The sequence below is a fragment of the Belliella pelovolcani genome, from assembly GCF_900156785.1.
GTDB classification, from domain to species: Bacteria; Bacteroidota; Bacteroidia; order Cytophagales; family Cyclobacteriaceae; genus Belliella; species Belliella pelovolcani.
Map to the genome: position 1 here is coordinate 1 of NZ_FTOP01000003.1, position 57,671 is coordinate 57,671.

Annotated in this window: 50 protein-coding genes (1 of these 50 running past the window's edge); 19 read left to right on the forward strand and 31 right to left on the reverse strand. The window is 39.5% G+C overall.

Features of this window, described 5'->3' with window-relative positions; genetic code table 11:
• Window positions 1-19 precede the first annotated feature (19 nt).
• From BW935_RS04045 to BW935_RS04060, 4 genes are all read right to left on the reverse strand, one after another.
• Window positions 20-898, reverse strand: a complete 879-nt coding sequence (locus BW935_RS04045) for a pirin family protein (protein ID WP_076499427.1) — start codon at window positions 896-898, stop codon at window positions 20-22.
• Window positions 899-1,003: 105 nt separating this feature from the next.
• On the reverse strand, window positions 1,004-1,498 hold the full coding sequence (locus tag BW935_RS04050; RefSeq protein ID WP_076498839.1) for a hypothetical protein: 495 nt from the start codon (window positions 1,496-1,498) through the stop codon (window positions 1,004-1,006).
• A gap of 7 nt (window positions 1,499-1,505) precedes the next feature.
• Window positions 1,506-2,612 (reverse strand): ferredoxin--NADP reductase, encoded by a 1,107-nt coding sequence (locus BW935_RS04055; protein WP_076498841.1) that lies wholly within the window; start codon window positions 2,610-2,612, stop codon window positions 1,506-1,508.
• Between the two features lie 12 nt (window positions 2,613-2,624).
• On the reverse strand, window positions 2,625-4,820 hold the full coding sequence (locus BW935_RS04060; RefSeq protein WP_076498842.1) for a DUF5916 domain-containing protein: 2,196 nt from the start codon (window positions 4,818-4,820) through the stop codon (window positions 2,625-2,627).
• Window positions 4,821-4,997: 177 nt separating this feature from the next.
• On the opposite strand from BW935_RS04060, the gene purB reads away from it, so the two are divergent.
• Window positions 4,998-6,344: an adenylosuccinate lyase gene (gene purB, locus BW935_RS04065; RefSeq protein ID WP_076498844.1), complete on the forward strand. Its 1,347-nt coding sequence runs from the start codon at window positions 4,998-5,000 to the stop codon at window positions 6,342-6,344.
• Window positions 6,345-6,548: 204 nt separating this feature from the next.
• Window positions 6,549-8,111, forward strand: coding sequence for a SulP family inorganic anion transporter (locus BW935_RS04070; RefSeq protein WP_076498846.1), 1,563 nt, complete (start codon window positions 6,549-6,551; stop codon window positions 8,109-8,111).
• Here BW935_RS04070 and ctlX read toward each other — a convergent pair.
• Complete coding sequence (gene ctlX, locus BW935_RS04075; protein ID WP_076499429.1) at window positions 8,108-9,043, reverse strand: citrulline utilization hydrolase CtlX; 936 nt, start codon at window positions 9,041-9,043, stop codon at window positions 8,108-8,110. The two genes, BW935_RS04070 and ctlX, sit on opposite strands and share 4 nt — an antisense overlap.
• 218 nt (window positions 9,044-9,261) lie before the next feature.
• Between ctlX and katG the strand changes: the two genes are divergently transcribed.
• Window positions 9,262-11,520 (forward strand): catalase/peroxidase HPI, encoded by a 2,259-nt coding sequence (gene katG, locus BW935_RS04080; RefSeq protein WP_076498847.1) that lies wholly within the window; start codon window positions 9,262-9,264, stop codon window positions 11,518-11,520.
• A 413-nt stretch (window positions 11,521-11,933) separates the two neighbouring features.
• On the opposite strand, the gene BW935_RS04085 is transcribed toward katG, so the two are convergent.
• From BW935_RS04085 to BW935_RS04110, 6 genes are all read right to left on the reverse strand, one after another.
• Window positions 11,934-13,082, reverse strand: coding sequence for a hypothetical protein (locus tag BW935_RS04085; protein WP_076498849.1), 1,149 nt, complete (start codon window positions 13,080-13,082; stop codon window positions 11,934-11,936).
• Window positions 13,079-14,263: a hypothetical protein gene (locus BW935_RS04090; protein ID WP_076498850.1), complete on the reverse strand. Its 1,185-nt coding sequence runs from the start codon at window positions 14,261-14,263 to the stop codon at window positions 13,079-13,081. The genes BW935_RS04085 and BW935_RS04090 overlap by 4 nt, the downstream gene beginning before the upstream one ends.
• An 88-nt stretch (window positions 14,264-14,351) precedes the next feature.
• The gene (locus tag BW935_RS04095) at window positions 14,352-15,419 is read right to left on the reverse strand and encodes a DUF6340 family protein (protein ID WP_076498852.1); all 1,068 of its coding nucleotides are present in this window, start codon (window positions 15,417-15,419) and stop codon (window positions 14,352-14,354) included.
• 68 nt (window positions 15,420-15,487) lie between these two features.
• The gene (locus BW935_RS04100) at window positions 15,488-16,201 is read right to left on the reverse strand and encodes a gluconate 2-dehydrogenase subunit 3 family protein (protein WP_076498854.1); all 714 of its coding nucleotides are present in this window, start codon (window positions 16,199-16,201) and stop codon (window positions 15,488-15,490) included.
• Between the two features lie 10 nt (window positions 16,202-16,211).
• Window positions 16,212-17,954, reverse strand: coding sequence for a GMC family oxidoreductase (locus tag BW935_RS04105; RefSeq protein ID WP_076498855.1), 1,743 nt, complete (start codon window positions 17,952-17,954; stop codon window positions 16,212-16,214).
• Between the two features lie 312 nt (window positions 17,955-18,266).
• On the reverse strand, window positions 18,267-18,953 hold the full coding sequence (locus BW935_RS04110; protein WP_076498857.1) for an arylesterase: 687 nt from the start codon (window positions 18,951-18,953) through the stop codon (window positions 18,267-18,269).
• Window positions 18,954-19,264: 311 nt separating this feature from the next.
• On the opposite strand from BW935_RS04110, the gene BW935_RS04115 reads away from it, so the two are divergent.
• Together BW935_RS04115 and BW935_RS04120 are read left to right on the forward strand one after the other, a co-directional pair.
• Window positions 19,265-19,942 (forward strand): ABC transporter ATP-binding protein, encoded by a 678-nt coding sequence (locus tag BW935_RS04115; protein WP_076498858.1) that lies wholly within the window; start codon window positions 19,265-19,267, stop codon window positions 19,940-19,942.
• Entirely contained in the window at window positions 19,935-22,460 is a 2,526-nt protein-coding gene (locus BW935_RS04120) for an ABC transporter permease (RefSeq protein WP_076498860.1), read from the forward strand. The genes BW935_RS04115 and BW935_RS04120 overlap by 8 nt, the downstream gene beginning before the upstream one ends.
• A gap of 119 nt (window positions 22,461-22,579) precedes the next feature.
• Here BW935_RS04120 and BW935_RS04125 read toward each other — a convergent pair whose 3' ends face one another.
• The 5 genes from BW935_RS04125 to BW935_RS04145 form a co-directional block, all read right to left on the reverse strand.
• On the reverse strand, window positions 22,580-23,335 hold the full coding sequence (locus BW935_RS04125) for a DUF5995 family protein (protein ID WP_076498861.1): 756 nt from the start codon (window positions 23,333-23,335) through the stop codon (window positions 22,580-22,582).
• A gap of 1 nt (window position 23,336) precedes the next feature.
• Window positions 23,337-24,074 (reverse strand): VIT1/CCC1 transporter family protein, encoded by a 738-nt coding sequence (locus BW935_RS04130; protein WP_076498863.1) that lies wholly within the window; start codon window positions 24,072-24,074, stop codon window positions 23,337-23,339.
• A complete protein-coding gene (locus BW935_RS04135; RefSeq protein ID WP_076498864.1) occupies window positions 24,071-24,508 on the reverse strand; it encodes a nuclear transport factor 2 family protein in 438 nt (145 codons plus the stop codon). The genes BW935_RS04130 and BW935_RS04135 overlap by 4 nt, the downstream gene beginning before the upstream one ends.
• Before the next feature lie 98 nt (window positions 24,509-24,606).
• A complete protein-coding gene (locus BW935_RS04140; RefSeq protein WP_076498866.1) occupies window positions 24,607-25,020 on the reverse strand; it encodes a DUF779 domain-containing protein in 414 nt (137 codons plus the stop codon).
• Window positions 25,021-25,191: 171 nt separating this feature from the next.
• On the reverse strand, window positions 25,192-26,718 hold the full coding sequence (locus tag BW935_RS04145) for an aldehyde dehydrogenase family protein (RefSeq protein ID WP_076498867.1): 1,527 nt from the start codon (window positions 26,716-26,718) through the stop codon (window positions 25,192-25,194).
• Window positions 26,719-26,881: 163 nt separating this feature from the next.
• On the opposite strand from BW935_RS04145, the gene BW935_RS04150 reads away from it, so the two are divergent.
• On the forward strand, window positions 26,882-27,802 hold the full coding sequence (locus BW935_RS04150) for an AraC family transcriptional regulator (RefSeq protein WP_076498869.1): 921 nt from the start codon (window positions 26,882-26,884) through the stop codon (window positions 27,800-27,802).
• Between the two features lie 360 nt (window positions 27,803-28,162).
• Here the strand turns inward: BW935_RS04150 and BW935_RS04155 are convergent, their stop codons facing one another.
• The 8 genes from BW935_RS04155 to BW935_RS04190 form a co-directional block, all read right to left on the reverse strand.
• On the reverse strand, window positions 28,163-29,941 hold the full coding sequence (locus tag BW935_RS04155) for an SLC13 family permease (RefSeq protein ID WP_076498870.1): 1,779 nt from the start codon (window positions 29,939-29,941) through the stop codon (window positions 28,163-28,165).
• 61 nt (window positions 29,942-30,002) lie between these two features.
• Window positions 30,003-30,830 (reverse strand): ZIP family metal transporter, encoded by an 828-nt coding sequence (locus tag BW935_RS04160; RefSeq protein WP_076498872.1) that lies wholly within the window; start codon window positions 30,828-30,830, stop codon window positions 30,003-30,005.
• Window positions 30,831-30,885: 55 nt separating this feature from the next.
• Window positions 30,886-33,300: a TonB-dependent receptor plug domain-containing protein gene (locus BW935_RS04165; RefSeq protein WP_076498873.1), complete on the reverse strand. Its 2,415-nt coding sequence runs from the start codon at window positions 33,298-33,300 to the stop codon at window positions 30,886-30,888.
• 127 nt (window positions 33,301-33,427) lie between these two features.
• Window positions 33,428-34,690: an NAD(P)/FAD-dependent oxidoreductase gene (locus BW935_RS04170; protein ID WP_076498875.1), complete on the reverse strand. Its 1,263-nt coding sequence runs from the start codon at window positions 34,688-34,690 to the stop codon at window positions 33,428-33,430.
• Window positions 34,691-34,817: 127 nt separating this feature from the next.
• The gene (locus BW935_RS04175; RefSeq protein WP_076499431.1) at window positions 34,818-35,351 is read right to left on the reverse strand and encodes a hypothetical protein; all 534 of its coding nucleotides are present in this window, start codon (window positions 35,349-35,351) and stop codon (window positions 34,818-34,820) included.
• 19 nt (window positions 35,352-35,370) lie between these two features.
• Entirely contained in the window at window positions 35,371-35,847 is a 477-nt protein-coding gene (locus BW935_RS04180; RefSeq protein ID WP_076498876.1) for a nucleoside deaminase, read from the reverse strand.
• Between the two features lie 154 nt (window positions 35,848-36,001).
• On the reverse strand, window positions 36,002-36,739 hold the full coding sequence (locus tag BW935_RS04185) for a LytR/AlgR family response regulator transcription factor (protein ID WP_076498878.1): 738 nt from the start codon (window positions 36,737-36,739) through the stop codon (window positions 36,002-36,004).
• On the reverse strand, window positions 36,736-37,812 hold the full coding sequence (locus BW935_RS04190) for a sensor histidine kinase (RefSeq protein WP_076498879.1): 1,077 nt from the start codon (window positions 37,810-37,812) through the stop codon (window positions 36,736-36,738). The genes BW935_RS04185 and BW935_RS04190 overlap by 4 nt, the downstream gene beginning before the upstream one ends.
• Before the next feature lie 337 nt (window positions 37,813-38,149).
• Between BW935_RS04190 and BW935_RS04195 the strand changes: the two genes are divergently transcribed.
• Entirely contained in the window at window positions 38,150-40,660 is a 2,511-nt protein-coding gene (locus BW935_RS04195) for a TonB-dependent receptor (protein WP_076498881.1), read from the forward strand.
• Window positions 40,661-40,835: 175 nt separating this feature from the next.
• Here the strand turns inward: BW935_RS04195 and BW935_RS04200 are convergent, their stop codons facing one another.
• The gene (locus tag BW935_RS04200) at window positions 40,836-41,816 is read right to left on the reverse strand and encodes a pyruvate dehydrogenase complex E1 component subunit beta (RefSeq protein WP_076498882.1); all 981 of its coding nucleotides are present in this window, start codon (window positions 41,814-41,816) and stop codon (window positions 40,836-40,838) included.
• A gap of 119 nt (window positions 41,817-41,935) precedes the next feature.
• Window positions 41,936-42,355, reverse strand: coding sequence for a rhodanese-like domain-containing protein (locus tag BW935_RS04205; protein WP_076498884.1), 420 nt, complete (start codon window positions 42,353-42,355; stop codon window positions 41,936-41,938).
• A gap of 78 nt (window positions 42,356-42,433) precedes the next feature.
• On the opposite strand from BW935_RS04205, the gene BW935_RS04210 reads away from it, so the two are divergent.
• A complete protein-coding gene (locus BW935_RS04210; protein WP_076499433.1) occupies window positions 42,434-42,934 on the forward strand; it encodes a metallophosphoesterase family protein in 501 nt (166 codons plus the stop codon).
• A 62-nt stretch (window positions 42,935-42,996) separates the two neighbouring features.
• Here BW935_RS04210 and BW935_RS18305 read toward each other — a convergent pair whose 3' ends face one another.
• Complete coding sequence (locus tag BW935_RS18305; protein WP_170932408.1) at window positions 42,997-43,134, reverse strand: hypothetical protein; 138 nt, start codon at window positions 43,132-43,134, stop codon at window positions 42,997-42,999.
• Window positions 43,135-43,363: 229 nt separating this feature from the next.
• Between BW935_RS18305 and hisS the strand changes: the two genes are divergently transcribed.
• Window positions 43,364-44,737, forward strand: a complete 1,374-nt coding sequence (hisS, locus tag BW935_RS04215; protein ID WP_076498885.1) for a histidine--tRNA ligase — start codon at window positions 43,364-43,366, stop codon at window positions 44,735-44,737.
• A gap of 71 nt (window positions 44,738-44,808) precedes the next feature.
• Here hisS and BW935_RS04220 read toward each other — a convergent pair whose 3' ends face one another.
• Entirely contained in the window at window positions 44,809-45,090 is a 282-nt protein-coding gene (locus tag BW935_RS04220; RefSeq protein ID WP_076498887.1) for a hypothetical protein, read from the reverse strand.
• 221 nt (window positions 45,091-45,311) lie between these two features.
• Between BW935_RS04220 and BW935_RS04225 the strand changes: the two genes are divergently transcribed.
• Together BW935_RS04225 and BW935_RS04230 are read left to right on the forward strand one after the other, a co-directional pair.
• Window positions 45,312-45,644, forward strand: a complete 333-nt coding sequence (locus BW935_RS04225; RefSeq protein ID WP_076498888.1) for a YbaB/EbfC family nucleoid-associated protein — start codon at window positions 45,312-45,314, stop codon at window positions 45,642-45,644.
• On the forward strand, window positions 45,644-46,645 hold the full coding sequence (locus tag BW935_RS04230) for a glycosyltransferase family 2 protein (RefSeq protein ID WP_076498890.1): 1,002 nt from the start codon (window positions 45,644-45,646) through the stop codon (window positions 46,643-46,645). The genes BW935_RS04225 and BW935_RS04230 overlap by 1 nt, the downstream gene beginning before the upstream one ends.
• Here BW935_RS04230 and BW935_RS04235 read toward each other — a convergent pair.
• Complete coding sequence (locus BW935_RS04235) at window positions 46,642-46,860, reverse strand: PspC family transcriptional regulator (RefSeq protein ID WP_076498892.1); 219 nt, start codon at window positions 46,858-46,860, stop codon at window positions 46,642-46,644. The two genes, BW935_RS04230 and BW935_RS04235, sit on opposite strands and share 4 nt — an antisense overlap.
• Before the next feature lie 79 nt (window positions 46,861-46,939).
• Between BW935_RS04235 and BW935_RS04240 the strand changes: the two genes are divergently transcribed.
• The 4 genes from BW935_RS04240 to BW935_RS04255 all read left to right on the forward strand — a co-directional run bounded on the left by BW935_RS04240 (window position 46,940) and on the right by BW935_RS04255 (window position 51,156).
• Window positions 46,940-48,733 (forward strand): tetratricopeptide repeat protein, encoded by a 1,794-nt coding sequence (locus tag BW935_RS04240; protein ID WP_076498893.1) that lies wholly within the window; start codon window positions 46,940-46,942, stop codon window positions 48,731-48,733.
• A gap of 118 nt (window positions 48,734-48,851) precedes the next feature.
• Window positions 48,852-49,832, forward strand: coding sequence for an isoaspartyl peptidase/L-asparaginase family protein (locus BW935_RS04245; RefSeq protein ID WP_076498895.1), 981 nt, complete (start codon window positions 48,852-48,854; stop codon window positions 49,830-49,832).
• On the forward strand, window positions 49,832-50,572 hold the full coding sequence (locus BW935_RS04250; RefSeq protein WP_076498896.1) for a copper homeostasis protein CutC: 741 nt from the start codon (window positions 49,832-49,834) through the stop codon (window positions 50,570-50,572). Before BW935_RS04245 ends, BW935_RS04250 begins: the two co-directional genes overlap by 1 nt.
• Before the next feature lie 125 nt (window positions 50,573-50,697).
• Window positions 50,698-51,156 carry a CBS domain-containing protein gene (locus BW935_RS04255; RefSeq protein ID WP_076498898.1) on the forward strand — a complete coding sequence of 153 codons (459 nt, stop codon included), beginning with the start codon at window positions 50,698-50,700 and terminating at the stop codon, window positions 51,154-51,156.
• Window positions 51,157-51,219: 63 nt separating this feature from the next.
• On the opposite strand, the gene BW935_RS04260 is transcribed toward BW935_RS04255, so the two are convergent.
• Window positions 51,220-52,581 (reverse strand): NfeD family protein, encoded by a 1,362-nt coding sequence (locus tag BW935_RS04260; RefSeq protein WP_076498900.1) that lies wholly within the window; start codon window positions 52,579-52,581, stop codon window positions 51,220-51,222.
• Window positions 52,582-52,811: 230 nt separating this feature from the next.
• Between BW935_RS04260 and BW935_RS04265 the strand changes: the two genes are divergently transcribed.
• The 3 genes from BW935_RS04265 (at window position 52,812) to BW935_RS04275 (ending at window position 55,434) form a co-directional block, all read left to right on the forward strand.
• Window positions 52,812-53,999, forward strand: a complete 1,188-nt coding sequence (locus BW935_RS04265; protein WP_076498901.1) for a LysM peptidoglycan-binding domain-containing protein — start codon at window positions 52,812-52,814, stop codon at window positions 53,997-53,999.
• A gap of 114 nt (window positions 54,000-54,113) precedes the next feature.
• Window positions 54,114-54,668: a hypothetical protein gene (locus BW935_RS04270; RefSeq protein ID WP_076498903.1), complete on the forward strand. Its 555-nt coding sequence runs from the start codon at window positions 54,114-54,116 to the stop codon at window positions 54,666-54,668.
• 1 nt (window position 54,669) lies between these two features.
• Entirely contained in the window at window positions 54,670-55,434 is a 765-nt protein-coding gene (locus BW935_RS04275) for a TIGR02757 family protein (protein ID WP_076498905.1), read from the forward strand.
• Between the two features lies 1 nt (window position 55,435).
• Here BW935_RS04275 and BW935_RS04280 read toward each other — a convergent pair whose 3' ends face one another.
• Entirely contained in the window at window positions 55,436-56,779 is a 1,344-nt protein-coding gene (locus BW935_RS04280) for a M24 family metallopeptidase (RefSeq protein WP_076498906.1), read from the reverse strand.
• Between the two features lie 83 nt (window positions 56,780-56,862).
• Between BW935_RS04280 and BW935_RS04285 the strand changes: the two genes are divergently transcribed.
• Window positions 56,863-57,671, forward strand: the start of a protein-coding gene (locus tag BW935_RS04285) for an amidohydrolase (protein WP_076498908.1). Its footprint extends 835 nt past the window's final position; 809 of the gene's 1,644 nt are visible here — the first part of the coding sequence; it begins with the start codon at window positions 56,863-56,865; its stop codon lies beyond the right edge, outside the window.

Here is a 57,671-nt window from a genome sequence, read left to right on the forward strand (position 1 = left end):
GAATTTATTCGATGATTCATTACTTTTCTGTACCTGGATAAGGTACAAAATCTGATTCTCCAGGTATCTTAGGGAATTTCTGTGCTATCCAATCGGCTTTTGCTTGCTTCAATTTTTCCTTACTGGAAGAGACGAAGTTCCAGTCAATATAGCGCTCTTCGGGGAATACTTCTCCACCAAAAAGATAAACAGTGGCACCAGCTTGTATCTCAAACTCACAAAGTTTGCTATCATTTGCAATTAGGATTTGTCTAGGCTCGTAGGTGTTTCCTTCAGATTGGATAGCTCCATCAAGAATATATAGTCCGCTTTCCCCAAAGAGCTGATCACCAATGCTGACTTTTTGAGTTGAAGTACTCTTGATTTCTATAAAGTAGAGTTTACTATGTACTGGTACTGGTGATTTTCTGCCAAAAGCTTCGCCAGCTATCAATTTGAATGTCAGGTCTCCTTCAGTCCAGGTAGGGATCTCTTCGGCAGCAATATGGGTAAAAGAGGGCTCTGCATCTTCAAGTTCTAGTGGTAATGCGACCCAGATTTGTAGGCCATGCATTATCAAGGCACTATCTCTTAAGTATTCGGGAGTTCTTTCAGAATGTACCACACCTTTTCCAGCTGTCATCCAATTGACAGCACCAGGTTTGATCTCTACCTCGCTACCTATGGAATCTCGATGCATGATTGATCCTTCAAACAAAAATGTCAGTGTAGATAAACCAATATGTGGATGGGGTAAAACGTCAAAATTCTCCCTTTCGCTCATTTTCACAGGTCCCATGTGATCGATAAATACAAAGGGCCCCACAGATCTCTTTTGTCTAAATGGCAATAGCCTCCCCACCATGAAATTTCCAATACTTGCTGCCCGCTCTTCTATGATTAGTTTGATATTCGACATCTTTTTTTTAAGAAAGATACAAAATTTTGAAGCCATCTCTATCACAATAAAGATGGCTTCTGAATATTATCCGTAGACAAATAAATTTTATACTTCAAATGATGATCAACTTTCTCTTGTCTTGATTCGGATGACCCTTTCTTTTTCTTCTCCTTTGAGTCGCATCAGTCTGACCATACGATCTGGAGAAGGCTTGCCAAGAGAGATCAAGACCAAGGTCAGCGCATAAGCGATGATGTAGCCGTTATTCTCAAAGATCAATAGACCTGCTGGGCTAAGTATACTACTCAAGAGTAGGAGTTTTAGTCTATTTAGGGTAGCATCCTTGTAGATAGATACTTTGTCAAGTAAGTCCATCGAATTAGTCAATACCACTTTGATGGCCCTGTGGAAGTTCATGTAACCCACAGCTAATATGGCATAGATGAAACCAAGAAAGACAAAGTCTAACCAAGCTGGCAAATCAGGTCTGTCAAAATCTAAGGTGTTATTTTGACTATAAAGGTAGACAATGGCAAAGACCGGTATAGAACAAGCGATGATGATCAACGATGTTCTCTCTAGTCTATCATAAATGGGTCTGATGGGATCTTTTTCCAAAGGAATATTATTCTATGATGATTTTAACGTCACTACTTGCAGGCTTTGAAGAACAGCATAGAATGTATCCATCGGCGATTTCACCTTCGCTAAGGCCTGCATCTTCGATCATATCTACTTTACCAGCGATTAATCTTCCTCTACAAGCTGTACATAGGCCACTTTGACAGCTGTAGGGCATGTCTACTTGGTTGTCCAAACCTGCTTCTAGAATCGTTTTATCTGGTGCTACTTCAAAACTATATTCCTGACCTTCTACTTGTACAGTTACCTCGCGGGTAAGCGCAGGCGCCATTTCACCAGAAGCTTTTTTGGCTGCTTCTTTGGCGTCTAGGTCTGAATAGAAACTCTCTTCGTGGATCGAATCCTTTGCAATCCCTAGGCTTTCTAAGGTGTTCAAGGTGGTATCCATCAAGCCTTCAGGTCCGCAAATAAAATATTTCTTATCTGTCAATTCTTTGTCGTCGCTCCAACTCAATACTTCTTTCAGTTTACTGCTATCAAGTCTACCCGACATGCCTGACCAGCCTGCTTCAGGCTTACTGAGGTTATGAATGATCTCGAGTTGCTCACCGTATTTTTCTTTGAGTGTCTTGAGTTGCTCGTGGAAAATGATTTGATCCTCTGATCTGGAACAATATAATAGGGTTACTTTAGAATTAGGCTCGTTGACTAAGACAGACTTGGTAAGACCCATGATAGGGGTAATGCCACTTCCCCCCGCTACCATGTAGTATTGGATTTTGTTTTGGGAATGAAAAGAAGTGGTGAAGTTACCCATCGGCTTCATGATTTCGATCGTCTTTCCAGGTCGAAGTTGGTCATTGAGGTAGTTGGAAACCAGTCCTCCAGTCACTCTTTTGACAGAGATGCCTGGAAATGGATCTACAAAAGGGGAGGTGCAAAGACTGTAAGATCTACGCACTTCTTTGCCTTCAATTTCTAAAATTACGGTAAGGAATTGACCTGGCTTGTAGTCTAGATAAGGCTCAGGCTGCTCAAAGAAGATGCTAACTGTATCAGGAGTTTCTTTGACGATTTCTCTGATTTTGAGCGATAAGTATTGATCGCCCTTGTTGGGCTCGGATTTTTTCTTTTTGAATAAATTGAACATGCTTTGGATGCTTTACACGTTGATCCAGTAAGTGAGCTTCAAAATTAAGGCACGATTTTTAATTTGTAAGCTTTCTGGATGATAATTGTCTGTGTAAACAACAAAGAAGTCGGAAACAGGTTTGAATCTCCACTGAAAACGTGTATTGATGTTGATATTGTCAATCTGACTATTGTACTGCACAAAGGTACTCAAAAACAATTTGTCAGTGAAAGAAACTTCAGCTCTTGGTCCTACCAACCATAAATCTGCTGAGCTGTAAGGCTTAGGCATCTCGATTTTGTTATACTCCGCAAACATGGAGATATTTCCGTAGGGTTGAAATCGATAATTTACATTGGTATTGACGAAGGTCCTGGTGCCATTGAAAAAACCACCATAGTAAGTCGTAGCGCTGTAATTCAATAGCTTCCTCCTATCAGAAGTGTAGGTGATACCTGTTCTCAAATAAGAATAGTCAGTTCCCGCAGCCAATCTTTCCCCTCCTGATCTTGTCGGGTCAAAGGAATTGAATAAATATATGTATTCATTGAAAACCCTAGCCTGAATGGTAGAGGTGTTTTTGAAATAAAGTCTATAGATAAAGGAGATGGTCTCGTCAGTTTTTAAGCTGAAATCATCATTGGTGTACATATCGTACCTGACTTGAAATGTCTGTTGGAAGATCTTATCACTATCAATGACATGTCTGTAAAGTACATTTGGTTCTAATCTCCAGTAGGATCTTCTTGGAACAAAGCCCACTTCCGCATTGTAGGCATCTCCTACATATTCATGGTTCCATTGAAATTTCCATGTTTTGGTATTGTAGTCTAAATAACTCGCATGCGCTTTGGTGTCACCAGTCTGATTTGGGCTAAAGGATTGATGATAGAAAAACTTTCCAGTCCACTTGTTGTCAATAGAAGCCAAATTGTAATCAAGGCCAATTACCCTGTTATAATCAGGAATTCTATTTGACTCCCCCACATTTCCCGTAGTCTGCCGATTGACAAAAATAGCTGCGATATTAGACCTACTGAATACTTTTTGCTGCACCGTGGCCACAGTGTAATTTTGACCTGGATAGCCCACTTCATCTTCCGTAGCTGTCTGCATATTCAGTAAGCCAACCCTTAGATTATCATTGAGGTTTCCATTGAGTCTTGCGCCATAAAGGATGCGATTGTTTGAACTCCTTCCTAAACTATCTGTGGCAATACCAATTCTTCTGGAGAAAAATGGACGAATGCTTCTGAATCCATAATCAGCAAATAAATCAGCATTTTCTAAGAAAAACTGTCTTCTCTCAGGGAAAAAGAGTTCAAACCTATTAAGGTTTGTTTGCTGCTGATCTACCTCCACAGTAGAGAAGTCAGGGTTAAAAGTGAGATCCAGGTTCATAGAAGGAGTGATGGCTACTTTTGCATCTAGTCCAGCATCAAAACCTGTACTCGTAGGGTCGTTAGATCGGTAATCTTTAGCCGCATTTGTCGCTGCATAAGGGATTACTGCAATATTAGAGCCTGGTTTTTTGAGTGGCTTGTCCCAATTTAAATATCCTGTAAATGCCAAACTCCCGATTCTTTGGTTTAAAGGTACAGGTACCCAAGAAGATTGCTCAAAGTTTTTTCGATCGTTTCTTATAAAATTAACTCTCCAATATTCGGATCCTTCTGTATATCTCAGTGTTTTAAATGGAATAGCCATTTCTACTTCCCACCTGTCCTCGTACCTTTTTACTTCTGAAAACCACTTATTGTCCCATACATTAGAAACTCTGTCACCATTGTTTACCAGTCCTTCCATTTGAATATTGTATGGAGAGACAGCAAACATGAATCCATTATTCCCATCATCATAAGGACCAATGATTATTGCAAAAGCATCATTTTGATCAAAATTGAAATCTCTTTTTAAAGAAGATATGACATAATCTCCTGGAGTTTTGGTGTACAAAGTGGCAGCCACATAGAGGAAATCCTCATCATATTTGAGTCTTACTTCTGTGTTCTCAGTGGCAGGAAGACCTTCTTTTGGGATTTGCTGAATAAAATTGGAAATCAAAGCTGACTCTCCCCATTCCTCCATATTGATGACTCCATCTATGGTCATTGGAGAAGTAGTCAGGCCTACTTCTAGTCCAAATTCTTTATCTTTTTTATCGTTGGCAAACAAAAAAGAAAGTGATAAAAAGAATGTAATTATACTTGGGTAAATATACTTCATCAGTGCAAAGCTAGCCTATTAAATAGAAGAAGAAGCTGTATTTTCTTCATTCGGTCAGAACAGAAATCAAATTGGCAAAGATTTGTTTTGAGTGGGCAGGGATTTATATTTCAATAGAAGCCTGTTTTTTTCTTTTTGAAAGGCTAAATTTGCGCACTTCAAACAAAACTCAAAATCATGAATTTGACTCACCTGACAGCCGTCAGCTCCATAGACGGTAGGTATGGTAGCAAGACCGCTCCACTTAGACCTTATTTTTCTGAATTTGCCTTGATCAAATACAGGGTGCACGTGGAAGTAGAATATTTTATTGCACTCTGTGAACTTCCACTTCCACAATTGAAAAACTTCGATAAGCTGTTTTTTCCTAAGCTCAGAGATTTGGTGAAAAACTTCTCGATGGAAGATGCTGAGACAATCAAGGAGACTGAGAAGGTCACCAATCATGATGTAAAGGCCGTGGAATATTTTCTCAAAGAGAAGTTTGATATTTTGGGTTTAGATACATACAAAGAGTTTATACACTTTGGCCTGACTTCACAAGATATCAACAACACCGCGACTCCATTGATGCTCAAGCATGGATTGGAAGAAGTGATTTTACCCCACTTAGATGCTGTGCTTGAAAATCTAAAAAATAAAGTAGCTGCATGGAGGGCTATTCCAATGCTTGCTAAAACTCACGGCCAACCTGCTTCACCTACCAACCTTGGAAAAGAATTTCAAGTTTTTGTAACAAGAGTTGAAAAGCAGCTTCAATTACTTTCTCAAATACCATATGCTGCAAAGTTTGGTGGAGCTACAGGAAATATGAATGCCCATCATGTAGCCTATCCTGACATCGATTGGATGCTGTTTGCCAATGGATTTGTGGCTAATTATCTAGGACTAGAAAGAAGCTACCCGACCACACAGATCGAACATTATGATCACTTGGCAGCTCTTTTTGATGGTTTGAAGCGTATCAATACAGTATTGCTAGACCTTTCCAAAGATGTGTGGCAGTATGTAGCCATGAATTACTTCAAGCAAAAAATCAAAGTTGGTGAAATAGGTTCTTCGGCAATGCCTCATAAAGTAAATCCAATTGATTTTGAAAACGCAGAAGGAAATCTAGGTATTGCAAATGCTCTTTTGGAGCATTTGGCTGCTAAGCTGCCAATCAGCAGATTGCAGCGAGATTTGACAGACAGTACGGTCTTAAGAATTATTGGAGTACCGCTTGGTCACATGTTGATTGCTCTGGAATCATTATCCAAAGGACTCAATAAACTAGAACTCAATCAAGCTGCTATAGATGCCGACTTAGAAGAAAACTGGGCAGTGGTGGCAGAGGCGATTCAGACAGTGTTGAGAAGGGAAGGTTATCCTAAGCCGTATGAAGCACTCAAGGATCTGACTAGGACTAATACAAAAATCACAAAAGAGTCAATATCTGAGTTTATTGATCAACTCCAAGTCAATGATGCGATCAAAGCAGAATTAAAAAAGATCAGTCCATTTAATTTTACAGGAATTTTTTAAACATTTTAAAAATATCAAGCATTGTTAAAATGCATAGAATTTTTTTTGTTCTTGATAAATTTCTCTGAAATATCACCATAAGTCCCCAAGTTAATTCAATTTGACTTGGGGATTTTTAATCTATTTCTATAAACTTGATCCCAATTATTCTATTTTTACCAAAGAAGTTTATCAGACAAATTACGCATCCAGCATATTTCCCTTATGAATAAAAAAAACCATCTTTTTTCTCATTTACAGTCTGATTTGCCAGCTGGTCTTGTCGTTTTTTTAGTTGCACTACCATTATGTTTAGGAATTGCATTGGCCTCCGGAGCTCCTTTATTTTCTGGAATTATAGCGGGTGTGATAGGGGGGGTACTTGTTGGGTTGATGTCTGGATCTAGCAGCTCTGTATCAGGGCCTGCTGCTGGACTTGCAGTGATTGTATTTACAGCCATTGAAGACTTGGGCAGCTACGAGGTTTTTTTATTAGCTGTTATAATAGCGGGCTTATTTCAGGTCTTGTTGGGCTTCGCAAAGGCAGGTGTCATTGGTTATTATTTCCCTACATCGGTCATCAAAGGGATGTTGGCAGGGATTGGGTTGATTCTGATCATTAAGCAAATTCCATTGATATTGGGTATCAATAATTCACAAAATTTAGCGAAATATATTCCTTCCAATTATGATTTCGAATCTCTAAGTGTATTCGGTGAGGTTATTGAAGCATTTCATTATGGTGCTGTGATCATTTCTTCAATTTCTATTCTTATTTTGATTTTATGGGAAAAGCTGATCATTAAAAAGTATAGCATCACAAGAGTAATACCTGGGGCATTGGTGGTAGTGATTGTAAGTGTTATTGTCAATGAAATTTTTAAATTATACCACCCTTCTCTTTTTCTAGGACAAGCAGACAAAGTAGAGCTTCCTGTAGTATCATCAACTGAGGAATTCAAATTTTTATTTTTACTGCCAGACTTCAATGGTGTGTTGAATCCCAAAGTATGGATAGTTGCCGTTACCATAGCAGTTATAGCCAGTTTAGAGACGCTTTTGAGCTTGGAAGCTGCGGATAAAATAGATCCTCACAAGAGAGTTTCTCCACCAAATAGGGAGTTATTTGCTCAGGGAGTAGGTAATATGATTAGTGGATTTATAGGAGGCTTGCCAATCACCGCCGTAATCGTAAGAAGTTCAGCAAATATTACTGCGGGAGGAAGAACCAAGTTGTCCACAGTTTTTCACGGGGTATTGCTGGTAATTAGTGTATTGTTATTCCCAAACTTACTCAACAAAATCCCCTTGGCTGCACTTGCTGCGATTTTACTTTTGATCGGGTATAAGCTTGCTAGATTTTCTTTATTTAAAAATCAACTAAGATTAGGTTGGGATCAGTTTTTACCCTTTTTGGTAACTGTAGTCAGTATCTTGATCTTTGATTTGTTGATAGGAATTAGCCTAGGAGTCATGATTGCTATATTTTTCATTTTATTAAGAAATTTTCAAAATTCCCATTTGCTAGTCAAAGAAAGCATTGATCAGAAAGATGTAATTAAAGTCAAATTATCCGAGGAAATGAGTTTTCTAAATAAAGGTGCACTGATCAAGACACTTGAAAATATTCCAGAAAATGGACATGTTATCATCGATGGGAGCAAGTCCAAAATTATTGATTACGATGTACTGGAGGCTATTGAAAATTTTAAAATCTCAGCTATTGACAAAGGGATTAAGGTCGAAACCATCAAAATCAAATCAGTGAATTCAGGAGCAGTTCATTAGTTTTTAGGGAGAAATATCTCAGCCATCATACATCTGGCACTTCCACCTCCTAGTTTTTCTATTATCGGAATTTCAGGGGTAATGATCTTAGTGTATTTTTCAATGGTTTTGATTTGGGCTTTGCTCAACGCATCATAAGCAGTTTTGGACATTACTGTAAACTTTTCCCCTTGCTGATTCTTTACCTCCAACATATTTCCTGCAAAATGAAACTTTTGTTTTGGGGTAATAGGAATAATTTTTTTTCCAGTGCTTTCTAATGCTTGTTGTAAGGCTAGCTTTTCAGAGAAATTGGGCAAGCTATCAAGACATACTACAGCAATATCACTGCCTACATGCATCATTACATTGGTATGATAAATAGGAGAGTGAACATCTTCAATCAATTGTGTCGCATCAAAATCTACTACTTTATAGTCTAAAAGTCTTCCTAAGTATTTCAAAGGGACATCATGTGTTCTCAAAGACCTACAGGCATATGCAATGGCATTTACTCGATCTAGTATCAAGCTGCCAGTTCCCTCCAGGAATTGCTCATCCTGCTCAAAGAAGCTCAGATCAATGACCTCATTGATAACAAAATCCGCTTGCATCAAACGCTCAAGAATATCCTTTCTTCTTTCTAATCTCCTATTTGGAGAAAACATAGGATACAAAATGACCTTTCCATCTTCATGTGTGCTAAACCAATTATTAGGGAATATAGCATCAGTTTTTCTAGGGGCTTCGCTGTCTTCTATCACGATGACTTCTACACCTGCTTTGCGAAGCAATGCCACAAAGCCATCAAATTCCTTTTGCGCTAAATGATTGATTTCTATGGCATCCCTTTCGTCCTGCTTTTGATAAAAGTTATTGCTGGCAGTTTCTGGATTAAAACCAAAATTTGCTGGTCTTACCATCAGGATAGTGGAGGTAGTTGGAGTAGTCATTATAGATAAAGAATAGTCAGCTTGAAAATAATTCATGCGAATTTATCTAAAATGTAAGCATCATATCCCCTTGGCAGCTAAAACTTTTACGATTTTTTACACGGAGTTATTTACCGATTCGATTGCTTATAGATTTTTTCAATTTCTTTATAAAAGCAATAGAGGGTATTTTTGTGTTCTTATTTAATCATACCTAAAAATAAATCAAGCATATTCTTATGAAAAAATTTTTGCTAGCGATTGCTCTTTTAGCCAGTTCAGTGATGACGGCAGGAGCACAGGAAAAAGCAGGAGTAGACGGTTGGTCAGGTGCTACGAAAAAAAGCCCGAGCAATGCTATGGCTACTCAAAATGCAGAATGGTGGCCTAATCAGCTGAATCTAAATATTCTTCGCCAAAATTCATCTCTTTCCAACCCAATGGGAGAGAACTTTAACTATGCGGATGCATTCAACAGCCTTGATTATGAAGCATTGAAGCAGGATTTGAGAGATTTGATGACTGATTCTCAAGACTGGTGGCCTGCAGATTTTGGTCACTATGGTGGATTATTTATCAGAATGGCCTGGCATAGTGCTGGAACTTACAGAACTGGCGATGGTCGTGGAGGCTCTAGATCAGGACAACAACGATTCGCTCCATTGAATAGCTGGCCTGACAATGGTAACTTAGATAAGGCTAGAAGATTACTTTGGCCAATCAAGCAGAAATATGGAAATAAAATCTCTTGGGCAGACTTGATGGTGCTTACTGGAAACGTAGCATTAGAGTCTATGGGATTTGAGACGTTTGGTTTTGCAGGTGGTAGAGAAGATGTGTACGAACCTGAACTGGATGTGTACTGGGGTAAAGAAAGAGAGTGGTTGGCTGATGAGCGCTACAGTGAAGGGCGTAAGTTGGAGAACCCACTTGCGGCAGTACAAATGGGATTGATCTATGTAAATCCAGAAGGTCCGAACGGAAACCCTGATCCAGTACTGGCAGCCCATGATATCAGAGAGACCTTTGGTAGAATGGGAATGAATGATGAGGAGACGGTAGCTTTGATCGCTGGTGGACATACCTTGGGTAAAACTCACGGTGCAGGACCTGCGGATCATGTAGGTGCTGAACCAGAAGCCGCTCCAATTGAAGAGCAAGGATTTGGCTGGAAGAGTTCTTACAAGTCTGGAAAAGGTGCAGATGCCATCACTTCAGGTCTAGAAGTGACTTGGACTTCTACACCAGCGCAGTGGAGCCACGATTATTTGACTTTCTTGTTCAAATATGATTGGGAATTGACAAAGAGTCCAGCTGGTGCACATCAGTGGGTTGCAAAGGATGCGGGAAATATTATCCCAGATCCTTTTGATGCCGAGAAAAAACAGCCACCTTACATGTTGACGACAGATTTATCTTTGAGATTTGATCCAGAGTACGAGAAAATCTCAAGAAAATTCCTAGAAGATCAAGATGCCTTTAACGAAGCTTTTGCAAGAGCTTGGTTCAAACTAACTCACAGAGATATGGGGCCAAATACGACTTACCTGGGTCCAGAAGCTCCTAAAGAAGATCTGATTTGGCAAGACCCTATTCCTGCGGTAAATCATCCATTGGTGAATGCCAATGATATTGCAGGTTTGAAAACTCAAATTTTGAATTCTGGTCTGTCGATTTCTGAGTTGGTAAACACGGCTTGGGCTTCAGCCTCTACTTACAGAGGTTCTGATAGGAGAGGTGGTGCCAATGGCGCAAGAATCAGACTAGAGCCAATGAGAAATTGGGAAGTGAATAATCCAGCGCAATTGAATAAGGTATTGGGTACATTAGAAAAGATCCAAGCAGATTTCAATGCTAAGTCTGGTTCGAAAAAAGTTTCTCTCGCTGATTTGATTGTGTTAGCTGGTACGGCTGCTATAGAGAAAGCTGCATCAAATGCTGGATATCAGATTGAAGTGCCTTTTTCACCAGGAAGAATGGATGCTTCTGCTGAGATGACAGATGTAGAATCCTTCGCCTTGCTAGAGCCGATGGCTGATGGATTTAGAAACTATTTAAAGACAAAATATACAGTTTCTACGGAGGAATTATTGGTAGATAAAGCACAGCTTCTGACATTAACTGCGCCTGAGATGACTGTATTAGTGGGTGGTATGAGAGCTTTGCATACTAACTTCGACGGTTCCAAGCATGGTGTGTTTACAGACAAAAAAGACATGCTAACCAATGATTTCTTTGTCAACCTTCTAGATATGAGTACAGAATGGAAAGCTTTAGATGATTCTAAAGAGACATTCGAAGGAAGAGATAGAAAGTCAGGTGAAGTGAAGTACACTGCCACAAGGGCTGATTTGATTTTCGGATCTCACTCTGAATTGAGAGCCTTAGCGGAAGTTTATGCGCAAGCCGATAACAATGAGAAGTTTGTAAAAGACTTCGTAGCGGCTTGGACCAAAGTTATGAATCTAGATAGGTTCGATTTGGTATACAAAAGATAATTTTGATTGAGGATTAAATTGATAGATCAAACCAGCCTTCTATTGGAGGCTGGTTTTTTTATAGCTTCGCAAAGCCTACAGCTTTGGCATACTGAAATATAAGTTACACCAGTAGTCTTATACCAATCAAAAGTCATTATCTATATTTCATTTTGTGGTAGGTGAGTCTACTTGAAAATTAAATAGAAATGGTAACCTTTGAATCATTATTCCTTTTCCTTTTTGATCAATCTTGTCTCGTAAAAAGTGACCATATCAGGTTCATAGTCTAAGAAATACAAGTTAGGCTTTACCCATAACCTACCTTTTTTATCAAATGATTGTAAGGTGAGCTTTGGCGAAATGGTAGACGGAGCACTATAAGATCCATCACTTTCTCTTACAATAAGTTTGAGTTTGTCTTTTTCATAGTATTATTTACTTGATTTCCTGACTAGTTTTAATTCATAAACCGTAATCTGGTCAGGTTCGAATTCCATTTCATGAACATTCTGGTGTGCCCAAATCCTACCTTTTGAATCAACCCTAGAAATTCTATATCTCTTTGTTATAATACTTGGCTGGCTATAACTGCCGTCACCTTCTCTTACAATCAGTTTTTCAGGGTCAAGTTTAGAGATCATTTCCCTTCTTTCTTCACTGGAGACTTCATTGCCCGGTAATTCACTTAATTTCAATCCAGATCTATAGGTTAAAACATGCCTGTCTTCTACCTGAAATAAGTGAGTGATTTCTCCAGATCTGTCAACTGGTGTTTCATAATCTTGCTGCCCGCCAATTTCATATCCACGGTTCAAAATAAACTTATCAAAGGGTATTTTTTCAGACTTGAATTCAGCATGATTATCCAAGTCAAATTGATAAAATAAAGAATCGTTTTGGTGTGTGAAATACACGATGTGATCTTGCACTTGAAAATGTGGTTTGATAAAATCAAAAGCCTCTGTGCCCTTTGCGTACCTACTGTTTGGGTGAAAAGGAATGATTGGAGAAAATGATTCTTGTTCTGAATCAATCAGATCAAGGGTATTGTATTCTTGATAATATTGGAGCATATTGGATCGAGCATCGACCTGCGGGCCTCCTGTGAAGGCTACAAAGGTTGGCTTACCTGCTTTTTTGCCCGCATGTAAATGATCAAAACCTGAATAGATCATTCCCTTATGCGGATAAGGCTTTTTGAAGCTTTTCTCCAGATTAAAGTCCATATCATAAATATTGAATTTTGATATTCCCAATACTCCGATCTTATCGTTAGAGAATGTCGCTCCCAATACAAATTGACCAAATGCATCTGGTGCATCTTGAGGTTTATCAAATACTGAAACTTTCTCTCCAGCTTTATTGAATATCATAAGTTGATTCTCTTCAGAGAAAAGGAAAAGATCTTTTTCTGCATGTATAGCTAGCAACTCTAAATTCCCCAAATAATCAATGGTTAGTGAATCTATGATTTCCAATTCATAGGTGAAATTTCCATTCTTTTCATTAGACTTGTTACTTTCACAAGCGCAATTAAAAATGGCTAAACTTATTAAAATGAATAAATATTTCTTGCTCATTCTACAGCTTTTAATTTTGCCTTGAAAATCAATTCATAATCCAATTCCTCCTCTCTGTTGTAACTCAGCCAATAAATTCCATCTTTATCAACAAATTCTATATTCCCTACATTCTCAGGGAGATTGATTGGCTTAATTGTTCCATCATCTCCAAGAAAAGCATATTTCCTCTTATTCATTTTGAAGATTGCAGAGAAAGCGTCCATAGGGTTTTCTAGCCCTTCATTGACTTCATTATATTCAGTTTCTGTCAACCCATTAGTATAGTGAATCAAGACCATTTCATTGTGGGTAATAATTTTATCTATACTTCCATATGTGAAATCTTTGATGTTGATTCCAACATTGTCATCTTCAGCTTTGTCAGGTGAAATTCCATCCTTTTGAATAAACTTATCAAAGAGCATATTTATTTCCTTAATTGGCTTTTCAAGATCATTTAAGCTATAAACCCAAAGCTTAGGCTCGTTTTTAAAAGCAATATATAAATTGCCATTTTGAATATCCATGGCAGGTGAAGCCGTAAGTAGATTGTGGATTTTTTCTGGATTCTTAAATTTTGATCCTTCCGGAAGTGGTAAAGATGCTGTGAAATCCCCACTCTTGAAATCACTTATCTCTAATTGAGTTGACTTGGGATTAATATAAAAGGTACTACTTTCATCTCTACCCATAAAGTGGGTTAAAGCCCTATCTTCATCTAGAAAATGTAGTATGTTTGCATTCGAAATTGTCAATGAAAGACTAACTGAGAAACCAGGTTTGGCAGTTCTTGTTAACTCTCCCTGAAAATTATAAGCATATACTCCCTTAGAACCTAAAATCGCCCATTCATTTTCTTTTACAAACTGGGGCCTGGAAAGTGCACTTCCTCCAATGCCATCAGGTTGATCACCTGATTTATTGAAAGTTCCGAGAACCTCTCCCATTGTAGAAAATAAGAGGACATCCGAATTCTGATAGTTGTAGCCCAAAATATATTTTCCATCAATACTAATATCAGACCAGCTGAGTGCACCCAAATAGTCTATCATTACCGAATCAATGATTTCTAATTCATAGGATTCTGCTGCTAATAGCACATCGTTACGCGAGTCCTTATTCCCGCAACTGATTTGAAATAAAATAGACCCAAGTATAATTGCGCCTGCGTAAATTCTGGTAAAGTAGAGCTTGCTCATTATTTAATTCTAAAAGATATGAGGTAAATGAATTTTAAACTGAAAAATAAAATTAGTTAAAAAAGTAAACTAAGCAAGTCTTGCCTGCTTAGTTTTCTCTAGAAAGTTGTTGACGAAGTCTTTCCTCTTGACTCATCCTGACATTGAGTTGATTGGAGTATGTACGACCTTGTTTGAACCCGTAATCTGTGTAGGCTTTTCCAGCCCAGTATTTTGCGGACTCCAGATCTCCTAGCACTTCGAAACCTACGGCTATATTGTAGCAAATTCTACCACCTGATTTGTCTCTATTTGGGAAATTCAAGCCATTTTCCCATACATCTATGGCTTCTTCCCAGCGATTGACTTCTGCTAATCTAGCTCCTCTAGCCAATGCAGGATTTTCTTTAGGCTTTTGGTAAAGAGTTCTGTTGATACTAAGGTACATGGGGGCAATTCTTCTGGCATAACTTGCTCCAGCGACTTGTCCTACATATTGGGTAGCTTTGACTTTATCTATCAATAGTGCCAAAGCCTGCGTTCTGGTTTCAGCCTCTGCTGACCACAGGTTGGTTTTTTCAAAATCTCTTTGATCAGCGATATTTTTGGTCAAAGGATCATAGAACCTAAACCCAACTTGAACAGAGGCTATACCTTCGGCGTAGATGCCTTGAACTTCGACTGTCCTAGCATTTCTTCCTTCACCCTCTTTCTTTTTGATTAGCTGTCTTTTATCAGTGACGATGAAGTCGGAGCTGAATTTTTCCAAGGCAAGAACCGCATCCGCATTGTATTCTCTACATAATGCTTCTATTTGAGGCCATGTCAAGGGGTTTGGGAAAGTCTGTGCAAATAATCCTCCTCTTAGACGTTCTCTTGCTCTGATCACTTCGAATCTTGGTGAGGTGTTTAGCTCTTGCTGAATTGTGGCAATAGTAGCCTCCACCGCATTGCGGACTTCAAATGGAGCTTCTCCAGATATTAAGCCTTCCAAAACAGCTAAATTTTCGTTTTGAGGGGCGGTTCTATCCACAATCAGAAGTCTCTGCACATGGTTGGGAACATCGATTTCGGCTGGCATGAGTCTAGACATGCTGATGTTTTTGGTACATGCACCAAGCCATAGCAATAATACCAGCAGGGAAAGTGAAAGAAAGAAGGGTTTGAGTTTTGTCATATCAATTTTGAAAATCCCTCAAAAATAGAAAAGCCACTGACAAGCAATGGCTTTTTTTTCGATTATTTTTATCCCTTCCTTATAATATTTCCTTCATCATCCCATTGGGCCAGTTCTCCTCGTTCTTCTGGTTTGAGATACACGTCTTTGTATACTTCGGGGAGCTCAAATCCATGTGCTTTCATGATATGGTCAGGTACGCCATTCCAAACATTCGGTGTATTACCTACATAGCCTAAGTATTTGAAACCTGGTTCTGTAGTGAAGTAGCCTGTGGCAGTGAGGTTTCTAAGCATATTGAAGAACTTGACACCACCTTCATTTTCAGTGCTTGCTTTGTCAGGCCAAGCGATGGCTTCGATGATTTCTAACTTTTGGGAATCATCCAATTCAAGAAATACTTTCCCAAAATGATCTTCCCCATAATGATCCAGCCACATCAGTCCACCCCGCATGGGAGTTTGATATCCAGGGTAGTCTTTCATCATGAATTCAATAAAATCTACCACGCCCACTTCTGTAGCAGCGGGAGATTCTTCATCCGCTGGTATAATGATATCTACCAATACTTCTAGTTTCTTCTTCTCTTCTTCAGTCAAAAAGGTCTCAGAAAGCAATTTTTGATCGATTATTTTTTCCTCCTCAGTTCTGCCTCCCTTAGTTCCTCCAGAGATTTGAGGGGAGTAGGTGAGTTGCTTTTCTTCAGGGCTGCAATTGGTCAACAAGAAGCCTGATGCCAAGGCTCCAGTGAATAGTAGTTTGAGGTTTTCTCTTCTGTTCATGGTCTTGGATTTAGATGTTTTTCTTTTTCAATTCTGATACGATATAATCTGAAGTTCTCCAGCTTAATGCTAGAATTGTCCATGTAGGGTTTTTATCTGCTTGAGACACAAAAGGTCCAGCATCCACCACGAACAAATTATCGCAATCATGTGCTTGGCAATTGCTATTCAAAACAGAAGTCGCTGGATCGTTACCCATTCTTGTAGTGCCTACTTCATGGATTATTCGACCAGGTGTAGCTAAGCCATATTTAGACTCTGGTCCAGGTTTGTTTCCTAGTAAAATAGCACCTGCGTTGGTTAGGATCTCTTCAAAGGTGTCGTGCATGTGTTTGGCTTGCTTGATTTCATGTTCAGTCCACTGATAATGAAACCTCAAGACAGGAATACCATATTTATCCACCACATTAGGGTCAATCTCACAGTAGTTGCTGTATTGAGGAATACTCTCACCTCGTCCTGACATACCTAGGGTAGAGCCTTGAATCCTTCTTATATCTTTTTTTAGACCTTCTCCATAGCCTCCATTTGGGCTTGGATTCCCAAATTCATCCTTGAGGTATTTGCGCATGGTGTCCATAGAGAAGCCTACACCATAAGATGGCATGCCCATTCCTCCCCAGTATTCGATATGATAGCCGCGGGCAAAATCCAATTTCTTATTGTCCAACCACCAAGGGGTATACACGTGCATACCGCCTACACCATCTTCATTGTAACGCTCTCTTTCCATCAGTTCGGGGAGTATGCCCATTCTGTCGGCGCCAGTGGAATCATGCAGGTATCTGCCTACCATGCCACTGCTGTTTCCGATTCCGTCTGGGTGGGATTTGGATTTGGAGTTGAGCATGATACGAGCAGACTCACATGCAGAAGCACCTAGTACGACCACTCTTGATCTCAGCTTGTATTCTTTCATGTCCACTTTGCTGATGAAGGATACTCCTGTGGCTTTGCCGCTATCATCTGTGGTGACTTTTCTAACCATACTGTTGGTGAAAAGATCGACTTTCCCTTTTTTCATAGCGGGATGGAGCAAGCAAGTACCTGAAGAAAAATCCGCATAAGCTTGACAGGCCCTGTTGCACTGCGCACAGAAAAAACAAACACCACGGTCATTGTTGATTGGTTTGGTCAAAACAGAAAGCCTTGAAGGGATCACAGGGATATTTACCTTCTTAGCACCTTTCATCATATAAAGTTCATGTAGCCTAGGCTTAGGTGGAGGAAGAAAAAATCCATCAGGCTCATTGTGCCAGCCTTCCTTGGAACCAAATACACCAATCAATTTATCTACTTTATCATAATATGGCTTGAGCTCATCATAACCTATTGGCCAATCATGTCCAAGTCCATCAATACTGGCTCTTTTGAAATCATCTGGACCAAAGCGTAGCGAAATTCTTCCCCAGTGATTGGTGCGACCACCGACCATTCTAGACCTAAACCAATCAAAGCTGGTTCCTCTAGCGCGGGTGTAAGGCTCACCTTCAATGTCCCAGCCGCCTATCGCCGCGTCAAAGTCACCAAATGGTCTGATTCGTGTACCACTTCCTCTCCGAGGGGACTCCCATGGGAAGCGCATCTGGGTGCGATCCTCGTCTTTGGCAGGGTCAAAATCTCCTCCTGCCTCTATGACTGCTACAGATAGTCCTGCTTCAGATAAAACTTTGGAGGCCATACCACCTCCAGCTCCAGAACCCACTATGATGACATCATAGGATTCCGCCGTTGATTTGATTTCAAAACTCATGAAATAGATTTATTTTGGGTTGGAAGAGTAAGATTGTTAAAAAAAATGGAAATCAGAAATTATTGAGGATAGAACGCTGAACTTGTCCCGATAGAATGCGGATGACGCCGATTGTGCGGATATACGCAGATGCAATTTGGGTCTCATGGAATACGTGGATTTCTCAGATTTTTATCAGTGACTATCTGCTAGATCAGCGTAATCAGTGTTCTATGGACCGCGGAACCTGTCCAGAATATCGGGATGACGCTATTATATTTAATTCTATGGAGGGGCTTGGTACATCGTACTTTGTACTTTGTTCAAAAATACTCACCCTTCAAGCATCGCCTCTATAAACGGCCAAATGGTTTCAAATACGATTTGATGACCTTCTGCTGTAGGATGGATACCATCGGGAAGGTTTAGGTCAGGATCTCCAGCTACACCTTCCAGAAGAAAAGGAATTAATTTCACATTTTCTTCTTCTGCTATTGTAGGGTACATGTTTTGAAACTCCCGTGTATATTCTTGTCCCATGTTAGGTGGGATTTGCATGCCTGCCAATAAGATTTTGGTATCAGGATAGCGCGTCTTGACTAGGTTGATGATGCTTTTGAGATTTTTCTTAGTTTCGGTTAGGCTGATGCCTCTGAGTCCATCATTGCCGCCAAGTTCTAAGACGAATATGGCTGGTTTTTCTTCCAGGAACCAATCCAATCTACTCAAACCGCTTGCGGTGGTCTCTCCAGAAAGCCCTCCATTGATCACTCGGTAAGCTAGTTCTAAGCTATCTATTCTGGCGGCAACCAAGCCAGGAAAAGATTCTTCTTCATCCAGACCATAACCAGCTGTAAGGCTATTGCCAAAAAATAGAATCAGGTCTTTACTGACTGTTTCCTCAGGTGTATTTTCTTCAATTTTTGCATTTTCTACCTCCTGATTGGAAGGAGTAGAGCAAGCAGAGAATATGAGAAAGCTTAAGCTGAGGTAAAGTGACAGGTTAAATATGTATTTCATGATCAGATTTTTTGAAAGCTTTGTTAGGGTATGTTTTCAAAAGATAAAGCTTGATTGACAAACAGGTATATCGAACTACAAGTTTTCAAATTTATAATTTTTACGTCAAAAGAAGGCTGATTATGAATTTGCAGTATATTTAAAATTGATGTGTTCGGTATGATACACTTTGGTCTTCATGATGCTTTAGGCTGTTGATGAATTGGTAATTGTGTATTCGTATTTTCAAAATCATCTAATTTCTATTGTTTTGATCTTTTTTCAAGGCAATTCAGTTTAACTCACTAGGTATCTCTTATCAAATAAAATCTATGGGAATATTAACCGTCAAAGACGTCTCCAAAACTTATCAGAGTGGGAGTAGAAAGCTTACAGTGTTGGATCAGGTCAATTTTGAAATTCTTGAAGGTGAGAGTATTGCTATCGTTGGGCCTTCTGGCTCTGGCAAGACCACACTTTTGGGACTTTGTGCTGGCTTGGACGCTGCGTCGACAGGTTCGGTGATATTGAATGGAGAAGCATTCGAAAAGCTCAATGAAGACCAGCGAGCCGCAGTGCGTAGCAGAGATGTTGGTTTTATTTTTCAAAACTTTCAATTGCTACCAACTCTTACCGCTTTGGAAAATGTGATGGTGCCGCTAGAGCTAAAAAAGAGGAAAGATGCCCGCTCAAAAGCCATGGAATTATTGGAAAAAGTAGGTCTCAAAGATCGGATGACGCACTATCCCACACAGTTGTCAGGAGGGGAGCAGCAGCGAGTTTCCATCGCACGTGCTTTTGCCAATGAACCTAAGATTCTTTTTGCTGATGAGCCGACTGGTAATCTGGATACAGAGACAGGAGAGATGATAGAAGCGCTTATTTTTGATTTGAATAAAGCGCAAGGGACTACCTTAATTCTAGTGACGCACGATACGGAATTAGCGAAGCGTACGGATAGGATTATTCAGATCAAAGGTGGAAAAATACAGGAGGAATCAAATGGGTAATTTTGCTTGGGTCTGGAAGATGGCCTTGAGGGATTTCCGAAAGAATTTCTCACGTTTACTGCTTTTTGTTTCATCTATGGTCGTGGGGATTGCTGCATTGGTGGCCATCAGCTCTTTTGGTGATAATCTCAAGTCAGACATTGAAAAACAATCCAAGGAGCTAGTAGGGGCTGATTTGGTATTGGAAAACAGTAAACCATTAGGGGGTCAGCCTACGGATTCGGTGGCAATTGCGCAGGCAGATGAGATCAATTTTGCCAGTATGGTCGCTTTCCCAGAGTCAGGAGAGAGTAGGCTCACTCAAGTGAGAGTGCTGGAGGGGGATTATCCTTTTTATGGCACCTTGGAAACTATTCCTCTGAATGCATCAGAGGAGTTTAGAGCTGGAGGAAGAAAGGCATTGGTAGAAAAAATCCTCATGGCGCAGTTTAATGCCCAAGTAGGTGATAGCATCAAGGTAGGAGAGGTGACTTTCGAAATTGTAGGCGAATTGCAGAAGGTGCCAGGTCAGACGGGTATTACCGCCACTGTAGCACCAGCGGTATATATTCCCATGGAATACGCAGAAGCCACAGGTCTGATTCAATACGGAAGTAGGCTTCGCTATGTGCGCTATTATCAATTAGCAGATGAGATCGATCCTGATGAACTGATCAAAAAGTATGAAGCACAATGGGAGGAAGATAAAGTTAGTGCAGATTCAGTGGAGGAAAGAAGAAGGAGAACAGGTCGCTCTTTTGATAACCTTGCCAATTTTCTGAGCTTAGTAGCTTTCATAGCCTTGTTACTAGGTTGTGTTGGTGTGGCGAGTGCTGTGAATGTATTTGTCAAAGAAAAACTCCCCTCTGTGGCTGTTCTCAGATGTTTGGGTGTATCAGCCTGGCAGGCCATGCAGATTTACCTTTTTCAGATCTTGATGATGGGCTTCTTTGGCTCGATCGTTGGAGCGGCTTTGGGTTCTCTGTTACAGTTTGTGCTCCCTGTGGTATTTGAGGATTTTCTTCCTGTGGATGTGACGGTATCTCTTTCTTGGTCTAGTATTGGATTTGGGATTGTCACAGGGATATTGGTGGCATTACTGTTTGCACTTTTGCCATTGCTCAAGATGCGCAAGGTATCGCCTATGGCGACATTGCGTCCTGATGAGGAGGAGACCAAATTGAACAAAGATCCATTAAGGTGGCTAGTGATTTTTGGGATTTTACTATTTGTTTTTGGTTTTAGCTACACCCTATTACCAGGTTGGAAATCAGCCTTGGGCTTTACAGGATTTGTGATTTTTGCCTTTGGTGCTTTGTGGTCGGTAGCTTTGGCTGTGATGTGGTTGATCAAAAGGTTTTTGCCAATAAGCTTGTCTTATCCAATCAGACAATCGCTTGCAAATCTATACAGACCAAATAATCAAACCACTTCGCTGATCGCTACCATTGGTCTAGGTACTGCAATGATCAGTACACTGTTTTTTGTGCAGGGACAATTATTGGATGAGGCAAAGTTTGCAGACAAGGAAGATCAGCCTAATATGCTGCTTTTTGATATCCAAGATCACCAAGTGGAGGCGGTAGTCCAGCAGGTCAAAAGCGAGGGAATTCCCGTTTTGCAACAAGTTCCTATCGTCACGATGGCGCTGGAATCTATCAATGGACTGACCAAAAAAGGCAATGATACCCTTCCCGAAGAAACTCGAAGATCAAGAGGGCTTTACAATAGGGAGTTTAGGGTTACCTATCGTGATACTTTGATTTCTTCTGAAAGATTAGTAAAAGGTGAATTGAGAAATGTATCTAGTCCAAGTGATAGCATCTTTGTGTCTTTTGACCAGAGCTATGCGCTGAGAACAGGACTGAAGCTCGGGGACGAAATTATTTTCAATGTACAAGGCAGGCCGATCAAAACCTATATTGGGAGCTTTAGGGATGTCAAGTTCAATCAGGTTTCTACCAATTTTTTGGTGCTTTTTCCAGCAGGTGTCTTGGAGCGAGCTCCAAAATTTCATGTGGTAATCACCAAAACCAAGAATGATCGTCAAGCAGCACAAATTCAGTCTGATATTGTCAGGGCTTTCCCTAATATTTCTGTAGTGAATCTAGGAGCTATCGTGGAGACTTTAGAAGAGATATTGGGCAAAATAAGCTTTGTGATTCAATTTATGGCATTCTTCAGTATAGCAACGGGGATTTTGGTGTTGATCAGCTCTTTGATCATTAGCAAATATCAGCGGATGCGAGAGAGTATCTTGCTCAAGACGCTAGGTGCTGACAGTGCCACAGTGAGAAAAATCAATACCTTGGAGTATTTCTTTTTGGGGTCATTGGCATCTCTGAGCGGGATTCTCTTATCTTTTGTTGCGACATTTCTGTTGAGCAAGTTTGTCTTTGAGTTGCCTTATCGAGGGGCTTATGAAGAGGCGCTCTTGGTTTATGTTTCATTGACCTTATTGACGATTGTACTCGGCTGGCTCAATGGTAGAAAGATCATCAATAAACCTCCGATGGAGATATTGAGAGAGGGAGGATAAAATTTAATGTAGAATGTATTTACTTTTGATTCTTATGTGAATCTTAGAGCTAGTCTGGGGATCAGATATACGTTTAGATAATTAGTTTAGAGGAAAGAAATGATTCTCTTTGGTAAATCTTAATTGATTTTTTTGATTACCGCATCCAATTGATTCATATTGCTTGCAACTGAGCGCCACTCTGTGAGGCTGATCAAACTGATGATGCGGCTTAATCTTTTGCCAGGGTTGATCAGTCCTTCTGCTAAGCCAGCAATGATTTGATCTCTCAATTTGATACTCTTGATTTTATCATCAGCGATTTCGTATGATTGGGCAAATTTCCACGCTCCATCACGGGCCAATTGAATGCTGAAATTGACTAAGATTTCATCTCTACCTTTAGCAAATCGAATCAAGAAATTAAAAACTGGAGAGAGCTTCCCGATGTTGGTTTTGACGCCATCTACTAACTCAGAGAGCACAGCATTGATTTTATCGAAATCATTTTTGATGGATGTCAATGGCTGGTCACCTACCGTCTCCACGGCAGCTATTCCTAGGTCTAAGTTGATATGGGCGTTGATGCCCAATAATAAATGTTGCAAAATAATATGTTTGCCATTCCTTGCAGCTTCAAAAGCTCTTTCCCAGCTTAAGGTAGTTGACTTCCCTTTCTTGTATGCTTCGTAAGCATCAATAAAACGCTTAGCAAATATCACATCCAGTACTTCCATTCTAGGGTTGTCCTCAAACTCTCCCTGCGAGATGCCTTCTGCTACTCTTACGGTAACTTGACGATAAAGAATAGCAAAATATCCCAATCTAGATTGTTTCTGATGGCACTCTGCTACGATTTGATCCATTCTTAGGATGACAGCTGCGATAGTTTTCATCCTAGCTAAAATTTATCAAACCTTCTAAAAAATCTCCTACATAATAGGCAACTAAGGCTGCCAAGAAACCCAAACCCAATGTTTCACCCACGCTTTTGAAAACATTGGTTTGATTGACATAACTTTTCATCCAACCTACCACAGCGAATGCTAATCCAGTGAACACACTAGTCCAAAGGAAAACATCAAAATTGGTGTCCCTGAAGTAATCATAAACATAGATCATCAACGGGATAAAGCCCACTACGATGAAAGAAATCAAAGTGGCTAGTCCGATTTTAAAAGGGCTTTTGGTTTCCTCCATCATATTCAATTCATCCTTCATCATTTCGTCTACCCACCTATCTTTATCAGCAGTGATGACATCTACTACCTGCTGTAGCAATTCCCCTTCAAATCCCTTGTCTTTATAAATATCTTCAATTTCTTGTCGTTCTTTTTGAGGGAGGTTATCGACTTCCCAATATTCTACTGCTTTATGCTTGTTGTAGTTTTCCTGGTCAGACTTGGATGAGAGATAGGCTCCTACAGACATAGAGAAGCCATCTGCCAGGAGATTGGCAAAGCCAAGTATGATGATGATCGCAGGGTCTAAGTTAGCGCCCACAGCACCTGCTACCACGGCAAATGTAGTGACTGCACCATCTATACCACCATACACAAATTCCCTTAGATACTCTTGGATATTGCCTGCAAAAGTGATCTCTTGATGTAGTTTTTGCTCTTTTTTTGAATTCATAGGTTTGAGTTTGTTTTTTCTTCATACCAAGTCTTGTGGACAATTTTCCATTGACCTTCTATTTTGATCAAAGTCAGGTAATCGAAATAGTAAATGCCTGGCCAGAATAATTCTGTTTTGGCTAAGGCTGTATATCCTTTGATCTCAATACTCATGATATGATTGTCATATTCTGCGGGGTTGCGGGGAGAACCCTTAGCAGTTCCACTTGCCCATTCTTCATAAGGTGTGATGGTGAATTGCTCTCCTCTATATCCGATTAGTCTTGCCGCGGGGTCAAATGCCCTATCTAATTTGGACCTGTCTCGTTCTATCATTCCCTCAAAATAAAGCTTGATAGTTTGCTCAATGGCATGGATTTCACTTGTTTGACAGTTAGCCTCCTTGATAAAAAACAAGGAGCAAAAAAACACGAATAACATCAATTTCTTCATGCATTGAAGTTAATGAAAAAAGTGACTTGCCACTATTTTAAAAGGGCGGATTTGGCAATTTGGAATTTATCTTAGTCTAATCAATCTTTCAAAAAGCTTTAAAGTAAATTATTTTCCATCATTTCTTCGCCAGTCATGGTAGGTTCAAGATTTTCCAATTCTTCCATGGTAAATACTCTTGATCGGATGATAAATCGGATCCCCATGGGGATTTCAATAGAAAAACTACTTCCTCTTCCTTGGGTGATGTCCAAGGTCAATTGAGTATGTTTCCAATATTCGAATTGATCCTTATTCATGAAAAAATCACAGCCGTACACCTTACCTATCCAAATGTCACTTCCACCTACTTTGAAATCACCTTTTTCGAAACACATAGGAGAAGAGCCATCACAGCATCCTCCACTCTGATGAAACATCAAGTCTGTACCAAATCGCTTTCTCAATGTGTCAATCGTATCAATTGCAGCCTCAGAGAGAATGACTCTAGGAATGTATTTTTTATCACTCATGGTTATTGTTTACAAGTTTTAGAAATAGAGAATTGTAAAACTACTTTATTCAGAAGATAATTGATTTATGCCGATTGGCTTTATAATTTTCTTTTAAAAGGATTATAAAAGCAAAAAACAAGAAGCAGGATATTGCTATCATGCTTCTTGTAAGTTGTTAATTAGGATTTTCTAAAAGAATCCTAATTTGTTTTTGCTGTAAGAAATCAGCATATTTTTGGTTTGACGGTAATGATTGAGCATCATTAGATGGTTTTCACGACCAAATCCAGATTTTTTGTATCCTCCAAAAGGCGCATGCGCAGGATAAGCATGGTAGCAATTGACCCAAACTCGTCCAGCCTGAATGGCTCTTGGTACTTGATACAACTCGTGAGCATCTCTGGACCAAAGTCCTGCACCTAGTCCGTACATGGTGTCATTGGCGATAGCGATGGCTTCCTCTGTGGTTTTGAAAGTAGTCACGGAAGTTACAGGGCCAAAGATTTCTTCTTGGAAAATCCTCATTTTGTTATGGCCTTTGAATATGGTAGGCTGTATGTAGTAGCCTGTTTCTAAACCTGAGTTGAGGCTGGCTTTGTCACCACCGCAGAGTACTTGTGCACCTTCTTGCTTACCAATATCAAGGTAAGAGAGGATTTTTTCGAACTGATCATTGGAAGCTTGGGCACCCATCATGGTATCTTCGGCGAGCGGATGACCCATTTTGATGGCTTTGGTACGAGCAACTACTCTTTCCATGAATTTGTCATAGATGTCCTCGTGCACCAAGATTCTAGATGGGCATGTACATACTTCTCCTTGATTCAAAGCGAACATTACTGCTCCTTCTACGGCTTTGTCGAAGAATTCATCATCCGCATCTCCTACTGATTTCATGAAAATATTAGGAGATTTCCCTCCAAGTTCCATGGTCACTGGGATCAAATTTTCAGAAGCATATTGCATGATCAATCGACCAGTTGTTGTTTCACCTGTGAATGCTACTTTGGCCACTCTGTCGGATGTAGCCAAAGGTTTGCCAGCTTCAGGTCCAAATCCAGTTACTACATTCAATACACCTGGAGGCAATACATCTGCGATCAATTCCATCAAGACCATGATGCTAGTAGGGGTCTGCTCAGCTGGCTTGACTACAGTACAGCAGCCTGCGGCAAGTGCAGGTGCTATTTTCCAAGTGGCCATCAAAAGTGGAAAGTTCCAAGGAATAATTTGACCCACTACGCCGAGCGGTTCGTGAAGTGCAATGCTAACAGTGGTCTCGTCATGTTCTGAGATAGAGGATTCATCTGCTCTGATGACACCTGCAAAATATCTGAAGTGATCTATACAAAGTGGTAGATCTGCGGCTCTAGTTTCTCTCAATGCTTTCCCATTATCAATGGTTTCTACTCGGGCGAGCATTTCGAGATTTTCTTCAATGATATCAGCGATTTTGTTAAGTACACGACTACGCTCTGCTGCTGATGTTTTAGACCAGGTGGCAAATGCTTTATGTGCTGCATCAAGCGCTTTTTCAATATCTGCTTTGTTACCTCTTGCGGCCTTAGAAAAAGCTTTGCCGTCGATTGGAGAGATGTTGTCAAAATACTCACCTGAGCTAGGAGCTACCCATTTACCTCCGATAAAATGGTCGTACTTTTCTTTGATCTGTGGTCTATCCACAGGCTTTGATTGGGATAATGTTAATGTTGACATATTTTTTTATTTTGGGTTTTTGTCAAATCTCTTTATTATATTTTGAAAAAAATCCACTTATCCAATCAAGTAATCCACTTGGCGTAACATCCACGATTAGATCTCGTTGTTTTTAAAAGTGAAGCTTTATTAATAACTTTAAGAAAAACCCAAAATTAAACCCATGAGTCAAAATTTCATTGCAGGCGTGCCTTGGAGAAATGAGAAGGATTTGAAGACCTTAGTGGAGAATAGGACGACCTATACTTTGAATAATTGCGAGCTCAATATTTTTGAAACTCATCAACAGGCAGCTGATGTCAATTTGGTTTTTGGGGACTTGGTGCTGACTACTATGCTCAAAGGGAAAAAAGTCATGCACCTCTTTGATAAGCCTGGTTTTGATTATCTGCCAGGTGAGTCAGTCATTGTTCCACCCAACGAATTGATGAAGATCGACTTTCCTGAAGCGCAAATCGATAATCCTACTCAATGCATTGCGTTGTCCATCTCTAAAGAAATGATTGAAAATACGTTCAATCTTCTTAATGAACGTTTTCCTGATAAAATGCTGACAGATGAGTGGGGTTTGGATCTGTCCAATTTTCATTTGATCAATACCCAAGACCTCTCCGAAATTATCAATCGATTTATCAGAATAGGGGTAAAGGAAAGGTCCAAAGAAAAAGATGTCATTGCATCTCTGGCCTTGAAGGAGCTTTTGATTAGATTGACACAAACACAGGCCAGAGATATGCTACAAAAGACTTATAAGCTTATCGCTTCTAATAATCGACTGGCTCATGTAGTAGAATATATCAAGAATAACATCAGAGAAGAGTTAAACTTAGATGTCCTAAGTCAGAAGGCTTGCATGAGTAAGCCGCACTTTTCAAGGAGTTTTAAACAAGAGCTAGGGCTCAGTCCGATGGAGTTTGTGCTCAAGGAGAGATTAAGTCTTGCTAAAAACTACCTTAGGATGGCAAATTACCAAATTCAAGAAGTCTGCTATATGGCTGGTTTCAATAATATAACCTACTTTATTCGAGCTTTTAAGTCAGAGTTTGGAATGACTCCAAAGGTTTACCAATCTAATCTACATTGACCAAATAATATCAGGGAAGGAATTACCGCTTGAAAAATTTATTTAAAGATTTATTGCCATTTATTATGTTTTTGTTATGTTTAGGAAATTTTGGTAGCGAAAAAACAACAAAAGTTTAAAAATTACCAAAGTAAATATGGCTGAGGTCAGTAACAAATAAACCCATCAAAGGAATCTTTTACAAAGATTCCTTTTTTTATGGTTCAATTTTAAACCGCTTTATCTAAATTTTTTGCTTTTTTTGATAAAACTAGTTTAAAATAAACCTATTGATTGCAAAAGACACAATTTCCATATGGTTTAGCATCAAAAGTGACCGTAATTGGTTAGATATAGCTTTTCTCTTTCTAAAGTACGTCCTCAAAGTGGCCAGAAGAACAAAATTAATGGAATGCTTGCGATTGTGATTAGAATAGAAATCGGTAAGCCCATTCTAAGATAGTCTTTGAAGGCATACCCTCCAGGGCCCATAACCAATGTGTTGGATTGATGCCCGATAGGAGTGAGGAAAGCTGCTGATGCAGCCACAGCGATAGCCATCAGAAATGGATCCGTAGATACGTTTAGACCATTTGCAATATTGACTGCAATTGGAGCCATCAATACAGCTGTTGCAGCATTGTTGATGACATTGGAAAGTAGCATGGTAGTGACAAAGAATAAAAATAGACTACCTTCAGCAGGTAGACTAGATCCAACTTCAAGCAGGAAGTTTGCAATCGTATTGGCACCTCCTGTTTCCTCTAGTGCGATTCCTAATGGGAGCATGGCTCCTAAAAGAACGATGACTGGCCAATCTACCTTTTGGTATAGTTCTTTGAGATCAAGGGTCTTGGTGAGTACCATCGCTAGAGCTGCTATGGTGAAGCTAATTTGAACTGGAAGTACATCTGAGATGATCAATCCAATCGATGATAAGAAAATAGCTAAGGCTACAATTATTCGCTTTGGTTTGCCAATTGAAAAGCCTCTGTCTGCTAATGGAAGGCAACCCATTGATTGGAGACTTTCATTTATTTTCTCAGCATTACCTTGTAGTAAGAGTACATCACCAACTTTGAACTTCACGTGGTCTAGCCTTTTTCTGATTTTCTTTTCCTGACGAGACACGGCCAAGAGATTTACCCCAAACCTATTTCGCATACTTAGACTTGCTGCAGTTTGATTAGAAATCGGAGCGTCAGCCATTACTACAGCTTCTACGATGGATATTTCTTCACTTCCTATTGCTTTATCTTCAACATCCCCTTTTTTACTCCCCAAGAGTCTGCATTGGCTTTTCTCTAGCAAGTCTTTCAAGTCATCTCCATCGCTTTCTAAAGAAATGATATCTCCCGATCTCAATACCATATTCATATCGGGCGCATGCATTAGGTATCCACTTCGCACTACATTGAGTACTTGGATATCTCCTTCGCTCATCTCGTGAATTTTAAGCAAAGATTCTCCAGCAAGTTTACTGTCCTCTTCAATGATGATCTCGGTGATATAGTCTTCGATATCGAAGTAATTGTCTTCCTTTTTGTCTCCACTGATTCTCTTAGGGATCCATCTCCAGCCGATAGCAATAATAAATAATAGACCAATTAATGTAACTCCAATACCCACTGGAGCAAATTCGAACATGGAAAAGGCTTCTCCTATTTCTTTTTTTCTAAAACTAGCGATAATGATATTAGGAGGTGTACCAATCAATGTAATCATTCCGCCTAAAAGAGAGGCAAATGCAATAGGCATCAATAAAGAAGAAGGAGAATTCCCATTTTTCTTAGCAAGATGAAGGGCGACCGGCATCATGACGGCCAAGGCGCCTACATTGTTCATAAAAGCAGAGGCTATGCTAACGATCAGGCAAAGGACGGCGATTTGTAAAGTGAGGTTATTGCCTAATTTCATTACCCACTTCCCAATTAAGTCAATTAACCCAGAGTTTTGAAGGCCTGCACTGACGATTAGGATCACAGCTACAGTAATCACCGCAGGATGAGCAAAACCATAAAAAGCTTCTTCTACAGGTGTAATTCCTGCGAGCACCAATGCCAAGAGACAGGTCATTGCCACAAGGTCATACCTGAATTTACCCCAGATAAAAAATCCCAAAGCAAATATCAAAACACCAAAAACAATGTATTCTTGCATATGTGAGTTTAGTTTAAGAACTATTTAAAAATAATTCTGCTGATTCCCAAAGTATATCCTTTTAACCTAAGGCAACATCTAGGATCATCATCAGTGTAAATCCAGCCATAAAGCCCAAAACTGCCAAATCGGTGTATTTGTCTCGTTGAGTTTCGGGTATCACTTCTTCTACTACCACAAATATCATTGCACCTGCGGCAAAGGATAGCGCATATGGTAAAATATTTTGCATATAGATGACCGAAAAAGCTCCAATGACACCTGCCACAGGCTCAACTGCCGCAGAAAGCTGTCCATACCAGAAGCTCTTTCTTCTGCTAGCGCCATTTCTTCTCAATGGCATCGCTACAGCCATACCTTCGGGGAAATTTTGAATACCAATTCCGATAGCTAATGCAATTGCAGCGGTAATGCTGGCACCTTCCATGCCCATGGAAGCAGCTCCAAAGAGTATGCCTATAGCTAGCCCTTCGGGGATGTTATGTAAAGTAATGGCTAATAGAAGTAAGGTTGATTTATGCCATTTGGTGGCAACTCCTTCTGATTCCTCTTTATTAAAATTAATATGGAGGTGTGGCATGAATTTATCTAAAGCAAAAATAAATAACCCTCCAGCTAAAAAGCCAACAGCTGCGGGAATCCAAGATGCAGTAGGGAATTGTGATTCAGCATGTTTAATGCTAGGAGCCAATAGCGACCAAAAGCTAGCAGCGATCATGACCCCACCAGTGAAGCCGAGGAGTGTGTCAAACACCGACCTTTTGATCTCTTTGAAAAAAAAGACCAACGATGCGCCTAGTGCAGTGACCATCCAAGTAAAACTGGTAGCGATAAAAGCTGACCAAACTGGTCCAAGTTCTATTGCGTATGCTTCCAGTGTTTCTATCATAGGTTGAGATTTATACAAAAGTATTCATCTTTTGCTATTTACTTTGTTTGTGAGTTTAAAATCTTCCAGTGATGGAAAAGACAAAATTCCTACCTGGAGCTACGATTCCTGAACTGTAGGTCCTATACCTGATATCAGCAATGTTTTCGATGCCTACATTAGCAAAAAAAGAATCTGAGATTTTGTACATCCCTTTGAGATTTACCGTCAGCCATCTTGGTGAAAAAGGATTGCCATCAGTATCTATGGCATAAAGTTCTGGTTTTCCTCTTTCCTCAAGTGGGAGTTGTTGAAAGGTCATTTGACCTGCATATTCCGAATAGAGTTGAGCATTCCATTTATTTTTCTTAAATGTCAATCTTGTCACGCCAAATGCAGGAGGGGCATGTCTAGTAGGATTGACTATTCCATCGTCTGTTTCTTCTTCACCACGCTGAATATTGTAGCGAGAAGACAAAGAGAAGTTGTAAGGAAGCTTGATTTCTATGGCAGCTTGGATGCCCATGACAGTAGCTTGGGCAGCATTTTGAAGTGCTAGGACTCTACTCAATTCCCCATCGTAAATAATACTATCCTGGCCATTGAGCATGAAGTCCCTCCTGACGATAGCATTGTCCAGCAGGGTGTAATATGCAGAAAAATCCATCAGGACATTTTCTCCAAAAACTTTACTGATCCCGACCTCTGCATTATATGCATATTCTGCATCCAAATTAGGATTGGGGATCAGCACTGTACCTGGTTCAGAATCGAAAATTTTCCCAATATCATCTACATTCGGTGATCTAAATCCACTAGAAGCATTGACATGGATGGTGTAACTATCTTGTGGTGTGTACACTAATCCAATATTCCCTGTTAAAGCAGAATTTCGAAGTTCGGCTTTTTCGAAAGGTAGTGGATAGAAGTCTAGATTATTTGAAAAATCAGCATCTATGGCAAAGCTATTCAATCTAACTCCAGTCTGAAAGAGTAGATTTTTCCCCAACTTATTCTGATAGCTGATGTATGCAGCAGCTGAGGTCCAAGAAGCTTGAGGGTATCTTGCAGGACCTGCCAAGATTTGATTTTCTATGATGTTTTCATTGATTCCTTGGGAGTTGACCTCATTTAGGATCCATTCAAGACCATAAAAAAACTTAGATGAACCATTCAAGTTTTTCATTAGGTCTATGTTAGCCGAATAGGCATCGACCTTTTCTATTCGAGTCCTTCGGATTGGATCGTTGAAATTTCTATCAATTCTGCTTTCTTCAAAGTTTTGAACTGCAAGCCGCAGGGAAGCTTCATCAAACAGTTTGTTCGTAGCTTGGTGTGTTACTTGCAGATTGTTCATCATCCATATCTGCGGGCCATAATCCCACTCACCACTTCTTGGAGTGCCATCAGGACTAAGCCTGATATGTCTGTCATAGCGGGAATAGGAAGATGTCTCCGAATAGTGAAAACCATACTGAAAATCCCAATTTTCTTTTGGCTGATATCTGATTTTTTGCATCAGATTGGTTTGAGAAAATCCACTTGGTTTTTGAATCCTTGGATCAGGATTAGTGATGATTTGATCTAGGTCATCTATTCTGTCTACATAGGTTCTTTTGAGGTACTCGTCTGGCCCATGTTTGCCCATCCTTAGGTCACCATAATCGCTCCTAGTAAAGCTAGTGACAGATGCCCATTTTTCTCCACCAATACCGACATGAATATGTCCTGTCTGCTCTCCGTTTGCTGTGGAAGTTCTCAAAGTGGTACTCCCTGAAATTTCGGGCTTTGCTGAGCTTGAGAATTTAGGAGTGAGGGTTTGGAAACTCATCACAGCTCCTATGGCATCACTACCATAGATGATTGATCCAGGACCAAAAAGCACTTCTGTACTTTCAGTTGCAAAAGCATCCAAGGAGATGACATTTTGTAAATTACCACCTCTGAAAATTGCAGTATTCATCCTTACCCCGTCGACAGTATAAAGTAGTCTATTAGCCGAAAAGCCTCTGATCATTGGGCTGCCTCCTCCTTGTTGACTTTTCTGCACGAAAACTTCTCCAGAAATTCCGAGTAGGTCTGCTGCTGTCTGCGGGTTGAGTAATTCTCTTTCTTCTCTACTGATACTTGAGATTTTAGCTGGTATTTCTTGTCTAGATTGAGACCAACGCGTGGCAGATACTACCGCTTGCTGAAGTGAAATGGCAGTTGGCTGTAGGAGTACCTCAAAATTCAAAGCTTCTAAAGCATCAAAGGAAAAAGTCTGAGATTTATAACCAAAAAGCCTGATTTGAATGTTTTCCTGCCCCTTCATTTTACTGATATCTGCTTTGCCACTAGCGTTGGTATTGACTAATAACTTTTGTGATTGGCTATAAATAGACACAAAGTCCAAGGGAGCTCCAGACTCCTTATCTTTGATAGAGATGGTCTGTGCAAGACTTTGGAAACATGCAAAAATCAAAAAAAGAGATAGACTAACTAGTTTCATATTTCTTGTGTTCAAAGTCTAATTTACTGGAAAGAAACAGAATTAATGCATGCTTTCATATAAGCGGATGATATGCCCTTTAGAATGAAAAATTAAAGCCCAGCATTGCTGGGCTTTTGAAATATTCTTAGGCTCTTCCTTTGAGCATCATGTCCCAATACATGATTGGAAGACCATATTTCTTGAGAAGCCACATGGAGTATTGCTCCTTGGAAGTATCTACAAGTTTACTGATCAGTGGATCGCTATCTCTGACATTATTGTATTTGAATTCTGCAAGAACCATTTTTCCATAGCCAGTGACCAATGGACATGAAGAATAACCTTCATAAATGTTCTTGTCTAAATCGCCATTTTTGATCAGATGTAAAATGTTCCCACTGACTACAGGCGCTTGTTTTCTTATCGCTGCTCCAGTTTTGGCTGTTGGAAGAGCGGCCACATCTCCAAGAGCGAAGATATTTGGGAACCTGAGGTGTCTTAAGGTATTGACATCTACATCAACCCAACCTTTGTTTGGCCCTTCTTTCAGAGATACTTCAGAGTTTCTGATGAAAGCAGGAGCCTGCTGTGGAGGGGCTATATGAAGCATATCATATTTGATTTTGATTTCAGTATCCCCAAATAGTTCTTCTCCGATACTTGGTCGAAGATTTTTTGCACATTCTTGGATATCACTATTGATATATCTGAAAGTGATTTCCTGCTTCTCTCCATCTATTTTGATGGGTGCATAGTAGGTCTTGAGAATAATATCTCTATCAATGATGATTTTATTTAGTGTTTTAGCAAAATCAGGTACACCAAAAATCACGGTACCAGGAGTTGCGAAAATCACATTGGTTTTTTCTCTAATATCAGATTTTCTAAAGTAATCCTCAGCTAGGTACATGATTTTCTGAGGTGCTCCACCACACTTGATTGGTGTAGTAGGTTGTGTGAATACCGCATTGCCTCCTTTGAAGTTTTGAAGGACTTTCCAAGTCTTTTCTGGATCAGTATAATTGGAGCAGACATTGTCTTTTTCCATGGCCTCGGTAAGTCCCGGTAGTAATTCTGGTGCCATGACCAAGCCTGGTGCGATGACTAAGTAGTCAAATATAATATCTCCATTTTCGGCTGTTTTCACCGTGTTTTTCTCTGGGATGATATCTGTAGCGCTATCCTTGATCCAAGTCACATTTTTGGGAATGTAATTTTTCTCTTCTCTTTCTGTGTCTTTGAAATCGAATGTTCCTGCACCTACCAATGTCCAAGCAGGCTGGTAATAATGTTTTTCTGATGGTTCAATGATGGCGATTTGGAGGTTTTTATCCTTCTTACGAAGCTGTGCGGCTACGGTGATTCCTGCAGTTCCTCCTCCGATGATCAATACTTGATAGTGGTTCATGGCGTATGTTTATTGTTTGTATTCTAAAAATAACCATAGAACTTCCTTCAAAAAGGTGATGTAAGTCACATAAAAAAACCTAGCCTCTTTTGGCTAGGTTTTTCGTGAGAATTGAAAGAAGATAATCTTATCTACTTTCAGGCATTTCTATTTCTATATCGAAGTTGATAAACTCAGGTTCTACTTCTAGCAGATCTGGCGCATCTTCGTCTGAAATAGCACCTCTATCAACCAACTCAGCGATCAAATCCATCTGAAGTGTCATGTCAGCATTGTCTTTATGCATTTTCTGGAATTTCTCCATCAATTCTTCATCTGAATATTCAGCATATCTTGCCTTTCTAGCTTCTTTAAGGCTGTTTTTTTTATCTTCCAAAAGCTGTGCTTTTCTTTCTTCAAGGCTTTTCTTCCAATCATTGACATAATCATCGGAAAGTGTGGTACCGAAAAAAGGCGTCTCTTCCATAGGAATCACTTCTTTTGTGCCATCTTTGTGAACTACCACAAATTCTTCTTCACTTTCTTCGAGTAAGTATTCATCGCCTGTTTCTACATCTACAATCTTATCGCCTTCGTAGAGATATCTTTCCTCTACAGATTTTTCTTGACCACATGCAAATAATAGCGATGCACTCACTGCGGCAATCATTAACTTTTTCATAATAGGTTCTTTTTTCGTTTTAATATAAAGTTTTATTTTCCTTTTTGATCCAATTGTCAAACACCACTTTCGCTTCATTATTCAAAAGCTGATTGAAAGGAATTTTCCTTTTATCTAAAGGTAAATCTAATTCCTCGTATATAAATTGATCATCGAATCCAGCATTTGCTGCATCCTTTTTGGTGTTTGCATAAAATACCCTAGCCGGTCGTGCCCAGTAGATGGCGCCTAGACACATTGGGCATGGTTCGCATGAAGTGTAAATTTCGCAACCGTCAAGTTGAAAATGGTTGAGGTTACGGCAAGCATCTCTGATGGCTACAACTTCTGCATGGGCTGTGGGGTCATTTGTAGAGCTGACAGTGTTGGATCCCATGCCAATAACTTTGTCTTCTTTTACAACTATGCAGCCAAATGGGCCTCCTTTACCTGAATCCATCCCGCTTTGAGATAACTCAATGGCCATCTTCATAAAAGATTTTTGTCTTTCTGTCATTTAAATTTTCATTATTGATATAGTATCGATCAAAAATCGAACCACGGTATTATCAACGGTTTTTTTTATCCAAAGTTTAAGATAATAAAAGAAATCAGGATAGTGAAATCTAGAAACAATAAGATTATTCTGTTTTGCTGAATTAGCTCATGGATTAAGCTATCCATTTATTTAAAAAATCTAAGAAACCATCCTTGTAGTTTTCACTCACAGTGATCACAGTATTGCCAATATGCACTGTATTTCTAACAACTGAGTCAATATGATCTAATCCGATGATAAATGAACGGTGTACGCGCATGAATCTATCCGAAGGGAGCATTTCTTCCATGTTTTTCAAACTCGTAAGTGAAAGCAATGGACTAGTGCGGTCTACCAAATGAACTTTGATATAATCCTTATAAGCTTCTACAAATTTGATGTCTTTCAACATGATTTTCACCAACTGATACTCGACTTTCAAAAAAATATATTCTGAGAATTGTTGTCCTTGATTGTTACTAGTCTCTTTAGATTTTGCTTCGTAAAATTGATATGCCTTTGTGGCAGATTTCAGAAATTCTTCATAACTAAACGGCTTGAGTAGGTAATCAAGTGCATCTACTTTATAACCTTCAATAGCGAATTGATTGTAGGCAGTGGTAAAAATGATTTTCGGCTTGTTATCACCTTGTTTCCCATCTAGAATTCTCGCGAGCTCCATCCCTGATAGATCAGGCATCTGAATGTCTAAGAAAATCAACTGAATTTCATTTTGATTGAGATAGCCTAATGCTTCTATACCATTATCAAATGTGGCAGAGAGCTCCAAAAAAGAAGTTTGCCTGATGAATTTGCTAACCAATTCAAGAGCAAGGGGTTCATCATCTACTGCAATGCATTTGATTTTCATTTCAAGTCGATTTTGAGTAAGACTTTGAATTCATTTTCTGGGTTTTGGTCATCGATAAACAAATTGTATCGGTGATCATAGAGTAAAGCTAATCTTCTTTTTGTGTTTTGTAAACCTATCCCACTGGCATTGCCTTCGGGTGTGTTTTCACTGGATTTGAATATGCCATTACTCGTCTCTAAGGTCAATTGATGATCAGAAATATCAATTTGTATGGTGATCATACTCTCCTTTTGAGAACTGACCCCATGTTTGAAGCAGTTTTCTATAAATGGCAAAAGTAACATGGGGGCAATTGCTGCGTCTTGAAATTTTTCTGGTATAGTTATCTCCAATTTCACCTTTGAAGAAAGTCTCATTTTCATCAACTCTATGAAATCATTGATGAAGTCTATCTCCTTTGAAAGTAGGGTGTGAGTTTTCTCTGTCTCATAAAGTACATACCGCATCATTCTACTCAGTTTGAGTAAGGCAGTCTTGGCTTTTTCCACATCGATGTTAGTGAGAGAATAAATGTTGTTGAGCGTGTTAAAGAAAAAGTGGGGATTGATCTGAGCCTTGAGATAGGTGAGTTCAGAATTGATTTGTTGTCTTTTTTGCTCGAGTTTTTCAGCTTCATCAGCTTGCCACTTTTGGACAGAAGCTATACTGGTGCTAATTCCGATTACCATAAAGAATATTAGCAGCTGAGAAATATCCCAGTAATAATTTCTAGGTCTTGGAGTATAAGGTACATCTGGGCGGTAGGCCTTATGCATCAACTCTTGCATATTGACCCAATCGTCAAATAATATCAGAAAAAGAATACACGCAATACCAGTAAGTAAGTTGATGCTCAGGAATAAGGGTATTCTATTTTTGAAAAGGACTCTAGGGATAAAGTAAAAGTAATTGATATAAAAAACTGCAATCAATAATGACAAGTTGATGCCCTGCTTCAGCCAAAATTCAAAAGGCCGCTCCACTCCAGATGATAGAGGAGATAAAATGAATATCACCAACCCAAATAAAGCCCAACCTAGAAGGTGAATTAGGATAGAAAGGTTTTGCTTATAATTTGATTGAATCTCCATATGTGGGTGTTTTTGCCATGTAAACAAAAATAAAATTTTGAAATCTACCTAATTTGATCTACCAACAAGTGGATTTTGACGATAGAATGGGTGAAACAGAAGATTAGTCTGTTTTTGATTTTGTCAGATCTGATTCATCGTCGAATTCATCTCTTTGGTCGATGAATACATACGCTCAGTCTATTAGATTTTTTTTTGGATTTGACTTGAACTTTCTTTGTTACCGAAAACTGTCTGAGGCATTTGAACAAAAATACTGAAAATGTGTAATGTTCTAGTCTTTAGGCTAAAAATCACAATGTTACGAGGAATTCTTAATTTGAAATATACCCATAAAATGAAAACGAAATACCAGCTTTTCTTACTTGTATTGCTCACATGCACACTCTCCTTTCAGGGGGCAGTGGCGCAGGACAAACCTGTTTACAAAATTTCCGGTAAAATCATGGATGGTGAGTCGGGAGAAACCATTCCTTATGCTGCCGCAGCATTGCTCAATGCTGAGACCATGCAAAATGTGGCAGGTGCTGTGGCGGATTTAGATGGAGAATTCATCATCACTGGATTCAAGGATGGTAATTATATTTTGCAGTTGAGTTTTCTTGGTTATGAAGCGTTTACTTCTAAGTCAATTGAAGTAAAGCCTGGTAATACAGAGATCAATCTTGGTGAAATCAAACTTCAGCAAGAAGCCATGTCCCTACAAGAAGTAACAGTACAAGGTCAACGCCAATTGATTGAAGAGAAGGTCGACAGAACCATATACAATGCTGAAAATGATAAAACGACTATTGGTGGAGATGCAAGTGATGTTTTGAGAAGGGTGCCTATGCTGTCAGTAGATTTGGATGGTAACGTATCCATGAGGGGTAGTTCCAATATTTTGGTTTTAATCGATGGCAAGCAATCTGCTATCGTAGCAAATAATATCGCAGATGCGCTCAAGCAGATTCCTGCTGAAGAGATTAAATCTGTAGAAGTAATCACTTCTCCATCTGCCAAGTACGATGCTGAAGGAACAGGAGGAGTCTTGAATATCATCACCAAGAAGAATAATCTTCAAGGTGCTTCACTCAATGTAAATAGCAGTGCTGGTTTTAGAGGATCTAACTTAGGTTTGAATGCCAGTTTGAAAAGAGGAAAAATGGGATGGACATTGGGTGGCTACGGTAGAGCCGGATACAATATCTTGGGCTCTTTTGAGAATACCCAGACACTAATGACGCCTGATGGCAGTACAGCTTTGATCCGCCAAGCGGCTGATACGAGAAATAATATGCTTTTTGGTAGATACAATTTGGGTTGGGATTATGAATTGAACAAATACAACTTCTTGACTGCCTCCGTGAGTGTAGGTGTGAGGAATATGAGAAACAAGCAAGATGGTTTGTTCACAGAGACTTTTATTGAAGATGCATTGGTAAGTGCCTTATTGAGAGATGTCAATGTAGATAACCTTTCAAATAACGTGGATGTGAACTTTAACTATACCAAGACTTTTGATAAAGCTCAGAAGGAATTCAGTGTATCTGGATTATACAGTAGAAGCAACAATAACAATGATTTTGTCAATAGTCTTTATAACGGGACTTTTACAGATATCATTAGCAGGGTGAAAAATGAAAACCTTGGAATCAATGAAGAATTTACGATCCAATTGGATTATGTGACTCCAGTAGGTAATACAAATAGTCAAATTCTTGAATATGGTGCTAAAAACATTTTGAGAAAAGCAACTTCTGACTTTGCATATTTTACAGCAGAGGGATCTACAGGAGAGTTTCAGCAGGTTGACGATATTTTGTTTTCCAATGAATTCACATATGATCAAAATGTATCAGCTGCTTATGCTTCTTACACATTAGGTTTAGGAAATGACTACACCTTGAAAGGTGGATTGAGATACGAGTATACTACCATCAATGCAGACTTTAGGAACTCTGAATTGCCTGCTGATATTCCTTCTTATGGTGTGTTTGTGCCAAGCTTCAATGTCGGAAAGAAATTGACTAATGGCAACATGATCAAAGCTGCTTACAACAGAAGAATCCAAAGACCTTCTTTGCAGTTTTTGAATCCGAATATCAATCAAGCCAACCCACAGCAACAGTCTCAAGGTAACCCACTATTGGATCCTGAATTGACTGATAATTATGAATTGGGATACAGTACGTTCGTGGGAGGAAGCTCTTTGAACTTCACTTCTTACTTCAGAAATACTACGGGCTCTATTCAGCCTGTAAGAACAGTAAGTGAGGAAGATGTGATTTTCACAAGCTTTGAAAATATCGGTAGAGAGCGAGCGGTTGGGTTTAGTATCTTCTCGAATATCAATGTGTCAGGTAAGTTTTCCTTGAATGGAAGTGTGGATACTTATTATGCCATGCTGACCAATGGATTGGATAACCCGATGTTTGCCGCTTCCAATGAAGGTTTCGTGATCAGTGGTAGGTTGTTTGGTAATTATACCTTGCCTAAGAATTGGCAGATTCAAGCCTTTACCTTCGCAAGGGGCAGGCAGGTACAGCTTCAAGGCTCAGCAGGAGGATTTGGGATGTATGGGATGAGCATCAATAAGCAGTTCAATGAAAGAAGAGGAAGTATTGGATTTGGTGCGGACAACTTCTTTACAAGAGAATTCCGAATCAACAATGAATTGATCACACCGACGATCATGCAGCAGAGTACAGTAGGAATGAGAAACATGAACTTCAAGATCAACTTCTCTTATAGAATCGGTAAGCTTAGCGTAGAAGGAAATAGAAGAAAGAAAAGAGGCGTCACCAACGATGATATGAAAGAGGGTGGTGAAGGCGCTGCTGGAGCGATGATGAACAATAATAATTAGATAACTTCCTAAAACGGGATATACCAGCTGATGATTTGGTAAAAAAATATTCAAAAGCCATGATGAAAAAAGGGACTGTCGACCATTGGCAGTCCCTCTTTTTTGATTGTTATTGAATTAAACAAAAAATCCCGCTCAATCAGTTGAGCGGGATTTTTTATGTTAGTTTTTATAATTACTTCTTATACATCACTTGCTTTACTGCATCCAATGTACGAGCTACATTTGGAATCGTCGCATCTATGTATGTAGGAGCATAACTCAACGGTACATCCATAGAATTGACTCTGATCACAGGTGCGTCGAGATAGTCGAAGGCATTTCTTTGTAAGTGGTAAGCGATCTCAGAAGAGATGGCCGCTAGTGGATTGGCCTCTTCTACTACCACACATCTATTGGTCTTCTTCACAGATTCTACTACGGCTGCGTAATCGATAGGTCTAACAGTTCTCAAGTCTATTACTTCCGCCTCGATACCATCTTTGGCTAGTTCCTCAGCTGCTTCCAAGGCTACTTTCATCATTTTACCAAAGGATACGATGGTTACATCTTTTCCTTTTCTTTTGATATCAGCGACACCAATAGGCAAAAGGTATTCTCCTTCAGGAACTTCACCTTTGTCTGAATACATCAACTCCGACTCCATGAAGATCACAGGGTCATTGTCTCTGATAGAGGCCTTAAGCAAACCTTTGGCATCATAAGGATTGGAAGGAACTACTACTTTCAAACCAGGTGTATTGGCAAACCAATTCTCAAAGTTAGAAGAGTGCGTAGCACCTAGTTGTCCAGCATTTCCTGTAGGACCTCGGAATACAATAGGTACATTGTATGCACCACCTGACATCGCCAGCATTTTCGCTGCAGAATTGATCACTTGATCAATTGCTACTAGAGAAAAGTTGAAAGTCATAAACTCGATGATAGGTCTGAGTCCGTTCATTGCTGCACCTACGCCTAAGCCCGCAAATCCAAGTTCGGCAATCGGAGTGTCATATACTCTATCAGGACCAAACTCGTCTAACATGCCTTGGGAAACTTTGTAAGCTCCATTATATTCTGCCACTTCTTCTCCCATGAGGAACACGTTTTTGTCGCGTCTCATTTCTTCAGTCATGGCCTCTCTTAATGCTTCTCTGAATTGTATAACTCTCATTTCTTCTTCAAAATTTTCGTGCGTAAAAATAGAAAGTAATCGGGCAATTCCAAAACGGTATTTGGAAGAACAGGATTTATTTTAACAATGATTTTAAAGTTTTAAAGCCATATTTGACCTTATTCTGGTTTGACCAGTTTCATTCCTGATTCCATCCAGTTATTGAGCCCACCTTCCAGCATATACACTTTTTTGAATCCCATTTCTTTCATCTTTTCTGTAGCGGGGATGGTTCGCTTTGCTGACCGGCAATAGACGTAATAAGTTTTCTTTTTGTCAAGTTTGGCTAATTCCTCTTCAAAAGATTCGTCGAGAAAGTTGATGAAATCAGCGCCTTCTATGTGACCCTCAGCTACTTCTTCTGGGGTGCGAATATCTAAGATGATATTTTTCTTCTTTTTATTAGCCTCTTTCTTGAACTGTTCCGGTGCTAACTTAGGTGCTCCGTTTTGTGCAAAAACATTGGATGAAGATATGACCAATAGGCCTATGGATACGATGATGATCAATAGGTAATTGTTTTTAATTAGACTATTCATGATTAGAATTTTTGATTCAGAATTGATTTCAACTCAATCAAAGCTATTAAATTTAACTTTTATAAAAAATATTTGAACTTGAAGAAAATAGGATTGATTTCGGATTCCCATAGCTATATAGACGAGGGAGTATTGGAGCATTTGAAGGGAGTAGATGAAATATGGCATGCTGGAGATATAGGTGATCTAGGTGTCATTGATGCTTTACCTACTGATAAACAGCATAGAATAGTAACTGGAAACATCGATGATGAAGATGCAAGGAGATTATATCCAGAAGAGCTTTGGTTTGAGGTAGAGGGGCTAAATGTCGGCATTCTTCATATTGGAGGTAAACCTCCGAGATATGCTAAGGGAGTAAAAGTTAAAATTAAGGAAAATAATGCAGGTTTATTTGTCTGCGGCCATTCTCATATTTGCAAGGTGGAGTATGATCAGCAGCTTAACTGTCTCTATATGAATCCAGGTGCGATTGGTAGACATGGCTTTCATGTGATCAGAACCATGCTTTTGTTCGAAATATCAGCTGGTAAGCTTCAAAATCTCAGAGTAGTAGAGCTTGGAAAAAGGGCAAAATAAAAAGGGCAGCGATTTGATCGTTGCCCCTTCTATTTCTTAAAGAAAAGAAATAAGTGTCTCAATTAGAAGTTTTTCTTCAATTCTTCGATATCCACGTTCTTGATTACCGGCTTGGCACTCAATTGTTTGATTTTGATAACTCTTGTATTCTGAGCTTGTCTTTTTCTTCTTAGTTTTCTTTTTAATGTAGTAACAGCCATCGTATTATCTGTTTATGTGATTCCAAATGAAGCGCAAAATTAGCATAAAATTTTGAAACGATCCCGAAAGTTTAAGAATATTTTTTGATTTAGTAGATCTGCTTATTCCTCAGTTTGTTTAGGGATTTCTAAATTAAAAAGTGAATGTGATTATTTATGGCAATAGTTGAATTGAAATTCTTTTCTTCCCGTCGATCTGTTAACTTTGCGCAAAATTTAATATTAAGCTATGGCAATTCAAAAACCTACTTTACCTAAAGGCACACGTGATTTTGGTCCTCTTCAAATGGCAAGGAGGAATTATATTTTTGACATCATCAAGGATACTTTTAAGCTTTTTGGATATCAGCAGCTAGAGACTCCTTCCATGGAGAATCTCAGTACTTTAACAGGTAAATATGGTGATGAAGGTGATCAATTGCTTTTCAAAATTCTCAATAGTGGAGATTATTTGAAAGATGTAGCTCCTTCAGATATAGAAGCTGGAGCAGCTGCGACATTAGCTAAGGTGTCAGAAAAAGGCTTAAGATATGACCTGACAGTACCTTTTGCAAGGTATGTGGTCATGAATAGAAATGAGATCACTTATCCATTTAAGCGTTTTCAGATTCAGCCTGTATGGAGAGCCGATAGACCGCAGAGAGGAAGGTACAGGGAGTTTTATCAATGTGATGCTGATGTAGTAGGCACCGATAGTCTTGTTTGCGAATTGGAGATTTTGCTGATGATCAAGCGAGTTTTTGCTTCGCTTGGATTGAAAGATTACGCGATCAAGTTGAATAATAGAAAAATCTTGACAGGGCTTGCTGAAGTAATTGGAGCAGCAGGGCGAGAAGGGGAACTTTGTGTGGCAATTGACAAACTAGATAAGATTGGATGGGCTAAAGTGCAGGAAGAATTACAGCAGCGGTCTTTTAAGCAGGAAGCTATTGGAAAACTCAGCCCAATTATAGATTTGCTTGGGTCCAATCGAGAGAAGCTAGATTTTCTAGAGTCCTTTTTGAAAGACTCTGAAATTGGCCTCAAAGGTATTGTAGAACTCAGAGAAGTTTTGGAACTTTTGAATCAGTATGGCGAGTCAGAGGACTTTGTGGATTTTGATGTAGTTTTGGCGAGAGGATTGTCATATTATACAGGGGCGATTTTCGAGGTGAAAGTCAACCATGTTTCTATTGGTTCCGTGAGTGGTGGTGGTAGATACGATAATTTGACAGGTGTATTTGGCTTAGAAGGTGTATCAGGTGTAGGTTTTTCATTTGGTGTAGATAGAATCTATGATGTACTTGAAGAGCTCAATCTTTTCCCAACGGAGCAATTGGAAGGCACTCAGGTGCTAATCACCTACTTTGAAGAAGAAGGGAGAAATTATGGCTTACAGGTTTTGAATAAACTGAGGACAGCAGGAATTGCTTCCGAGCTTTATCCCGATGTAGTTAAGATCAAAAAGCAGTTTACTTATGCGGATAAAAAGCAAATACCTTTTGTAATGGTTTTGGGCTCAGATGAAATCAATGCTAAGCAGGTAAGCTTGAAAAATTTGATTTCAGGGCAGCAAGAATCAATGGATTTAAGTGATGCGATAAAAATGATTCAAGGCCAATAAAAAGATATGATCACTACAAAAAAAGCCCTTCAAGTTTTCAATCTTGAAGGGCTTTACTTTTCACTCAATCCTCAATCAACTTCTATCACAGCGCCGACTGGTATATGGATTCCACCTTTAAGAGTAATGAAATCTTGTCCAACGGCCCAAATGGTAGTATGAACTTTATAGGTTTTTTGATCTGCAGTTTCGAAAGTAATATGTACCTTACTTTGCAACAAATTACCCAATGCTTGCGCTCTAAAAAGGTCATTCCATCTCTTCTTGATATCATCAGTGTTTTCTAAAACTTCAGCTTTACTAAACTTCAAATTTTTGATATCCTCTTTCTCTATTTTTTCTATGGTTTTCATGGGTTCTTCGTACTTTAAAATTCGTGGTTTATAGAGATTATACATGAAAAATACTAAAAAAGTTTCGATCGCATCATTTATGTTTCATTAATATTTTTAAATCAATATATATTTTTATTTAATACGAATTTGTAAAACAATCTTCTGTGTTATCGGTGTGGTTCCTCTGTTTGAAAAATGTATATTTGCGAGTGTTATTCAACAAATAAAGGAATTAGAGTATGTTCGATTTCATGAATATAATGAATAAGGTGAAAGAAGCCCAAGCCAAAATCAAGGAAACCCAGGCTAGGTTGGTTCACTTAACTGCCACTGGAGAGTCTGGAGCAGGAATGGTCAAAGTAGTAGTCAATGGCCATAGGAAAGTTGTCTCAATTGAGATGGATGAATCTTTGATCAACCCCAATGACAAGGAAATGTTAGCAGACCTTACAGTGGCCGCTATGAATAAAGCAATGGAGGCTATTGAATTCAAAATCAAGGATGAGATGAAAGCAGCTACTGATGGTATGCTTCCAAATATTCCTGGGATGGATCTTGGCAACATGTTTTAATGCAGGAAGCAGCCATAGTCATATTGAACTATAATGGGAAGAAGATGCTCGAGCGTTTTCTTCCTTCTGTTTTATCAAATTCTATTTTTCCCATCATTGTGGCAGACAATGCCAGCACGGATGATTCTATTGAATTTTTGAAAAGCCATTATCCTCAGGTTCAACATTTACATTTAGCCGAGAATACAGGTTTTGCTGGGGGATATAACAAGGCACTTGGTCAGCTAAAAGGAGGCTATGAATATTATATTTTATTAAACTCTGATGTGGAGGTTACAAAAGGTTGGGATCGAGGATTAATTGAGTTCTTAAAACGAAACACTCAGGTTGCGTCAGTTCAACCAAAAATCACGTCAGCACAATTTGTGGGCTTATTCGATTATGCAGGAGCTGGGGGAGGTTTTTTAGATGAATTGGGATATCCTTATTGTCGGGGAAGGATTTTTGATTCAATCGAAAATGACCTGGGCCAGTATGACGATCATATTGAAGTAGATTGGTCATCCGGAGCTTGCATGGCGATTCGAGCAAGTGATTTTCATGATCATGGAGGTTTTGATGATCGTTTTTTTGCGCATATGGAAGAGATCGATCTTTGTTGGCGAATAAGGTCATCTGGGAGGAAAATATATTATCTGGGAAGTGTAGAGGTCCGGCATTTAGGGGGAGGGACTTTAGCTAGAAATAGCCCTAAGAAGACTATGCTCAACTTTAGAAATTCACTCTTAATGCTACATAAAAATTTACCAAAAAGTAGATTTCTTAAGGTTTATGCGACAAGGCTGATTTTAGATCTTTTGGCTATGCTTGTATTTGTAGGGAAAGGCAAGCTCGGAGATGCTAAAGCTATCCTAAAAGCGCACATAGGGTTTTTCAATTTAAAAAATATGTATAATAGATATTCAATGGCATCAAACTTGCCATCAGGATCGAATAAAAATATAAAGTCAATTCTTTGGCATTATTACGTCAAAGGGAAAAAGCAGTTTACCATGCTTTAGTCAAACCAAACGGGGTTGTTCATCTTTCTGAGGTATTTCCTGATTTTCATCATCATGGCCATACTGACATAAATGATGACTGGAGATCCTAGAGTGATAAAGGAGCTATATATGAAAAATAGCCTTATGCTATCAATTGGAAAATGCAGCTTTTCTCCTAATCTGGAGCAAACTCCAAAAGCACGGTCTTCAAAAAAGAGTTTAAGTTTATTCATATTAGATTTTGCTTTAAGTAATTTGAAATCAATATAATAAATATTAACAATAAATTGAATAATCTATTTTAATGCCAATATGTTCAGATTTATAAGAAATATTTTCTCACTGCTATTTGCCACCTTCCTATTTTGGAATTGCACACCAAAGCTAAGCAAATTTGATAACTTATTAGAAGGTATGACAGCAAAGCCTGAGGCTTTGACCATGCACAGAGACTCAGTTCGGTTTAAGTTGGATGGAGCCATTCCTTTACAATACCTCAGAAGCGATGTGAAAATCCTACTTTATCCTGAGTATAGCTATGGAGAGGGAGCTCTTCGACTTGCAGAAATCGTAGCATTTGATGGTGCCTATACCAAGGTCATCAATCAGGCGAAAGTAGAAGCAGATTTTGTTTTTCCGTATCTGCCGGGTATGGAATCAGGCGAATTGCTGCTCAAAGGCTTGGTGATCCAAAATGGAAAAACTAGAAATATTGCTGCGAAAAAGATCGCTGATGGGTTATATACTACACCGCTGCTAGCAAGAACAGGACAAGTGACTCCAGATGAGCCGATACCACCAATTGGGGTTTACATGAAAACTGATTTCTCTGAACTTCAAAGGGAAGTAAGCAAAGATTATACAGTATCTTTTCCTTTAGCAAGCAATGCCTTGAGAGAAAATACACTTACAACTACAGATGGGAAGCCTATCCCGAGCTTTATTGAGTCAGGCACTGTGTTGAAAAAAATCACGGTTACGGGTATTCATTCATTCGAAAGCCAAGAAATAAACAGTACAGAACTTGCCCAAAGAAGGGCAGAAGTGGTAAGGCAGAAAATCAGAAGTATGTTGAATAACCCAAACATTCCAGTAGTCGCGGCATCGAGACAAAAAGACTGGTTTGATTTTAGGGTGCTTTTGGGCGAATATGATGGAATTACTACCCCACAAAAAGAAGCCTATTATGATATAATTTTAAGCGATAAAGCTTTTGAAACACAGTTGAGAGAAATACAAAGACTCCCTACTTATGCCAAAGTTTCAAGAGATTTATTTCCAAAACTAAGGCAAGCTAAAATACAAGCAGTATATGAAAATACAGGTTTTTCAGATCCCGAAGTGGCTGCTAATGTTTATAAACTGCTGCAAGAAGGTAAAGCGATCAATGAACTGAGCAAGGAACAGTTGATCTATGCAGGAGAAGTGTCACCAAGACTTCAAGAAAAAGAAAGGATCTATGCTAAGCTGGTTGAACTTTATAATTCTGAGTTGGCTCAGAATAATTTAGGAGTGGTTTACTTGAATATGGCACAGCGTGAGTTGAACCTGAGAGAAAAAAACCAGCTGATTACAAGAGCCATCAGTCATTTTAGGCAAGCCAACAGGATGAATCCTACTTCCTATGCTTTTCATAATTTGGGGCAAGCTTATTTACTTCGAGGGGATTATTTTGAGGCCTATGTGGCTATTTCTGAGGCGTCTTCTCTGGAGAGAGATGAAACCAATGAATTTCTAAGATTCAATGAAGGACTCCGCGGAGCAATTGATATCATCAATGGAGATTACAAATTAGCTACAATTCGACTCAATAGAGCGCCAGAGACAGAAGCTAACTTATTCAATAAAGGCCTTGCATACTTTCTGGCGGAGGATTATAAAAATGCATTGGAGTCATTTGAGGAGTCTGTTCAGTTCAATAGGGAATATGGTTATGGTTTTTATGGACTTGCTATGGTCGCTACCATTACAGATGATAAGCAGGCTTTGTTCGAAAACCTAGCAAAAGCTGTTGAACGAAGCGAGTATCTCAGAGAGCGTGCTATGACAGATCTAATGTTCAAAAAATACAGAGGTGACCAAGCATTTTTGGAAGCACTCAAATAGAAAAGTAATAGAAGCTACTCAATTTGGGTAGCTTTTTTTTGAAAGTTATTCAGTCCAACTTGTTTTCTTTTTAATTTGTAAACTTGCTAGCCATACAAATTGCTAAAACTCATCAAATATGTCTAATCGAAGATCATTTCTAAAAAAGACTGTGATTGGATCCTCTGTGATCATTCCATCTTTAATTCATTCTGCTTGCCAATCCGATATCAGGGAGATTGGCGAAAATTACAAGCCCTTGATTCTTTCTACTTGGGAGCATGGAATGGCTGCCAATGATAAAGCCTGGGATATTCTGACTAAGACAGGGGATATTGTAGAAGCAGTTGAGCAGGGTGTGAAAGTGACAGAATTGGATTTGAAAAACCTTTCGGTGGGGCTTCAAGGTTTGCCTGATAGAGAAGGAATAGCAACTTTGGATGCATCCATTATGAAAGGTGATGGATCATGTGGTTCTGTGGCGTTTGTTAGGCAAGTGAAGCATCCTATTTCCTTGGCAAGGAAAGTAATGGAAGAGACACCTCATGTGATGCTTGCTGGGGAAGGGGCGAGGCAGTTTGCCTTGGCTCAAGGATTTCCGATGGAAGAGGAAACCCTTAGCCCAAGAGCAGAAGAGCTCTTTCAAGAGTGGAAAAAAACTTCTGAGTATAAACCAATAATCAATATTGAAAACCACGACACCATTGGGATGATTGCTTTGGGAGCTGATGGGAAATTGGCAGGATCGTGTACTACCTCAGGATTGGCTTACAAAATGCACGGCAGAGTTGGCGATAGTCCAATTATAGGAGCAGGTCTTTTTGTGGATGATGAAGTAGGAGCCGCCACAGCCACAGGTTTGGGTGAGTCTATCATCAGGATTTGTGGGAGCTTTTTGATTGTGGAGCTGATGCGTCAAGGCCATAGTCCGCAAGAAGCCTGTGAAGAGGCAGTCAGAAGATTGATTTCCAAAAATAAAGACATTGATAATATTCAAGCTGGTTTTATAGCCATCAACAAAGACGGAGAGTATGGTGCATACGCGGTAAGACCTGGTTTTAATTTCGCTAGGCATCATTTCGAAAGTCAGGAATTGGTAGATGCTAAAAGTAAATTTTGATGAAGAAGTTGATATTAGAAGCTCCTGTTTTCACTATAGAAGCTGCCCTGAAAGCTGCCGAAGTTGGTGTTGACCGGTTAGAACTATGTGCTGATTTTGGATCAGGAGGGACTACGCCAAGTGCAGGAACGCTAGCAATGCTCAAAGAGCAAATCGATATCCCCATTTTTGTCATGATCAGACCTAGAGGGGGAGATTTTTTGTACAGTGATCAAGAGATTTCAGCCATGATCAAAGATATAGAGCTATTGTCTTCATTGGGTGCTGATGGGTTTGTTTTTGGGGCATTGACTTCTAAAGGAGAAATCGATAAAGTAACTTGCAAGAGGCTATTGGAGGTAGCTGGAGACAAGTCATGTACGTTTCACCGGGCATTCGATATGTGTGTATCCCAAGAGAGCGCTCTGCTGGATTTGATTACTTTAGGGTTTGAAAGGATCTTGACTTCTGGGGGAGGAAATGATGTGACAATAGGTCAAGATCAAATTTTGAAACTGTTGGATTTGGCTAAAACTCAAATTAGCATCATGCCAGGGGGAGGCTTGAAACCAGAGCATGTAGCACGATTTCTAAATACTGGCTTTCTTCAAGAGATACATGCAAGTTGCAAGACTACCAGAGCTAGTCAATGTATCTTTAGACCCACTAGTGTGAATCTATCGAGCGATCCAGCTAGTTTTTATCAGCATTTGACTATTGATAAAGAATTGGTAAGCGCATTTAAAGCAACATTGGTGTAGAATAATTTTGTATTATAGATTTTATGGAAAATAAAAACCTGAATAATATCCTGTTGACCAGTTATAAATTTTTATAATTACCAAATTATCTCTATTTTGTAGATTCACTTAAATCTAAAATAGCCATGGTAAAGAGTTTTCAAGGAGTAAGGGCAGCAGAGCCAAAGAAAATGGCAGCCCCAATTATGGTAGAGGATCATATGTCCACCAATTTAGTCACTTTTTATCCAGAGGATACCATTGATCATGTCTTGGATTTATTGACAAAAAGGAAAATTTCTGGAGCCCCAGTGGTGGATCATCAAGGAAAATTGGTTGGTATTATTTCCGAGGTTGATTGCCTGAAAGAAATCATCAAAGGCAAATACTCCAACACACCTTCATTTCCTGGAACAGTAGCAGAGCATATGTCTTCAGATGTGATTACAATGCGCCCAGATTTATCACTTTTCGACGCAGCTCAACAATTTTTGGAGATGAAAATCAGGCGATTTCCTGTGATGAAGGATGGTAAGCTAATCGGCCAAATTAGTTTGTCAGATTTGATCAGAGCATTTCCTAAGCTAAAAGAGACCACTTGGTGAGCGTTCAACCCAGCAGTTAATCAAAAAAGAGAGACAGGTTATCCCTATCTCTCTTTTTTGATTTTAGGCACTTCCTTTTTTGACTTTGAGTGAAGTTCCTTCCGTGCTGATGACAATGATAGGTTCTCCCTTGTCAATAAACTCACCGCGGGAATAAGCATCATATACTTCATCATCTATCACTACTTTTCCGCTAGGCATCAGTCGTGTATGGGCAATACCTGATTTGCCAAGTAAAGAATCTTGGTAGTTGGAAGAGGTATAGCCGTCGGTTCTTTTCTGAGTAGTGGCTAGAGAAATTGCGCTGAAAGCTTTCCATTCATTGACCTTTGGTGCAAAGAAGAAAATCAAGCCGATTGCTACTATGGCAGCCAAAACGACCGTGAGTAAGGCTACAAATAAATCTCCAGAAGGTACAAATGTGAAATCGAAAGCATCATTAGGAACCATCCCTAATGTCAGTCCTGTCAATATGCCTATGATACCTAGTATCCCAAAGATCCCAAATCCAGGGATGACAAATAATTCTACTGCGAGCAATAGAACTCCAGCTATGAATACAGCAATCTCCCAATTAGATGCCAAACCCGTTAGATAATAGGGTATGAAATAGAGCACTACAGCAACCAGTGATGCGGCTAAAGGAAACCCAACACCCGGCGTTTGGATTTCGAAGTAGATTCCAGCAAAAATTACCAAAATCAGGAATCCACTTACCGCAGGATTCAAAAAGAAAGCAATTACTTTTTCTACCCCTGATACAGTATAGGTTATAATTTCAAAGTCAGTGACTCCTTGTTTTTCAATTACTTCTTCTAAAGAGTTGACTTGGCCTTCGCTGAACCCATTGGCTATAGCTTCTGACACAGAAAATGTAATCACGCTGCCCTTTTCACTTACTCCTTCCACTTCGAGGTTTTGATCTACCATAGCTTCGGCGATTTTGGGATCTCTTCCTTTAGCTTCTGCAGTACTTCGCATCATTGATCGCATATAGGATTGATATTTGTCAGGGGCAGCATCTCCACCACCTCCCATGACCACAGTAGCTGCTCCAATACTTGCGCCAGGAGCCATGTAGATACTATCGCAGGCAATAGATATTAGCGCACCAGCAGATGCTGCATCCTTATTGATCCAAACATGAATAGGAACCTTAGTCTCTAGGATCATCGTACGGATGTCATCTGCGTCATTGACGGCACCGCCATAGGTGTCCATTTCAATGATGATCATATCCGCTTCTTTGGCTTTTGCTTCTTCCAAAGCCAGCCTAACTTTGCGATTCATTCTGGGGTCGATATCATCTTTGATTTCAAAAGTGAATACCTTTTTTTTCTCAATTTGTGTGCTATCTTCTTGAGCAAATCCAGTCATTGCAGAGCTGATAATTACACATAGGAAAAGCAAAAAGAATTTTTTCATAAACTAGACTATTTGACTTTCAATATACCAATAAAATTAAGACCCCTGGCGCTTTTTTTGATTATCTACATTAAATTAAGTCTCTAAATTTCACTCCTGAATCACCTTCAGTTCTAATCTGAATTCCTTTAATCGTCAGTATGGAACGATTTATGGAAGTCCTCGTATCAATACTTGTAATTGAAGAAATTAATAAGAAATTTGTACGAGTGAATCTATCAATAAACAACATGAAGAGAATTACCCTAATCGCCTTATTTGTAATATTTGGTCTACAGTCGCATGCAGAAGGACTGACTCGTCTGGATTCTGTAGGAATTGAGAAGATTGGTGGAAAAACTTTTATCATTCACCAAGTAGAACAGCAAGAGACTTTATTTGGGATATCAAGAAGGTATTCGGCATCGGTCAATGATATAGTTCAAGCCAATGAGGTACTCAAGGATGGATTGAAAATGGGACAAAGGATAAGAATTCCCTATATAGAGCCAGCTGCTTTGCCAACAGGATCGCTTGTTCATAATGTTGCTCAAGGAGAAACGCTTTTTGCAATTTCAAAAAAATATGGTGTCAGCGTAGGTGATATCATGTCTTGGAATGATCTCAAAGGCAATGACCTAAGCTTAGGTCAAGCATTGGTTATTCAAGGCGTGGCTGCTAAGGAAGAACCAAAAATAGTAGCAGAGGCTAAAGTAGAGGTTCCAGCTGTAGCTCAGGCAAATAAAGCAAGAGCTGAAGAAAGAAAATCTGAAGCCTTAGCCAAGGCTGAGGAAAAGAAAGTTGAAGCTAAGACAAAAACAGAAGAATTAAGACCAAGAGAAGTGCCAGTAAGAGAGGAAAATAGACCTAGAACCGCAGATTCTAATGCTGCAAATAGTGAGTTGAGTTTTCCTGGTGAGTGGATCACGCATACGGTAGAGCAAGGCGAGACACTTTTTGCAGTAGCTAAGCGATATGATTCTAAAGTAGAAGACTTGATTACATGGAATGGTTTGTCTTCAAATAATCTCTCTGTAGGTCAAAAACTTAAAGTGGGTCGTGGACCTTCTGGACCATCTACAGTGCCTGTTGTCAGCTCTACAGTGCCAGTTATAGTCAATAATGAAAGGTCAGAAGCTACTTTGACGACGACCAAAACAGAAGATACTTCTTATAAGAATATCAAAGAAACAGGCTTGGCTGAAGTCATCGATGGTACAGGTAATCATAAAAAATACTTGGTTCTTCACAGAGACGCTCCTGTAGGAACAATCATGCGAGTGAGAAATGAAGAGAATGACATCACGATTTTCGCAAGGGTTGTAGGTAAGCTACCCAATACTGGTGACAATAGCAGGCTAGTTGTTAAGGTTTCCAAAGCAGCCTTCGATCAGTTGAGGGCTGTCAATTCAAGGTTCCCAGTAGAAGTTTCATATTGATGTTTTACCATATTTGAAATTATAAAAGCAGGGCGGGAAGATGTCCTGCTTTTTTTATGACTTTGTTTCATTTTGGTATTCTTGGTATAAGGAAGTACTTTTGTACCTGTTCTTATGAATAAATTACAAGTAATATTGCATCATGCATTTCGATACGTTTGGAATGCACTTTTCATCATCAGTTACCCCATATTGGCAACTTTTGGCCTATTATTTATTGGTGTGACATATACTTTTTCTGCACTTTCTAGATTGTTGGCAAGCTTAGGGCCTAAGCAAGAAACCAAAGCTTTTCATAAATCAGACTGGGAAATTCTTCCCAATACCAATGAATTGATTGAAGCCAAATTGCACAAACAAATCATGTTTGGGCCATCTTGCTATCAGTTGAGGAGAAAAGATGGAGTGCCTTCTGTACTTCAAGATCATTATTTTGGAGGGAAAGTTAGGTTTCTGGACGAAGGGATTTTATTAGAAAAATGGAATGCGACTGACTCCAAATTGTTGCCTGATTTTGATATTTGCCTATATCTACCAGATGAAGATAGTTTGACATCGCTTACGAATATCAAATGCTACGATTGGCATGTTTCCCAAATTGAAGAAAAATCACTTTCCTTCAAATGGTTTGATGGGACGCAGGGAGGAGAAGTGACAATTGCACGCTAATATGGACTTGAAGGGCTTTTTGGATGCAAAGGTTGAGGAATACAATCAGCCTGATTTCATTACTTTGGATCCTATCTCTATTCCTCATAAGTTTTCCAAAAAGCAGGACATTGAGATCTCTGGCTTTATAGCGGCTGTATTAGCTTGGGGACAGCGCAAGACTATCATCAACAAATGCTTGGAGCTATTTGCTATGATGGACAATTCACCACATGACTTCATGCTACACCACACTGAAAACGACCTCAAGCCATTTTTAAATTTCAAGCATCGTACTTTCAATGACATTGATACGCTTTACTTTATCGAATTTTTCACTTGGTATTATAGAAATCATGAAAGTTTGGAATTGGCCTTTTTACAGGGCTTTTCTGAGGATGTTGATGTTATGGAAAAGTTGCTCTCCAATTTTCATGATTTTTTCTTCCAGCTTCCCGAGGCTCCTCAGCGAACAAGAAAGCATATCGCTACACCAAAAAGAAAAGCTGCCTGCAAGCGCATCAATATGTTTCTCAGATGGATGGTGCGACATGATGACAAGGGCGTAGATTTTGGAATTTGGAAAACAATACAACCTAGCCAATTGATCTGTCCCTGTGACTTGCATGTAGATCGGGTGGGGAGGAAGCTTGGGTTGATCACCAGAAAACAAACCGACTGGATCACAGCCATAGAACTTACTGAGAAGCTCCGCGACTTTGATCCAGTCGATCCTGTCAAATATGATTTTGCTTTATTTGGCTTGGGTGTAGAGGAAAAATTCTAGATTATTTTATCAAAATCAGCTCTTTCTGCGGCTCGATCAGATACCATGCACCATCAGCAGTGACTACAGCTGTCTCTTCTACTGACATGGTTTTGGTACCACCTCCAGGTAGATTCCAAGCATGGAAGCCATCAAAGGCAAATAACATCCCTTCTTTGAGTGGTTTGACAGCAGCAGGTCTGCTAGCAGGATTTTCAAGCAAACCACCCCCTAAGTTAGGACCGATATCATGTGCTACATAGCCCACAGGGTGACCTGTACTCCACATGACATACTCAGAGCCACGCTCTGCCATCCAGTCACGCTGCGCTTTGTCCACTTGGTAGCCGAGTACACCCGGCTTCATGGCTGCCAGTGCAATTCTATTCCCACCAATTGAAGAGTCAAAGTAGAATTGTACAGAGTCAGGGGCTTGTGTTTCTCCTTCTCTAAGCACATAGGCAAACCGCTGTATGTCTGATACCCACATATCAAAGACACGAATTCCAAAGTCAATCTGGATGACATCTCCAGGCATAATGACCTTATCAGTGGCATGCGAATGACCACGGTCAGGACCTGAATTGACATTTGGATTTTGATCAGGCGACCATGCATCAGTGACGCCATACTGTTCCATTTTCTTTTTGAGAAATTTCGCAATATCAGCATCGGTACTTTTACCTGGGATGATTTGGGCATAGGCTTCATATTGCCAGTCAGAAGTTAGCTGAGCAGCTTGAGTCATAATTTCTACTTCTGTGGGAAGTTTGATAGCCAAGAATTCATACACTAACTCGTTGGAAGAGATCAATTTTGATGCTTCCCTTCCGAGGGCTTTTTCGAAGGCGATCCTTTGCGTATAACTTATACCATCTGCCAGTTCATTTTCATTAGAACTATTGATAGCGATATTCTTGAAATTTTGAGATTTTATAAACTCCGCTGCTTGGCTGATAGCAGAAGCTCCTCGTTCTACTGGAATGACTTCATCATGGATTTTGAGATCTGCCAAGGCTGTAGCTTCACCTATGGGAGAAAAAACAGTGGATTTGATTCCGTTTCCAGATCTGTGAAAAAGAAAGACGGCTGTTCCTCCAGCATTTTCTCCACCTACATGATGGGCAATGGGGTCATTGTTGTTTTCCCGACAGATCACAGCCCAAGCATCCACATCAGCAGCTTCCATGGCTTGAGGAAGGAGTTTCTGTAGTCTTTCTTTTCTGATTTCTGGCCAAGGGCTAGGTCCTGCAAAAGGGTTTTCGAATTCTTCAGTTTCTGGAGTGGAAGGCTGGCAAGCAGCAGCCATTGAAATAATAATCAATGCAAAAAGCATGGATTTTAATACAGGGAACAACTGTTTCATTTATCTTAGGGGTTAGTCCATAATTCAAATTCCTTTTTGGGAATTGATCATCAATACAAATTCAAATGAAATTAAGCATTATAATGTCGAAAATAAAAATCCTTTTTGTAGTAGCGGTAAGCTGTCTTTTGATTTCTTGTCAGCAGGAAGAATTGGTGATGCTGTATTTCAATGGAGAAATTATCACCATGTCTGCTGATGAACAAGTGGTAGAGGCGATGGCTGTTCAAGATGGGTTGATTGTAGGCCTTGGAAATCTTGAGTCCCTGAGCGCTCAATTCCCCAAGGCGATTCGAATTGATCTTGGAGGCAAAACAGTCATTCCTGGCATAGTTGATTCCCATGTTCATGCACATGAATTTGGCCAGCAGACACTTAAGGCTAATCTTGAAGGAACTACTACTGAAGAGGAAATGGTATCCCGCTTGCAAGCTTTTTTCCCTAATCCAATGAAGGGAGAATGGCTATTAGGCTTTGGTTGGGATGAAGGAGAGTGGGCCAGTAAAGGTTACCCAGACCGTGCTGCTTTAGATATAGCTTTCCCTGATAATCCTGTTAAGCTACAAGCTTTACATGGCTTTGCTGGTTTTTATAATGGTAAAGCGCTCGAGATAGCAGGGATTGATAGCAATACACCTGAACCAGAGGTCGGAGCAATCATCAGAAGGGAAAATGGAGAGCCAACTGGAGTTTTAGAGACCTCTGCTCAGCAACTTGTGAATCGATTTGTGCCAGAAGAAACTGTGGAAGAAGCCAAGCGTGCTATTATTTCAGGTTTGGAAACTTTAAAATCAAAGGGTATTACTGCTATTCATGAAGCTGGGATGACAAAGTTGTCTTTGCAAGCCTACCTAGAATTGGATGCTGCAGATCTACTTCCAATTAGAGTTTA

Bases quoted from the DNA above. Each gene is read 5' to 3' on its own strand.
- BW935_RS04250 (WP_076498896.1), top strand. From the start codon at position 49,832: ATGAAGAAGTTGATATTAGAAGCTCCTGTTTTCACTATAGAAGCTGCC.
- BW935_RS04070 (WP_076498846.1), top strand. From the start codon at position 6,549: ATGAATAAAAAAAACCATCTTTTTTCTCATTTACAGTCTGATTTGCCA.
- BW935_RS04265 (WP_076498901.1), top strand. From the start codon at position 52,812: ATGAAGAGAATTACCCTAATCGCCTTATTTGTAATATTTGGTCTACAG.
- BW935_RS04175 (WP_076499431.1), bottom strand. From the start codon at position 35,351: ATGAAAAAGTTAATGATTGCCGCAGTGAGTGCATCGCTATTATTTGCA.
- BW935_RS04270 (WP_076498903.1), top strand. From the start codon at position 54,114: ATGAATAAATTACAAGTAATATTGCATCATGCATTTCGATACGTTTGG.
- purB (WP_076498844.1), top strand. From the start codon at position 4,998: ATGAATTTGACTCACCTGACAGCCGTCAGCTCCATAGACGGTAGGTAT.
- ctlX (WP_076499429.1), bottom strand. From the start codon at position 9,043: ATGACTACTCCAACTACCTCCACTATCCTGATGGTAAGACCAGCAAAT.
- BW935_RS04055 (WP_076498841.1), bottom strand. From the start codon at position 2,612: ATGTTCAATTTATTCAAAAAGAAAAAATCCGAGCCCAACAAGGGCGAT.
- BW935_RS04280 (WP_076498906.1), bottom strand. From the start codon at position 56,779: ATGAAACAGTTGTTCCCTGTATTAAAATCCATGCTTTTTGCATTGATT.
- BW935_RS04225 (WP_076498888.1), top strand. From the start codon at position 45,312: ATGTTCGATTTCATGAATATAATGAATAAGGTGAAAGAAGCCCAAGCC.
- BW935_RS04255 (WP_076498898.1), top strand. From the start codon at position 50,698: ATGGTAAAGAGTTTTCAAGGAGTAAGGGCAGCAGAGCCAAAGAAAATG.
- BW935_RS04155 (WP_076498870.1), bottom strand. From the start codon at position 29,941: ATGCAAGAATACATTGTTTTTGGTGTTTTGATATTTGCTTTGGGATTT.
- BW935_RS04060 (WP_076498842.1), bottom strand. From the start codon at position 4,820: ATGAAGTATATTTACCCAAGTATAATTACATTCTTTTTATCACTTTCT.
- BW935_RS04165 (WP_076498873.1), bottom strand. From the start codon at position 33,300: ATGAAACTAGTTAGTCTATCTCTTTTTTTGATTTTTGCATGTTTCCAA.
- BW935_RS04150 (WP_076498869.1), top strand. From the start codon at position 26,882: ATGAGTCAAAATTTCATTGCAGGCGTGCCTTGGAGAAATGAGAAGGAT.
- BW935_RS04195 (WP_076498881.1), top strand. From the start codon at position 38,150: ATGAAAACGAAATACCAGCTTTTCTTACTTGTATTGCTCACATGCACA.
- BW935_RS04205 (WP_076498884.1), bottom strand. From the start codon at position 42,355: ATGAATAGTCTAATTAAAAACAATTACCTATTGATCATCATCGTATCC.
- BW935_RS04145 (WP_076498867.1), bottom strand. From the start codon at position 26,718: ATGTCAACATTAACATTATCCCAATCAAAGCCTGTGGATAGACCACAG.
- BW935_RS04180 (WP_076498876.1), bottom strand. From the start codon at position 35,847: ATGACAGAAAGACAAAAATCTTTTATGAAGATGGCCATTGAGTTATCT.
- BW935_RS04235 (WP_076498892.1), bottom strand. From the start codon at position 46,860: ATGAATAAACTTAAACTCTTTTTTGAAGACCGTGCTTTTGGAGTTTGC.
- BW935_RS04105 (WP_076498855.1), bottom strand. From the start codon at position 17,954: ATGAGTTTTGAAATCAAATCAACGGCGGAATCCTATGATGTCATCATA.
- BW935_RS04200 (WP_076498882.1), bottom strand. From the start codon at position 41,816: ATGAGAGTTATACAATTCAGAGAAGCATTAAGAGAGGCCATGACTGAA.
- BW935_RS04135 (WP_076498864.1), bottom strand. From the start codon at position 24,508: ATGAAGAAATTGATGTTATTCGTGTTTTTTTGCTCCTTGTTTTTTATC.
- BW935_RS04120 (WP_076498860.1), top strand. From the start codon at position 19,935: ATGGGTAATTTTGCTTGGGTCTGGAAGATGGCCTTGAGGGATTTCCGA.
- BW935_RS04095 (WP_076498852.1), bottom strand. From the start codon at position 15,419: ATGACAAAACTCAAACCCTTCTTTCTTTCACTTTCCCTGCTGGTATTA.
- hisS (WP_076498885.1), top strand. From the start codon at position 43,364: ATGGCAATTCAAAAACCTACTTTACCTAAAGGCACACGTGATTTTGGT.
- BW935_RS04110 (WP_076498857.1), bottom strand. From the start codon at position 18,953: ATGAAATACATATTTAACCTGTCACTTTACCTCAGCTTAAGCTTTCTC.
- BW935_RS04090 (WP_076498850.1), bottom strand. From the start codon at position 14,263: ATGAGCAAGCTCTACTTTACCAGAATTTACGCAGGCGCAATTATACTT.
- BW935_RS18305 (WP_170932408.1), bottom strand. From the start codon at position 43,134: ATGGCTGTTACTACATTAAAAAGAAAACTAAGAAGAAAAAGACAAGCT.
- BW935_RS04190 (WP_076498879.1), bottom strand. From the start codon at position 37,812: ATGGAGATTCAATCAAATTATAAGCAAAACCTTTCTATCCTAATTCAC.
- BW935_RS04160 (WP_076498872.1), bottom strand. From the start codon at position 30,830: ATGATAGAAACACTGGAAGCATACGCAATAGAACTTGGACCAGTTTGG.
- BW935_RS04045 (WP_076499427.1), bottom strand. From the start codon at position 898: ATGTCGAATATCAAACTAATCATAGAAGAGCGGGCAGCAAGTATTGGA.
- BW935_RS04185 (WP_076498878.1), bottom strand. From the start codon at position 36,739: ATGAAAATCAAATGCATTGCAGTAGATGATGAACCCCTTGCTCTTGAA.
- BW935_RS04260 (WP_076498900.1), bottom strand. From the start codon at position 52,581: ATGAAAAAATTCTTTTTGCTTTTCCTATGTGTAATTATCAGCTCTGCA.
- BW935_RS04275 (WP_076498905.1), top strand. From the start codon at position 54,670: ATGGACTTGAAGGGCTTTTTGGATGCAAAGGTTGAGGAATACAATCAG.
- BW935_RS04230 (WP_076498890.1), top strand. From the start codon at position 45,644: ATGCAGGAAGCAGCCATAGTCATATTGAACTATAATGGGAAGAAGATG.
- BW935_RS04245 (WP_076498895.1), top strand. From the start codon at position 48,852: ATGTCTAATCGAAGATCATTTCTAAAAAAGACTGTGATTGGATCCTCT.
- BW935_RS04085 (WP_076498849.1), bottom strand. From the start codon at position 13,082: ATGAGCAAGAAATATTTATTCATTTTAATAAGTTTAGCCATTTTTAAT.
- BW935_RS04170 (WP_076498875.1), bottom strand. From the start codon at position 34,690: ATGAACCACTATCAAGTATTGATCATCGGAGGAGGAACTGCAGGAATC.
- BW935_RS04140 (WP_076498866.1), bottom strand. From the start codon at position 25,020: ATGAGTGATAAAAAATACATTCCTAGAGTCATTCTCTCTGAGGCTGCA.
- BW935_RS04125 (WP_076498861.1), bottom strand. From the start codon at position 23,335: ATGAAAACTATCGCAGCTGTCATCCTAAGAATGGATCAAATCGTAGCA.
- BW935_RS04115 (WP_076498858.1), top strand. From the start codon at position 19,265: ATGGGAATATTAACCGTCAAAGACGTCTCCAAAACTTATCAGAGTGGG.
- BW935_RS04130 (WP_076498863.1), bottom strand. From the start codon at position 24,074: ATGAATTCAAAAAAAGAGCAAAAACTACATCAAGAGATCACTTTTGCA.
- BW935_RS04240 (WP_076498893.1), top strand. From the start codon at position 46,940: ATGTTCAGATTTATAAGAAATATTTTCTCACTGCTATTTGCCACCTTC.
- BW935_RS04100 (WP_076498854.1), bottom strand. From the start codon at position 16,201: ATGAACAGAAGAGAAAACCTCAAACTACTATTCACTGGAGCCTTGGCA.
- BW935_RS04220 (WP_076498887.1), bottom strand. From the start codon at position 45,090: ATGAAAACCATAGAAAAAATAGAGAAAGAGGATATCAAAAATTTGAAG.
- katG (WP_076498847.1), top strand. From the start codon at position 9,262: ATGAAAAAATTTTTGCTAGCGATTGCTCTTTTAGCCAGTTCAGTGATG.